The organism is Microcoleus sp. B6-A1 (assembly GCF_036705085.1).
GTDB lineage: Bacteria > Cyanobacteriota > Cyanobacteriia > Cyanobacteriales > Microcoleaceae > Microcoleus.
Genome location: NZ_JAUBTU010000001.1, coordinates 151,175 through 196,948, shown reverse-complemented (window position 1 = coordinate 196,948; position 45,774 = coordinate 151,175). Strand labels below are relative to the sequence as shown.

Annotated in this window: 43 protein-coding genes and 1 pseudogene (1 of these 44 running past the window's edge); 20 read left to right on the top strand and 24 right to left on the bottom strand. The window is 46.1% G+C overall.

The features are described from left to right. Nucleotides 1-141: pseudogene (locus tag QUB11_RS00775) on the top strand (photosystem II q(b) protein); the annotation flags it as partial. 135 nt (nt 142-276) lie between these two features. On the opposite strand, the gene QUB11_RS00770 reads toward QUB11_RS00775, so the two are convergent. The 4 genes from QUB11_RS00770 to acpP all read right to left on the bottom strand — a co-directional run bounded on the left by QUB11_RS00770 (nt 277) and on the right by acpP (nt 4,061). Further along, nucleotides 277-996 carry a DUF4276 family protein gene (locus tag QUB11_RS00770; protein WP_333389418.1) on the bottom strand — a complete coding sequence of 240 codons (720 nt, stop codon included), beginning with the start codon at nt 994-996 and terminating at the stop codon, nt 277-279. After that, nucleotides 984-2,291 carry an AAA family ATPase gene (locus QUB11_RS00765; RefSeq protein WP_333389417.1) on the bottom strand — a complete coding sequence of 436 codons (1,308 nt, stop codon included), beginning with the start codon at nt 2,289-2,291 and terminating at the stop codon, nt 984-986. The genes QUB11_RS00770 and QUB11_RS00765 overlap by 13 nt, the downstream gene beginning before the upstream one ends. A 164-nt stretch (nt 2,292-2,455) precedes the next feature. Beyond that, nucleotides 2,456-3,709 (bottom strand): beta-ketoacyl-ACP synthase II, encoded by a 1,254-nt coding sequence (fabF, locus tag QUB11_RS00760; protein ID WP_333389415.1) that lies wholly within the window; start codon nt 3,707-3,709, stop codon nt 2,456-2,458. A 97-nt stretch (nt 3,710-3,806) separates the two neighbouring features. Then, nucleotides 3,807-4,061: an acyl carrier protein gene (gene acpP, locus QUB11_RS00755; protein ID WP_333141880.1), complete on the bottom strand. Its 255-nt coding sequence runs from the start codon at nt 4,059-4,061 to the stop codon at nt 3,807-3,809. 543 nt (nt 4,062-4,604) lie between these two features. Here acpP and QUB11_RS00750 point away from each other — a divergent pair. The 4 genes from QUB11_RS00750 (at nt 4,605) to glmS (ending at nt 10,339) form a co-directional block, all read left to right on the top strand. Then, a complete protein-coding gene (locus tag QUB11_RS00750) occupies nt 4,605-5,510 on the top strand; it encodes a CoB--CoM heterodisulfide reductase iron-sulfur subunit B family protein (RefSeq protein ID WP_333198851.1) in 906 nt (301 codons plus the stop codon). A 690-nt stretch (nt 5,511-6,200) separates the two neighbouring features. After that, nucleotides 6,201-7,412 (top strand): chloride channel protein, encoded by a 1,212-nt coding sequence (locus tag QUB11_RS00745; protein WP_333389414.1) that lies wholly within the window; start codon nt 6,201-6,203, stop codon nt 7,410-7,412. Nucleotides 7,413-8,010: 598 nt separating this feature from the next. Then, nucleotides 8,011-8,256: a photosystem I iron-sulfur center protein PsaC gene (gene psaC, locus QUB11_RS00740; RefSeq protein WP_015175986.1), complete on the top strand. Its 246-nt coding sequence runs from the start codon at nt 8,011-8,013 to the stop codon at nt 8,254-8,256. A gap of 160 nt (nt 8,257-8,416) precedes the next feature. After that, nucleotides 8,417-10,339 (top strand): glutamine--fructose-6-phosphate transaminase (isomerizing), encoded by a 1,923-nt coding sequence (glmS, locus tag QUB11_RS00735; RefSeq protein ID WP_333198847.1) that lies wholly within the window; start codon nt 8,417-8,419, stop codon nt 10,337-10,339. Between the two features lie 146 nt (nt 10,340-10,485). Here glmS and QUB11_RS00730 read toward each other — a convergent pair whose 3' ends face one another. Together QUB11_RS00730 and QUB11_RS00725 are read right to left on the bottom strand one after the other, a co-directional pair. After that, on the bottom strand, nt 10,486-11,964 hold the full coding sequence (locus tag QUB11_RS00730; protein WP_333198845.1) for an O-antigen ligase family protein: 1,479 nt from the start codon (nt 11,962-11,964) through the stop codon (nt 10,486-10,488). Nucleotides 11,965-12,007: 43 nt separating this feature from the next. Continuing rightward, the gene (locus QUB11_RS00725) at nt 12,008-12,853 is read right to left on the bottom strand and encodes a YaaW family protein (RefSeq protein WP_333198843.1); all 846 of its coding nucleotides are present in this window, start codon (nt 12,851-12,853) and stop codon (nt 12,008-12,010) included. A 462-nt stretch (nt 12,854-13,315) separates the two neighbouring features. Between QUB11_RS00725 and QUB11_RS00720 the strand changes: the two genes are divergently transcribed. Both QUB11_RS00720 and QUB11_RS00715 read left to right on the top strand, forming a co-directional pair. Further along, nucleotides 13,316-14,068 (top strand): methyltransferase domain-containing protein, encoded by a 753-nt coding sequence (locus QUB11_RS00720; protein WP_333198841.1) that lies wholly within the window; start codon nt 13,316-13,318, stop codon nt 14,066-14,068. 64 nt (nt 14,069-14,132) lie between these two features. Then, nucleotides 14,133-15,200, top strand: coding sequence for an FAD-dependent oxidoreductase (locus QUB11_RS00715; RefSeq protein WP_333198839.1), 1,068 nt, complete (start codon nt 14,133-14,135; stop codon nt 15,198-15,200). Nucleotides 15,201-15,268: 68 nt separating this feature from the next. Here QUB11_RS00715 and QUB11_RS00710 read toward each other — a convergent pair whose 3' ends face one another. The 4 genes from QUB11_RS00710 to QUB11_RS00695 all read right to left on the bottom strand — a co-directional run bounded on the left by QUB11_RS00710 (nt 15,269) and on the right by QUB11_RS00695 (nt 21,021). After that, entirely contained in the window at nt 15,269-16,153 is an 885-nt protein-coding gene (locus QUB11_RS00710) for a Uma2 family endonuclease (protein WP_333198837.1), read from the bottom strand. A 287-nt stretch (nt 16,154-16,440) separates the two neighbouring features. Further along, complete coding sequence (locus tag QUB11_RS00705; protein WP_333198835.1) at nt 16,441-17,379, bottom strand: polysaccharide deacetylase family protein; 939 nt, start codon at nt 17,377-17,379, stop codon at nt 16,441-16,443. Between the two features lie 621 nt (nt 17,380-18,000). After that, nucleotides 18,001-19,617: a bifunctional pantoate--beta-alanine ligase/(d)CMP kinase gene (locus QUB11_RS00700; RefSeq protein WP_333198833.1), complete on the bottom strand. Its 1,617-nt coding sequence runs from the start codon at nt 19,615-19,617 to the stop codon at nt 18,001-18,003. A 327-nt stretch (nt 19,618-19,944) separates the two neighbouring features. Further along, on the bottom strand, nt 19,945-21,021 hold the full coding sequence (locus QUB11_RS00695) for a septal ring lytic transglycosylase RlpA family protein (RefSeq protein ID WP_333256382.1): 1,077 nt from the start codon (nt 21,019-21,021) through the stop codon (nt 19,945-19,947). A 495-nt stretch (nt 21,022-21,516) separates the two neighbouring features. On the opposite strand from QUB11_RS00695, the gene purM reads away from it, so the two are divergent. Next, nucleotides 21,517-22,542: a phosphoribosylformylglycinamidine cyclo-ligase gene (gene purM, locus QUB11_RS00690; protein WP_333198829.1), complete on the top strand. Its 1,026-nt coding sequence runs from the start codon at nt 21,517-21,519 to the stop codon at nt 22,540-22,542. A 411-nt stretch (nt 22,543-22,953) separates the two neighbouring features. On the opposite strand, the gene QUB11_RS00685 is transcribed toward purM, so the two are convergent. Continuing rightward, the gene (locus tag QUB11_RS00685) at nt 22,954-23,742 is read right to left on the bottom strand and encodes a pentapeptide repeat-containing protein (protein ID WP_333198827.1); all 789 of its coding nucleotides are present in this window, start codon (nt 23,740-23,742) and stop codon (nt 22,954-22,956) included. Between the two features lie 159 nt (nt 23,743-23,901). On the opposite strand from QUB11_RS00685, the gene QUB11_RS00680 reads away from it, so the two are divergent. Both QUB11_RS00680 and QUB11_RS00675 read left to right on the top strand, forming a co-directional pair. Then, nucleotides 23,902-24,342 carry a hypothetical protein gene (locus QUB11_RS00680; protein ID WP_333198825.1) on the top strand — a complete coding sequence of 147 codons (441 nt, stop codon included), beginning with the start codon at nt 23,902-23,904 and terminating at the stop codon, nt 24,340-24,342. 48 nt (nt 24,343-24,390) lie between these two features. Next, on the top strand, nt 24,391-25,302 hold the full coding sequence (locus QUB11_RS00675) for a hypothetical protein (RefSeq protein ID WP_333198823.1): 912 nt from the start codon (nt 24,391-24,393) through the stop codon (nt 25,300-25,302). A 103-nt stretch (nt 25,303-25,405) separates the two neighbouring features. Here the strand turns inward: QUB11_RS00675 and QUB11_RS00670 are convergent, their stop codons facing one another. From QUB11_RS00670 to QUB11_RS00655, 4 genes are all read right to left on the bottom strand, one after another. Beyond that, nucleotides 25,406-25,843 (bottom strand): hypothetical protein, encoded by a 438-nt coding sequence (locus tag QUB11_RS00670; RefSeq protein WP_333198821.1) that lies wholly within the window; start codon nt 25,841-25,843, stop codon nt 25,406-25,408. A gap of 85 nt (nt 25,844-25,928) precedes the next feature. Further along, nucleotides 25,929-26,546: a Uma2 family endonuclease gene (locus QUB11_RS00665; RefSeq protein ID WP_333198818.1), complete on the bottom strand. Its 618-nt coding sequence runs from the start codon at nt 26,544-26,546 to the stop codon at nt 25,929-25,931. A gap of 156 nt (nt 26,547-26,702) precedes the next feature. Next, nucleotides 26,703-27,437: a hypothetical protein gene (locus QUB11_RS00660; RefSeq protein WP_333198816.1), complete on the bottom strand. Its 735-nt coding sequence runs from the start codon at nt 27,435-27,437 to the stop codon at nt 26,703-26,705. A 192-nt stretch (nt 27,438-27,629) separates the two neighbouring features. Next, nucleotides 27,630-28,253, bottom strand: coding sequence for a DedA family protein (locus QUB11_RS00655; RefSeq protein WP_333041712.1), 624 nt, complete (start codon nt 28,251-28,253; stop codon nt 27,630-27,632). A gap of 348 nt (nt 28,254-28,601) precedes the next feature. Here QUB11_RS00655 and QUB11_RS00650 point away from each other — a divergent pair, with 348 nt between their 5' ends. Next, on the top strand, nt 28,602-28,946 hold the full coding sequence (locus QUB11_RS00650) for an STAS domain-containing protein (protein WP_333198812.1): 345 nt from the start codon (nt 28,602-28,604) through the stop codon (nt 28,944-28,946). 44 nt (nt 28,947-28,990) lie between these two features. On the opposite strand, the gene QUB11_RS00645 is transcribed toward QUB11_RS00650, so the two are convergent. From QUB11_RS00645 to QUB11_RS00635, 3 genes are all read right to left on the bottom strand, one after another. Further along, a complete protein-coding gene (locus QUB11_RS00645; protein ID WP_333198810.1) occupies nt 28,991-29,641 on the bottom strand; it encodes a hypothetical protein in 651 nt (216 codons plus the stop codon). Next, a complete protein-coding gene (locus QUB11_RS00640; protein WP_333156313.1) occupies nt 29,634-30,188 on the bottom strand; it encodes an Npun_F5560 family protein in 555 nt (184 codons plus the stop codon). Before QUB11_RS00640 ends, QUB11_RS00645 begins: the two co-directional genes overlap by 8 nt. 262 nt (nt 30,189-30,450) lie before the next feature. After that, nucleotides 30,451-31,050, bottom strand: coding sequence for a class II aldolase/adducin family protein (locus QUB11_RS00635; protein WP_333198808.1), 600 nt, complete (start codon nt 31,048-31,050; stop codon nt 30,451-30,453). A 556-nt stretch (nt 31,051-31,606) separates the two neighbouring features. Here QUB11_RS00635 and QUB11_RS00630 point away from each other — a divergent pair. Further along, complete coding sequence (locus QUB11_RS00630; RefSeq protein WP_333389412.1) at nt 31,607-31,813, top strand: hypothetical protein; 207 nt, start codon at nt 31,607-31,609, stop codon at nt 31,811-31,813. 459 nt (nt 31,814-32,272) lie between these two features. Here the strand turns inward: QUB11_RS00630 and QUB11_RS00625 are convergent, their stop codons facing one another. The 4 genes from QUB11_RS00625 to psbN all read right to left on the bottom strand — a co-directional run bounded on the left by QUB11_RS00625 (nt 32,273) and on the right by psbN (nt 36,220). After that, nucleotides 32,273-33,196 (bottom strand): hypothetical protein, encoded by a 924-nt coding sequence (locus tag QUB11_RS00625; protein ID WP_333104438.1) that lies wholly within the window; start codon nt 33,194-33,196, stop codon nt 32,273-32,275. 634 nt (nt 33,197-33,830) lie between these two features. Next, a complete protein-coding gene (locus tag QUB11_RS00620) occupies nt 33,831-34,742 on the bottom strand; it encodes an MBL fold metallo-hydrolase (RefSeq protein WP_015176005.1) in 912 nt (303 codons plus the stop codon). A 1-nt stretch (nt 34,743) separates the two neighbouring features. Beyond that, complete coding sequence (gene aroC / locus QUB11_RS00615; protein ID WP_333389409.1) at nt 34,744-35,844, bottom strand: chorismate synthase; 1,101 nt, start codon at nt 35,842-35,844, stop codon at nt 34,744-34,746. Between the two features lie 244 nt (nt 35,845-36,088). Next, nucleotides 36,089-36,220 (bottom strand): photosystem II reaction center protein PsbN, encoded by a 132-nt coding sequence (psbN, locus tag QUB11_RS00610; protein ID WP_190742515.1) that lies wholly within the window; start codon nt 36,218-36,220, stop codon nt 36,089-36,091. 212 nt (nt 36,221-36,432) lie between these two features. On the opposite strand from psbN, the gene psbH reads away from it, so the two are divergent. The 4 genes from psbH to QUB11_RS00590 all read left to right on the top strand — a co-directional run bounded on the left by psbH (nt 36,433) and on the right by QUB11_RS00590 (nt 37,974). Beyond that, on the top strand, nt 36,433-36,636 hold the full coding sequence (psbH, locus tag QUB11_RS00605) for a photosystem II reaction center phosphoprotein PsbH (RefSeq protein ID WP_015176007.1): 204 nt from the start codon (nt 36,433-36,435) through the stop codon (nt 36,634-36,636). A gap of 151 nt (nt 36,637-36,787) precedes the next feature. Next, entirely contained in the window at nt 36,788-37,048 is a 261-nt protein-coding gene (locus QUB11_RS00600; RefSeq protein WP_006633691.1) for a TatA/E family twin arginine-targeting protein translocase, read from the top strand. Continuing rightward, nucleotides 37,049-37,711 (top strand): aminoacyl-tRNA hydrolase, encoded by a 663-nt coding sequence (gene pth / locus QUB11_RS00595; RefSeq protein WP_333389406.1) that lies wholly within the window; start codon nt 37,049-37,051, stop codon nt 37,709-37,711. Continuing rightward, nucleotides 37,708-37,974, top strand: coding sequence for a DUF3146 family protein (locus QUB11_RS00590; RefSeq protein ID WP_332958583.1), 267 nt, complete (start codon nt 37,708-37,710; stop codon nt 37,972-37,974). Before pth ends, QUB11_RS00590 begins: the two co-directional genes overlap by 4 nt. An 81-nt stretch (nt 37,975-38,055) precedes the next feature. On the opposite strand, the gene QUB11_RS00585 is transcribed toward QUB11_RS00590, so the two are convergent. Beyond that, nucleotides 38,056-38,430, bottom strand: coding sequence for an S-layer protein (locus QUB11_RS00585; protein WP_333389404.1), 375 nt, complete (start codon nt 38,428-38,430; stop codon nt 38,056-38,058). A gap of 95 nt (nt 38,431-38,525) precedes the next feature. After that, complete coding sequence (locus QUB11_RS00580) at nt 38,526-39,344, bottom strand: type II CAAX endopeptidase family protein (RefSeq protein ID WP_333389402.1); 819 nt, start codon at nt 39,342-39,344, stop codon at nt 38,526-38,528. A 166-nt stretch (nt 39,345-39,510) separates the two neighbouring features. Between QUB11_RS00580 and QUB11_RS00575 the strand changes: the two genes are divergently transcribed. The 4 genes from QUB11_RS00575 to QUB11_RS00560 form a co-directional block, all read left to right on the top strand. After that, nucleotides 39,511-40,962, top strand: coding sequence for a GTP-binding protein (locus QUB11_RS00575; RefSeq protein WP_333198795.1), 1,452 nt, complete (start codon nt 39,511-39,513; stop codon nt 40,960-40,962). Nucleotides 40,963-41,077: 115 nt separating this feature from the next. Beyond that, nucleotides 41,078-42,589: a 3' terminal RNA ribose 2'-O-methyltransferase Hen1 gene (locus QUB11_RS00570; protein ID WP_333389400.1), complete on the top strand. Its 1,512-nt coding sequence runs from the start codon at nt 41,078-41,080 to the stop codon at nt 42,587-42,589. Nucleotides 42,590-42,655: 66 nt separating this feature from the next. Continuing rightward, complete coding sequence (locus QUB11_RS00565) at nt 42,656-42,916, top strand: AbrB/MazE/SpoVT family DNA-binding domain-containing protein (protein ID WP_333389399.1); 261 nt, start codon at nt 42,656-42,658, stop codon at nt 42,914-42,916. Nucleotides 42,917-43,204: 288 nt separating this feature from the next. Further along, nucleotides 43,205-45,774: the 5' portion of a polynucleotide kinase-phosphatase gene (locus QUB11_RS00560; RefSeq protein WP_333389397.1), read on the top strand. 73 nt of this gene lie beyond the right edge of the window; the window shows 2,570 of its 2,643 coding nt (coding positions 1-2,570); the start codon lies at nt 43,205-43,207; the stop codon falls past the right edge of the window.

Here is a 45,774-nt window from a genome sequence, read left to right as displayed (position 1 = left end):
AATACTTGGGCTGATGTCATCAACCGCGCTAACTTGGGTATGGAAGTAATGCACGAGCGCAATGCTCACAACTTCCCTCTCGACTTGGCTGCTAGTGAAACAACTCCTGTAGCTTTGGTTGCTCCTTCTATCAATGGCTAAGTTTTAGCTTTTGATTGACAAATAGCGCTCCTAGAAATAGGGGCGCTTTTTGTTTGGGGAAAATCTAATTTAACACTACTAATGCTTTGCAAAAGTTGGCTTACAGTTTACCTAAATAAATTTTTATCTGACCCTTTATGGACAACGACAAAAATTATTGAGATAGTTATAGAGTTCGCGAAATAAGGGACATTTTTTCTGGACTTCATTTGGATCGATTTCCCTCAATAGCAAAGGTGTATGATCTCCTTTAGAAAAGCGTGCTTTATCGCGATCGACCTCATCTTGAACACTTGACTCAATTAAAGCTTTTGATCGTTTTTCTCGACAGCAATCTCTTTGAGGAGCATATTCACTAAATGATTCGGGATTCTCAAAAGAAACTTTTTTTTCTGTACTCAGCCACCAACACATACGTTTATGTCTGGCTCTAAAATCTGAATGTTTAGCTATTGAATTATTCCAATCAGCAATAATCCAAGCTTCGATTTCCGGCGCGGCAAACCCAACAAATTTTTCGATTTCAGCACATTCGGGTATTTTTGATAACTCTGTCAATATTTTTGATTTTTGTATCTGAGAATCACGACAATCCAAATCATCGAAAACTAAAATTAAGTCGCATTTATTTGGTTCTGCTTTTAAGGCAATAGGCAATTCTTGCTTGATTTGTTCGATTAAACTTTTACCTGTTCTGCCGTAACTACTTGCCTTATTAGCTTTAGGGCCAGGTTTTTGACGAACTGGTGTTTTTCGTTCAAATCTACAGCCCGGAAAAGTTTTTTCTAAAAAAGGAAAGAATCCTCTAACCTCAGCCTCACCGCCACCAGAGAAAACCCACACTACCACGGCCATCCTCCAATGCTTGGATCGCCAACACGGTATAAGTCGCCCAATTGCCATCCCTCTTCAAGTTTTGGCTCCAGCAGTTCTTTTGAAAGAGATTTGACTGAGAAATACGTTCTGTTTTCGGGATAAAAACAAAGAACATTCTCTAAACGATCGGTAAAGTGATCTAAAAGGTCGGGACTATGTGTGGTAATAATTATCTGAGTTCTGGTGGCAGCTTTTTTAATCCACTCAGCTAAAATTGGCATCCACGAGACGTGCAATCCTAATTCAGGTTCATCAATGACTATCAAAGAAGGAAGGAGTGGAGAATGTAATATAGTTGCCCAACAAAGCATCCTGACAGTTCCATCCGACATTTCATTTAGGTAGAATGCTTCATCATCAATACCTTCAAAATACCATTCTACAGTGAGAGATAGGCGACCAGAAGGTAAAGCTCTAAGGCGACGAGTTTTTGGCAGGATGGACTTCATTGCCTCGTTAATGCTATCTTCAAAATTGATAGATTTTTGGTTTAAATTGTACAAGACTAAAGGCAGATTATCTCCCGATGCAGATAAGTAAATATCACTTCCACCTATTTTAGGTTCGGCGGTTCTAATTGAATTCAAATTCATGTTATTGGCATTATAAAAATGCCATTTTGAAATAAATTCAATTAATTCTCTTCTAATTTTGTAAATAGGTGTAGTTTCTGGTGGTAATAGACTATTTTCAAGCAGTGTCGGAATTGTCAACAAACCAAAAGAATTGGTAGGAATGTTATCTAAAGGTTCAAACTGAGTTGGCTCTTGACCGAGAGACTTGTAAACAGATAAAACTCCTTGCCCTAATTCTCTGTTATGCAATTTATAGTAATAGAAAGGTTGCCTGCTGGAAGTTTCCTGCAAATCTTCTCCGCCATATAGATATTCTTCAGAGATGCTCGCCCTTACTTTTTCTCGATCGGTATAAAGTTTGAAATCAAGAATTGCGCTGTCTTTTTGAAGATTACCACTTTGGTTAATTTGCGAAAAACAGTAGGCCATACTGACCTTTGCCGGACTTTCAACATTGACATCTAAGATTTTATCACCGCCAAATTTAGAAATAGCATCCTCAAAACTACTCACGCCGCGATTTTCATCGGGAATAGCTATTAGGCAATCTTTTAAAAATTTTAAACAACTGATAAAATTGCTTTTGCCTGAACCGTTTGAGCCGATAAATATATTAAGGTTGTTTAAATTTACAGATGGATCTAAGTGTAGATTTTTATAATTCTTGGTTGTCAAAAATCGAAGAATTGGTTGATTCATACGATCGCTCCGGTTATACTTCAGAAAGGTTAGGGCAGGCAAGATGCCTACCCTACAATAATTTAAAATTTGCACCTACAGCTAATAGCCGATCGCCCAATCTAAAAATTAAAAGGTGAAAAATTAATTTTTCACCTTTTAACTCTCGATTTTCAAATTACCCGTTACTGAACAAACTTCTTGAATGCCAGAGTCACGTTGTGGCCGCCAAATCCAAAAGAATTCGACAGCGCCACATCAACTTTTAGATCGCGGCTTGTATGAGGAACATAGTCCAAATCGCACTCAGGATCGGGATTTTCCAGATTAATTGTCGGCGCGATTTTGTCATTGGCGATCGACATTACCGTCGCCACCGCCTCAATGCCCCCAGAACCGCCCAAAAGATGGCCGGTCATCGACTTGGTAGAACTAATTGCTACTTTGTAAGCGTGGTCTCCCAAAGTCTGCTTAATCGCTTTTGTTTCAGTAGAATCGTTGGGAAGCGTGCTCGTACCGTGAGCGTTGATATAGCTCACTTGATCCGGCGTCAAACCCCCATCCTTGAGCGCTAAAGCCATCGCGCGCGACGCACCGTTCCCCCCCGGTACTGGAGAAGTCATGTGATACGCATCGCAAGTTAAACCGTAGCCGACGATTTCTGCGTAAATCTTCGCGCCACGCGCCAGAGCGTGTTCCATTTCTTCTAGAATCAGAATGCCAGCACCTTCGCCGACGACAAAACCATCCCGATCGCGATCGAACGGACGAGAAGCATGAGTCGGGTCATCATTGCGAGTCGAAAGCGCCCTCGCCGCAGCAAAACCCGCCACGCACAAAGGTGTCACCGCAGCTTCTGTACCGCCACAAATCATTGCTTGGGCGTAACCCCCCTGAACTAAGCGAAACGCATCGCCCACGGCATTTGACCCGGCAGCGCAGGCCGTCACCGTACAAGAGTTTGGCCCTTTAGCGCCCGTGTGAATCGCCGTCAGGCCCGCGGCCATATTCGCAATCATCATGGGAATCATAAACGGGCTGCATCGATCGGGGCCGCGATTCAGATATATCTCTTGCTGGTCTTCTAAAACCTTCAGGCCACCAATGCCAGTGCCAAGAATGACACCCACCTGTTCTGCGTTCAGGTCGTTAATCTCAAACTTCGCATCAGCAAGAGCTTGTTTGCTCGCTGATACCCCAAATTGAGCAAAGCGATCCATCCGCTTTGCTTCCTTGCGCTCTAAATAGTCGTGTGGGTCGTAACCCTTCACCTCTGCGGCAAAGCGGCAGTCGTGCCGCGACGGGTCGAATAAGGTGATCGGGCCTATACCATTCTTCCCGGCAAGCAACCCGTCCCAATATTCAGACAAGGTATTGCCGATCGGTGTAATCGCGCCGAGACCCGTGATAACAACGCGCTTACGCTCTAAATTTGTCATGATTTCAGTTTCAAAAAATTAAACACCCAGAACGCAGAACAAAAGAGGAGTTTCCAGTTTTCTAACTTCTCTCCTCTTAGGGGAAAAGACAGGTATTTTATGCTTTTGGAGCTGCAAGTTGGCTGCTGATGTAATCTACACAAGCTTGAACCGTAGTAATTCCTTCGGCTGCTTCGTCGGGAATTTCAATATCAAACTCTTCTTCCAAGGCCATGACCAGCTCTACTGTATCTAAGGAATCTGCTCCTAAATCGTTAGCAAAGTTGGCTTCGGGCTTGACTTCGCTCAGCTCGACTTCCAGTTGCTCTTTCACAATTTTCTGGACTCTAGTCAAAATGTCGTCTTGGCTCATAACATCGTGTCCTCATTGGTTGCTGCGTATCTAATCTTATCCGAAAGGGGGATCTGCAGGACAAAGGCTGGCCGCTTTTCTAAGTGACACGGGCCAGGGACAATTGGGACACGGACGATCGCAGCAACCCTACGACTAAGGAAAAAACCCATAGCCCACAATCAATCATCTCGTTTAGCAACCTGATAACGTTGAGGAACCGGAATTTTGGGTCGATGGTGCGTCAATCGATTTTAGATTTTAGATTTTAGATTTTAGATTGAAGCTAGGACTTGCGCGAGATAAATTCGGAGGGCAAGTTTCTCGGATACAGGTTTTTTATTTCACCGGTCCTGAGTCTGCTTTCGGAATGAATCACGTGGCGGGTATCCTGGATGCTTGATTGTCAGTCTTCAACTCAAAATGCTTGAGAAAAGCTGACAATTGGCTCCTAGCTAGGCGGTGATACGTTAATTATAAAGAGGGAAAACTAAGCAGGAAGCCTCCCGACTTCGATCGCTCAAGTTTCTTGTCCCGAACCTTGTGTCCCCTGCAGAAACAATTATGCCATCCCCAAATCTCAAATATGCTTACTTTCCCGGTTGCGTTCCCCAAGGGGCGGCCCGTGAACTTTACCTGTCTACCCAAGCGCTGACTCAAGCGTTGGGGATTGAACTGGTGGAACTAAAGAAAGCTTCCTGCTGCGGTTCTGGCACTTTCAAGGAAGATTCGCAGTTACTCGAAGATACTGTCAACGCTCGCAATATTGCTTTGGCTGAGGAACTGAATCTGCCTTTGCTGACGCATTGCAGCACTTGTCAAGGGGTAATCGGTCATGTGGACGATCGCCTCAAGGAATCTCAGAAAACCGATCCCAACTACATAGAAAAAGTCAACGGTTTACTGGAAAAACAAGGCTGTTCGCCTTACAAAGGCAGTACCGAGGTGAAACATCTGTTGTGGGCGATCGTTGCAGATTACGGGCTCGACGAGGTGCAGAAGCGAGTCACCCGCAAGCTTTCGGGTTTGAAGTGCGCGTCTTTTTACGGGTGCTACCTGCTGCGAGCTCAGGATAAGCTGCTTTACGATGACCCGCACCAACCGGAATCGATGGAAAATGTGTTTCGGGCGATCGGGGCAACTCCGGTTTATTATCGAGGGCGGACGCAGTGCTGCGGCTGGCCGTTGGCGAGTTATGCCACTAACCAATCTTTTCAGATGGCAGGCAAACATATTCAAGATGCTCTTGACAATGGGGCTGATTGTATGGTAACACCTTGTCCGCTTTGTCATTTAAATTTGGATTCCCGGCAGCCGGAGGTGGAAAAAGTAATCGGGCGCAAATTGGGTTTGCCGGTGCTGCATTTACCGCAATTGGTGGCTTTGGCTTTGGGTGTGGAACCGAAAAAACTAGGACTCGATCGACATATTGTTTCAACTAAGCCCGTGTTAGAAAAATTAGGCTTTTAGTCGATCGATTTGCGCGGGTTTGTAGTAAGGGCTTTAGTCCTTTCTCATTTCAAATCCCGTTAGATCGGAATTATACCCGAGTGCTAGCGGAAGGCTCGATCGCGCTTATACACTCTTGAGTTGATAGAAGATACCGTCCACAATATCAGTCCTGGACGCACACATACCAAAGAAACCGGGTTTTTTACCGAATCTGCGGGTCACAACCTTTGTTTTTTCGTAAAAAAACCCGGTTTCTGATCCCCGGTGGGTAAGTCCTAAATTTGTCCTTTTGTCCCCAGAGGTGGTCTAGTCTTCTTCTTGTGGGGCAGCAATAGCGCTGGGGAGTTCTCACTCTTTGTCGGTTAAGTTGCTCGACAATGCCATTTATTGGTGATCTTAGCTCGTCATCAGAGATCCCAAATAGGTTCTTTAAGCTATTGACACCACCAAGAGATGAAGCGGTCTAACGGCCAGGGCTTCAGCGAACGGCGTTGCACGGCGGTTAGACCACTGATAACCTATGCCTCAGTTCCGTTGCCAGCCCTTGTGAGACTGCGATTGCTAGACCGCATACCGTAGCCCGGATCTACACTCAAAAGCAAGTGTGGGGCTGGTAGGTTAATATGCAAATCACAGAAATTGTATACAATTACACAAAATAGTTTTTTAAGACTTCCTCACTGCCTAGCTATTGACAAGGAGTAAACAATGAAACGAAACCCAGTAAATCTCACACGTTCGGTATTCCTATGGGCAATGCTAGGAATCATGTGTGGTTTGTTTGGTGCAAGTTATTGGATATTTTTGTCTTACATGATGGTGGGATTTGAATATTTTAGTGGACATTCTCTACTAATCATCATGCCGCTTGCGGGTTTACTCATCGGTTTGCTCATTCATTGGCTGGGAAATCCTGGCGAAATAGGGTTGATTATTGACAATATTCATCTCAATGGTGGGCGGTTACCAATGAACGAGAATCCTTCGATGATTCTGTCGTCGCTAATCAGTATTGCAAGTGGAGGCAGTGCGGGTCCAGAAGCACCAATGGTGCAAGTAACAGGTTCAATTGGTACGTGGTTAGCCGATCGCTTTCAATTGCGCGGAGAGGCACTACGAACTTTGAGTATTGCTGGCATGGCATCTGGTTTTACAGTTTTGTTCGGTGCTCCTTTGGGTGGTACTTTTTTTGCTTTAGAAATCCTGCATCATCAGAATGTTGTGGAGTATTTTGAAGCAATCTTGCCTGCGGTCGTGGCAAGTTGTGCAAGTTACACCATTTTTGTAGCAATTACCCAGCTAGGAATTGGTCCTACCTGGCATTTTCCTCAATACAATGTGGACAGCCTTTATGACTTTGGCGCAGCGATTGCTTATGGAATCGTAGGTGCGCTCATGGGGTGGCTTTTTATCGCTATATTTCGCGGTGTAGGTCGCTTGTTTGATGCCATACCCAGTCCAATCTATGTGCGGACTACTTTAGCAGGGCTAGGACTTGGTGTTTTATCAGCTTTATTTCCGCTCACTCGTTTCTTTGGTGAACATCAAATTGAAAAAATTGTTGAGGGAAACTTTCCTTTGGAATTTCTCTTGATTTTAGTTATTGCTAAAGTGTTTGCCATTAGTACGACCGTAAATGGAGGCTGGCGGGGAGGGATTATCATCCCACTGTTTTTTATAGGAGCCTGTTTAGGAAAGGCAATCGCTATCATTAATCCCGCATCCAACGAGACTTTGGCAATGATTTGTGTAATGGCTGCTCTGAATTCAACAGTTACTCGAACTCCAATTAGTACAACTCTGCTACTGGCAAAATTGACAGGATTTAGCACTTTTACACCGATTCTCTTCGCTAGTCTCGTGGGCTTCTTCTTGGCTCCCCGATCTCCCTTCATTAGCTCACAGCGTAAAGTGGATTAACCAAACGGCTAGAATTCCTCTAATAGCTCGGTGTAGCGGTGAAAAATAGGTGCATTTTGCGAGTGTCGAGTCTAAAGGCTTCTGCCATTACAAATGCACCAATGGCATCAAACAACATCTAGCCGTTGATACCAGTCAGCCTGCCGTTTTTTACCCATTGCACAAAAGCCAGTGGGTCCGATGACTGTGGCTTGATTGAAATGTTGAGTCACAACCTCGATTATTTTCACACTGTGACCCGTCAATATTCCGAAGATTACCATTCTGCAAGGGTAAGGGGTATCACCCGGATAAGATCATCGCAGTTTGGTCAAGAACTTTGAGCCCACTCTCACCAATCCTACTGCCAAACTCAATTTGTATTTCATCAGGGTGATGCTGAAACGGTTGGCAAATGAATAAATCCCAAATGGGTTCTATAAGAGTCCCAGCGTGAATAACTGTGAAGTTTTGTCGCTTTTTCGCGAAGTGCTTCCAGGCACTGCGGTAGACTAACCTTTAATTCTCTGTGCAGGCTATAGCGGTGGCACCTCACCGTCAAATCTGTTAATTCGCAGAGGCAGCAAATTTTTAGTGACTCGTTGGGAGCCTTTATTCAATGTCTCATTCAGTCAAAATTTACGATACTTGCATCGGCTGCACTCAATGCGTCCGCGCTTGTCCGACTGACGTTTTGGAGATGGTGCCCTGGGATGGCTGCAAAGCAGCTCAGATTGCCTCATCTCCCCGCACCGAAGACTGTGTAGGCTGCAAGCGGTGCGAAACTGCTTGCCCCACCGATTTTCTGAGCATCCGGGTTTACCTGGGAGCCGAAACCACTCGCAGTATGGGTCTAGCCTACTAAATATCGATCGACACGCCGATCGAATTACGGGTACCAAAGAGGGGGCGATTAAATTGCCCCCTCTTTTTTTGTCGCGGAATCTGCATTCTGGGGCCGGAAGAAGGTAAAAATGATAAAACTTGAGTTTTATTGCGATCGCTAAGCAGGAGTAGTACGTTAAATGTGCGGAATCGTTGGCTATATCGGCACGCAAGCAGCAAGCGAGATTTTGCTAGCAGGATTGGAGAAACTAGAATACCGGGGCTACGATTCAGCGGGCCTCGCTACCATCTCGGAAGGAGAAATTACCTGCATCCGAGCCAAGGGCAAATTGCACAACCTCCGGGAAAAGCTAGCAGAGATAGACTCTCCGGCTCCCATCGGCATCGGACATACCCGCTGGGCCACTCACGGCAAACCAGAAGAATATAACGCTCACCCTCACCTAGATAATAGCGGGCGAATTGCGGTAGTTCAAAATGGAATTGTCGAAAATTATCGCGAGTTGCGGAAAGAATTGAAAGCAAAGGGACATAAATTTGTCTCGGATACGGATACAGAAGTTATTCCTCATTTAATAGCTGAATTTTTTAAAGAAGCAAGAAGGGAGAAGGAAGAAGGAAAAGATAAAAAAACCGAAAAAGTAGCTGATTTATCGTTTTTGGAAACAGTTTTAAAGGCGGTAAATAAATTAGAAGGAGCTTTTGCCATCGCCGTTATTTGTGCAGATTTTCCAGAGGAAATAATTGTCGCCAGACAGCAAGCTCCTTTGGTGATTGGCTTTGGTGCTGGCGAATTTTTCTGCGCTTCCGATACGCCGGCCTTAGTATCTCACACCCGCACTGTTTTGTCTTTGGAAAATGGCGAATTGGCAAGACTGACTTCGATGGGAGTCGAAGTTTACAGCTTTGCAGGGGAAAGGCTGAAAAAAAGCCCGCGCATCCTGGGTTGGAGTCCGGTTTTAGTCGAAAAACAAGGCTTCAAACACTTCATGCACAAGGAGATTTATGAACAGCCAGCCGTAGTCCGAGCTTGTTTGGAGGCTTATTTAGACAGCGATTGGCAGCCAGGAAATCCGCGCTCTCCCATCAATCTCAACTTGCCCAAAGAACTTTGCGCTGATGTCGAACAAATTTCCATTCTCGCCTGCGGAACGAGCTGGCACGCCTCGCTAATCGGCAAATATTTGTTGGAACAATTAGCTAATATTCCCACTGCGGTGCAGTACGCTTCTGAATACCGCTACGCGCCCGCACCGCTGACAGCAAATACTTTAACTATTGGGGTAACTCAGTCGGGAGAAACGGCGGATACGCTGGCTGCTTTGGGGATGGAACAGCAGCGCCGCGCGGGTTTTACCGATAAATTTCGGGCGAGAATGCTAGGCATTACTAACAGGACTGAAAGTTCGATCGCCCACATGATGCCCCACGTGATCAATACCCACGCTGGTATAGAAATCGGTGTTGCTGCCACTAAAACTTTTGTTACTCAGTTAATGGCATTCTATTTCTTAGCTTTGGATTTGGCGCACCAGCGGCAAACAATCAGCACTGAAAGATTGGCAGAAATTATTACTGGTTTGCGCCAGTTGCCAGCGGAAATTGAGAAGTATTTGGAGATTCAAGAACAGTATGTGGAGGAATTGTCCCACCAGTTTACAGACACCCAAGATTTTATCTTTTTGGGGCGGGGCATAAACTTTCCGATTGCGTTAGAAGGGGCGCTGAAACTGAAGGAAATTAGCTACATTCACGCCGAAGGATATCCGGCGGGAGAGATGAAACACGGCCCGATCGCCCTTTTGGATGCGAAAGTGCCTGTAGTGGCGATCGCCATGCCAGGAAGCGTCTACGAAAAAGTGCTTTCCAACGCTCAGGAAGCGAAGGCCCGCGACGCCCGTTTAATTGGCGTCACGCCCAAGCAAGGTGTGGCGGAAGCCGAGATTTTTGACCACGTTTTGCCGGTGCCTTTGGTGGATGAATTATTGTCGCCAATTGTGACAGTGATTCCGCTGCAATTGTTGGCTTATCACATTGCAGCCCGTCGGGGTTTGGATGTGGATCAGCCACGAAATTTGGCGAAGTCGGTGACGGTAGAATAAAGGAAGTCATTAGTCATTAGTCATTAGTCAGTAGTCATTAGTCAGCAGTCATTAGTCATTAGTCATTAGTGGGTTGTTGGTTGTTGGTTGTTCGTTCTAATAACCAATAACCGATGCCCGATGCCCGATGCCCGATGCCCGATGCCCTATTCCCTCTGGCTGACTCCGCAAATTGCGGCTAACAGCAACCAGCTTGTAGTATTGACTCGGAAATCAAACAGCGTCACATCTACAGTGTTAAAAAGCGTACAGGCGGCGAAGGCTAATAAATAACTGAAAAAAATTAGGCGATCGGTCGCTCTTACCTCTTGACAAACCACCTGATTTTTGCTATTAATTATAGATTTTTGATTGAGCACTAAAGCATTTTCCGCTACTTTCTGTGTGGCTATTTCCTCGTGTTTGATATCCGCAGTAAAAAGCGGCCAATTCGCCAGCAGTAAAACACCTCTAGCCAAAACCCAGCCAACTAAACCAAACAACAAAACCGTTGCCGGTATCCCTGTTTCCGCAGTCAACATCAGCATCAAACTGTGAGGATGACCGAGCCATTCTTGCATCTGAGCTTGATAGAGAGGCGTAAAATTTCGCAATCCCCAACCAGTCCAAGGACGCTGCTGAGTCATCGACCAAGCAAATTCCCACTGAGTTTTTCTTAAAGTAGCTGTCGGTCGATTTGGGAACATCTCGTCGGTGAGTCTCGCCCAAAAGAAAGCAGGGACAATTATTCGCAAATACTGCCGTAAAGGTTCGGGGCCAAAGGCAGACAAAAAAACTGTGCTAGCGACACTCAAAACGGCAGCTAATAATTTTTTATAACCCACATAAAATGCAAAAGCCAAAACTGCCAAAACTGCCATTCCCCAAGCATTGCGAGAATTAGTAAAAATCAAAGCAACAGCATTTCCGATCACTGCCAAACTTAAAAATAGGAATTGGGCATTGGGCATTGGGCATTGGGCATTGGGCATTGGTAAGTGGTGACGACTGACAACTGACAACTGACAACTGACTTCTCCCATCCACAGTCCCAGTGCTAAAATAAAAGCAATTGTCAGATAGCAAGCTAAAATATTTGCGTACATAAATACAGAAGCCATACGGCCGGGGGGATTGCCTTGGGGTTCGAGTACCCAGCCAAAAACAGGCTGCAATTGATCGATGCCGCTCCAGCCTAAAAATTGCTGTCCCAAACCTAAAATTATCACTGGAATTGAACTAATTACAATCACCCAAGACAATTGCCGCAATTGAGGCAGAGTTTGAATTAAACTGCTAAAAGCGACAAACAATATAAAGAACGGCAAGAAATTGTACAACCCTATAAAAGCCTCGATGCGGTTGTGGGCAAAAACCGCTGTGATGACTAGCAACGCGCTCACAATTGCAAATCCTCGATTCAACGGGCGGCGACTAATTTGACGGAACTTTTGCTTCCAAGTGCCGGCCAATCCCAGGAATAAACCTAAAGCTCCCAAAATCGGAATTAAGGGAAAAATCAGCATCCCCACTTGGGCTAAATTCCAAGGGATTTGCAGGCGGGGATCTGGATGTTTTTGGAGGCGAGACTTGAGATTTTCGGCTGTCAGTTTGGCAGCTAATTTCAACCGATTTTTGATATTCACCCACACTCCCAATCTCAAATCTAAAATCTACAATCTACAATCGTTAAGCTAGTTCCCAAACGCATTCCGATCGCGTCAAGCGTATTTGAGCTAGGGCAAAAATGGTCGGGATAATGCGGCCGTAGTTCGTGGAAATCGATCGCCAACCCAAATCCGCTAAAAACCAAGTCCACATCACCGGGCCTATCAACGAAAATACGCTCCGCGTCGCACCGTAACGAGCCGCACTCACCGCCATACCGCGCCGCGCCGCCTGAATTGCGACATAATTTTGAAACTGGGTTGCTGCAGTTGCAGTGCCTGCAAGCACTCCTTGTTTTGCCATTTGATAGGTGGCAAAATGCAGCGCAAATTGATTGGCCATTAGTTTGAGCAGCATTGGTTTTAAGATGGAACTAACAGCTAAAGCGCTGCCGCCTTTGAACAGTAAACCCAGCGGGTCTTTTTCTGCAGAAATTGGCAGGGGTTCTGAGAGTTTAGAATCAACGATCGCTCGCTGTACGCGCAGTGTCAGCGCTTGCTGTTCGTCTGCAGGTAAACGCTTCCACGCGCGACCCATTAAGTGCAGAAATACTTCTGCCTCTAAGTCGGTGGTTGACAACTGTCTGGGATAAGGGATTTTGAGATAGCGACAAACTTGAATTAGTGCTTGTCTGTAAGTTACTTGTTGGGTTCGCCCTCTGAGTACCGTCAACCCGTCGGCTGCAAGATAGCGAAACCGCTGTTCTACGGCGTCGAGCCATGCTTCGCGATCGCGACTTTGTACATCTATCGGTGCGGGGGTTTGCACGTAATCTAAAGGGTTAAACTTGCGGCTGAACAGAAGTTCTGTTAGTTGCTGCAATTCTTCTTCTGTTGTCAATTCGAGTGCTGCTCTGAGTTCGTCCAAAATTTTGCCCTCCCGTATACGATTTTAGATTTTAGATTGCTGCTGGTTGACAACCAGTGGGATTTAGGATTTACCTACAGTGGCATTTTTTATCGGGTCTTAATCATGGATTCGTGCTGTCCCTTATTCTACTACCTGGCGCAGGACGAGCGGCAGGATTTGCACAGAAGATCCGACTGCTAGAAGCTATAACCTCAGCAGCTACATTGATCTGCGGACGCGCATCTAAATTTTACAGTCAAGTTTGGTGTCCCGCCGCTCCTAAAAATACAATTTAGATGCCCAACAGCCAACCCGGAACCCCTGGGTACGTCTGCAACCCCGCAGCTTGAGGAGTCAAACCGGCGCCCTGAACCCCCACTATTTTATTCGCTATAAACAAAGGAAAAATAATTTAGTGTACTTCTGTTCAAAAATGTCAGTTAATCCTATAATGAGTTTGGTTTTTTTAGAACAAAGTAAATGATGTCTTCTTCTGTCGCACCGTCTTTTTTGCAGGGATATTGGCAAGATACTTTCAATCTCAAGCAGCATCTACAGGATTTTTTAAACTTAGACTTAGAAACAATTGAACAAGAGCTGGCTATCGGTCAACAATCTCTAAAAGAAATAGGTCATCGGGATTTTGATTGGGAAAAAGCTAGCGAGTTTTATCGCGATCGAGTCGGACAAGCTTACCTATTTGACCTCGGAGCTTGGCATATGTCGAATCAGGATTACATAGGAGGCACTTTAACATTAATATCAGATATGGCTGCCGGTCGAGTTTTAGATTTTGGCGGCGGTATTGGCACTCATGCTATTGCAGCAGCTCTTTGTCCTCAAGTAGAACAAGTAGTCTATTGCGATCTTAACCCGATAAATTGCAATTTTGTTCAAAGCCGAGCTGCTAAGTTAGGATTGAGTGAGAAAATTTCGTGTAGTCTGGAAGTATCTCCTACAGAGATTTTCGATACGATTGTTTGTTTAGATGTGATGGAACATTTAGTCAATCCCAGTCAGCAATTGATGGATTTTCACCAAATGCTGGCTCCGTCAGGGAAGATTATCCTTAACTGGTATTTTTTTAAAGGTTTTAATCAAGAATTCCCTTTTCATTTAGAAGATCCGCAAAAAATAAACACATTTTTTACTAAACTTCAGTCGAATTTTATCGAGGTTTTTCACCATCATTTAATCACCGCTCGTTGCTATCGCAAATTAACTGCAAGTTAAGAAATCAGCTGAAAACTTATTTCTTAGAAAAAGTCCGGTAAGTAATGTATCTGAAAGTCCAATTATGTTCGATGTTGCGGTGATTGGTGCGGGTATGGCGGGGCTCAGTTGCGCTCAACGGTTGCGTCAAGCTGGTTATTCTGTGGCGGTTGTTGAGAAATCTCGCGGTGCGGGGGGACGTGTTGCTACCCGCCGCGTACATGGTACTAGGGCAGATCACGGGGCGCGGTATCTGGAACCGCAGGGGGATGCGGTGCAGGGGTTAATTGAGGTTTTGGTCGATCGGCACATCCTCAAACTCTGGACTGATACTGTCTGGGAATTTCGACAGGGAAAACTTTCTGCTATTCCTAGTTCTTGTTATGTCGCACCTGCGGGTATGAATGCTATCGGTAAGTATTTGGCCCAGGATTTAGAGATTTGGTTTGGCCGCCGCGTACAAGCTATTTCTACTACAGATAACCAAAGGTGGCGTCTTTCCCTAGAAGTCACTGACAGCAATTTAGAGATACCTCAAGAATTGATTGCTAAGGCTGTGGTTGTGGCAATTCCTGCACCTCAAGCTTTAATGTTTTTGAGTTCGGAAATCGGTTTTCAATCTGATTTTCTTGACAAATTGCGTTCTGTGGAGTACGAGCCTTGCATTACGGTTATGGCTGGCTATCCTGCGGCAAAACAGCAAGATTTAAGTAATCTAAATCCGCAGTGGAAATCTGTTTCTTTTCCCGATAATTCTGATTTAGCTTGGGTTGGTTTAGATAGCAGCAAACGGCTCGATCCGCTGCTGCCGGTGTTTGTGGTTCATAGCAGCGCAAATTTAGCAGAACGCTATTTGGAAGCTGCTGATTTGGAAACTGTTGGTCAAGAATTGCTCGATCGCACTTCTGAATATTTAATCCCTTGGCTGAAACAGCCGGAATGGTTGCAGGTTCACCGCTGGCGCTATGCTTTTTGTCGAAATCCTTTGCCTGTTTCTTGTTTGGCTGTGGAAGGGAATTTGCCGCTGGTTTGTGCGGGGGATTTGTGCGGGGAAGGTCAAATAGAGGGTGCTTTGCGATCGGGTTGGGCGGCAGCTAATTGGGTGAATTCTCAGTTGCAGGATTTGCCGTTAGATTCAAGCCTAAATTGGTAATATGGCTACAGTTAAGGTATCGAAAAAGACCAAAGTCCTTGCTAGGAAATGGTCAGCTTGATCGCCCTTTATCCCAAACGCTGTACCTCTTCCACCGACAGAGAAAGCGCCTGGGCAACTTGTTCGACGGTTAAACCCATTGCCAGTAGTTGGGGGATAGCATCTCGTTGTGTTTGCTCCACGCGATCGGCCCGCTGGCGCTCAGCTTCAGCTCGTTGACGCTCAGCTTCAGCCCGCTGGCGTTCCTGTTCGGTGTGGAGGCGTTCGAGTCGAGCTTGCTCGCTCCCCGTCAGCAACAAATTCCCCTGATTATCCCACCAGCGCAACCAACGCTGTGTCTGATTTTGATAGCTGCCTTCCCATACGCCTAACTCTACTCCCATGCGCTCGATCGGGTAATGTCCGCGATCGTTGGGTTCCAATCGACAATAACGGGCGTTTACACAGTTGTAGACTTCCAGTTGGCTGGTTTTGATTGTATAGATGGCGTAGTAGGGAATGCGGATAATCTGTTCGTATACCCAAAACTTCCCTGGTTTCTGATTAGTACCTTCTGGCAAACGAGATAAAGGCGTGTTGTCTCGTTCTTCGGAACCATCCCCACTGGCCAATTCGATCGCAATTATTGGCACCATATACTCGCGCCAAATCACGTAAGAGCGGCGAATTTCGCCGTCTAACAAAGGCGGAACGTTGGGGACGTAGAACCAGTCAGGGGCTTCGGCTCCGCGTTCTGGTGGGTCGGTTTCGCGCCAGTAAATGCCACAATCTTGCCCGATCGCATATTGTCCGTCGGGGTGAAGCGTTTGCAGTGTGCTTTCTAGGGAGTCGGTGAGCAGGATGCTCTGGGGATGTTCTTGAAAGTTTTTCACGAACGTGCCGTCTGATTCGGGGAGTTGAGTGTGATCGGGGAAGGCGGGGGGCAACCCTGTCGCACTAAGACTTTGGGTCATGGCTGGTACGCGATCGATTGGCGATCGAACTGATGCTCTGTTATAGCCTAGCGATTTTCGATTAATTTGTGTACTTGAAGAGGGAAGAAGGAAGAGGGAAGAAGAAAGAGGGAAGAAGGAAGAAGGGAAATGCAATTAAAGCAATGATTTCAGCAGTCAATAACGTCCCCCGGAATCTGGCGCAGTTGCTACTTCTTCCTTCTTCGTTCGGCTAGAGTTCTGAAAAATCAATCTAACGACCGACAAAAAAATGGGAAAAATGTGTAAATTCCCACTTTGCTAAATTGTTATTTTTGTGCTGTTTCCTGTTGTTGTAAGTCTTGTTCTTGCATCTGCAATAACTCGGGAACTGTTACGAAACTGTACCCTTCATTTCTCAATCGGGCAATAATATCAGGCAAAGCTTTGACAGTTCTGGCTCGATTACCGCCGCCGTCGTGCATCAGCACAATGCCGCCGGAATTTGCCTGCCTCATCACGTTGTCTATCAAAGATTCCGTAAGAGTTCGCCAATCAAAAGAATCAGCAGACCACATCACAACTGCATAATTTTTCTTTTGAGCATAAGCTGTCAATCCATTGTTTAAAATGCCTCCTGGCGGACGGAACATAGATGTTTGGATGCCGGTCAAGTCGTCAATTAAGGATGAAGTGCGATCGATCTCGCGAGCGGCACCGTCTTCGTTATACTGAAGGTATTCATGGTTCCATGTGTGATTGCCGATCGCGTGACCGGCTTGTGCGACTTGTTTGCCAATTTCGGGAGAATTTTGCAGGTATTTTCCTACCCAGAAGAATGTAGCCTTAATATTATTTTCCTTGAGAATATCTAGGATTTGTGTAGTTGTTTTCGGCCAGGGGCCGTCGTCAAATGTCAGGGCGATCGCCTTGTGCTGGGAGTCGAGTTTCGCGTGATTAATGGTTGTACCTTGAAACTGATCCGGTACGGCTGATTGAAATCGGATAGCCTGCACTTGGGCTAGAGCCTGTTGGGAAAATTCTACTCGATTGGCGATCGCCTTGGAGAACTTATTAATATTGGACATCGGCTGTTGTTCTTGCGACTGGGATACGGTCAAGACTTGCGCCTGAATCGGTTGCAAGGGCTGATTTGCCCGCAACAAGTTAATCGGCCATGTCACACCCAGCAAAAAACTTCCTGTTGCTGCCATCAAAGCAACGATTAAAGTTTTTCGCCGCCTCCACAGCAGTTTCAATTTTGTCACGTCATTGTCTCCTTCACACCTTGTACAGTTAATTTGAGATTTTATGTTGATATCAAGTTAATCCACTTAAGAGGATAATCTTAAATTGGACAGTCCGTAAAAATGCTACTGGAAATAACCGATCGTGGGGAAGTCCGTCAGGATAAAAAAATTTAAGATTTGTGCGCTAGAAATCCCCTAACCCATGAAAACGCGGGATGGTGAACTTTTTCCCCAGCCAGGGGGACGGCGCTCTCGGATTAATGGCACGATATTATTAGGGACTCAGCCCGCATCTGCCCGCGTCCCTACCTGACACTGCAAGTTGGTTTAACCTGAGATGTTGCACTATTGTCAATAAGCTTTTTAGGAACAGGCTGGACGGCCTGTTCCACAATAAAATTCACTCTTTGTGGAACAGGCCGGAGAGCCTGTTCTTGATAATAGTGCAAGATGTGAGTTTAACCTGAGATGTTGCACTATTGTCAATAAGCTGTTTAGGAACAGGCTGGACGGCCTGTTCCACAAGAAAATTCACTCTTTGTGGAACAGGCCGGAGAGCCTGTTAAGCGAGAATAGTGCAAGATGTGAGGTTAACCGGATTTGAGATGAGGGCGATCGCGCGCCCCCAGGGTCGTAAAATTAACTTTTAGGGTCGATTCTCTCTTTGTACAAGCCGACAATCCGATCGATAACTTCAGCAACAGTCAGATTGTCTGTTTGAATTTCCACAGCATCTGCCGCTTTACGCAAAGGTGCAACCGCGCGGGTGCTGTCCTTTTCGTCCCGCAGGGCGATGTCTTGTTCCAATTGGGCCAAGCTAATATTAGCTTGATCGGTATCTTTAAGTTCTAACAGCCGCCTGCGCGATCGCTCTTGTACCGAAGCCGTCAAAAAAATCTTCAATTCCGCATCGGGAAACACGTTAGTGCCGATATCGCGGCCTTCTGCTATGATTCCGCCTTTTGTGCCGCAGCGCCGCTGTTCCTCCACCAGAAACTGCCGCACGGCCGGAAGTGCCGCCATTTCCGAGACGCGGGATGTCACTTCCAAACTGCGAATTGCCTCGGTTACGTCTTCGCCGTTAATCTTCAACATCTTTGATGCGGGATCGAGGTTGTATTCTAAATAACTGGAACTGATTAATTCGGCGATCGCGCATTCGTCGGAAATAGGCGTGTCTGTTTTCAATGCTAGCCAAGTCAGCGCCCGATACATCGCGCCGGTATCCAGATAAAACAAGTTCAAAGCTGTTGCTGCAAGGCGAGTTACGGTAGATTTGCCTGCTCCCGCCGGGCCGTCGATCGCCACAATGGGCCGGCGATTCCTGAGAATTATATTGTCAATCAAACGAGTAGAGCCAACTCTGGCGGCCACGGCTAAAAGTCCCGCTGTTTCCACAACCTGCAACTGCGTCAGAGTGTCGGGATCGACAATTTCGGCATATTCGAGCTTGACTGCGGGCTCTCCTGCGACGGCTGCGTGGGCGGCAGCGAGTGCGGCGGCTGCGGTGCGGTCGCCTGAAGAAAAAGTTTCCGAGGCTTGTTGCAGCGCGCGGTAGAGTACGGAGGCTTGCTGTTTTTGCTCTACTGTTAAATACTGATTGCGAGAACTCATTGCCAGTCCAGACTCTTCGCGGACGATCGGACAAGCGACAATCTCTACAGGCAAGTTAAAATCCAAGACCAGCTTCCGAATAATTGCTAGCTGCTGGGCGTCTTTTTGACCGAAATAAGCTTTTGTCGGCTGCACCAAACTCAAAAGTTTAGTAACAATTGCTGCGACGCCCTGAAAATGACCTGGCCTTGCTTTGCCGCACAAAACCGATGTCATCGCCGATGGCGGCACTACTTGAGTTAAGGATGAAAGGTGAATCTCTATCTGTTTGTGGGCGGTTTGCTCTGTTTCTGTGGGTGAAGCGAAGCTATCCCGTAGGGAATCGACTGCTTGATGGCCGAACATTTCCGTTGCTGAGGGAGCAAATATGGCATCAATCCCTGCTTGTTCGCACAACAGCCGGTCTTGCTCGAAATTCCGAGGATAATCTTGAAAATCTTCTGTCGGCCCAAATTGCAGCGGGTTGACAAAAATGCTGACCAGGGCGATCGCATTTTCTTGCCTTGCCCGCTGGATCAAGCTCAGATGCCCTGCGTGCAAAGCTCCCATCGTCGGCACCAAACCGACTGTCAAATGAGGTGCAGCAGACTTTTGTAAATTTAAGTAGCAGCGAAGTGCTGCAATGGTAGTAAACAGGCGCACCGGTAGAATCTCCTGAAGGCATTCGGCAGAATGCAGAGTTTATTTGTTGTCAGAATTTGTTCGACTTGACATCTTGCACCATCTTCAAGAACAGGCTTTCGGGCCTGTTCCACAAAGAATAGTGCAAGATGTCAGTTTTATCTCACATCTTGCACCATTCTCAAGAACAGGCAAGATGCCTGTTCCACAAAGAATGAGTTTTCTTGTGGAACAGGCATCCTGCCTGTTCCTAAACAAGTAATTGACAATGGTACAAGATGTCAGTTTTATTCTACTTTCTGCTTTCTACACTTGGGATAAGTTTTGTATTCTGCCTTAGAGTACCGTTCAGCGTCCACGAGTTGTTTGCTGCGGCGGTTCGATCACTTCGATTTCCACTCTGGCAACGCCACTGCTGATCATTCCTAGCACGCTGGCGGCGCCGGCGGACAAGTCAATGAGCCGATCGCCCACATAGGGGCCGCGGTCGTTAATGCGGACGACTACGGTGCGGCCGTTGTCGAGATTTCTCACCATGACTCTCGTTCCAAAAGGCAAATTTGGGTGGGCTGCGGTCAAATCATTTTGGTTGAAACGCTCGCCGCTGGCGCTGAGGTTGCCGTTAAAGCCTGGGCCGTACCAGGAAGCCCAGCCGCTGAGGCGCACTTGAATTGGGCCCATAGACAGCACAGCGGGTTCTGGTTGGGGTTTGCCTGCGACTTCTTCCAGGGGTGGGGCGTTGCCCAGAAGCCGGCGGAGGCGATTGGTTGCTTGCAGGGCGTCTCGGCTAAAGTTGCTGGTGGTGTCGGGGAGGATTGTTTCGGCGTTGATGTTTACCAAGTCCTCGCCGTTTGCCTGGATAATGTAGCGATCGCCTTTTTCCCACTTAACGGTAATGCTGTTGGGATCGATGTTGTTGCGGGCTAGCTGATTGAGTCTTGCTGCTAAGGTTGATGCCCGCCAAACTGGATCAGGTTCTTGGTTGCGGTCGTTGCTGGCAATGTTTCCGACTTTGGGATTTTCTCTTGCGCCCGCTACTTTTGACGGACTGCTAGGACGGGCTTGGCTGTTGCCAGTTTCTCCCAAAGGCGTGTTTGTTTCCGGATTCGCGTTCAGAAAGGTGATGACTGGAATGTTTCGCACGTAGACTGTCGCTGCTTGTCGCCCGCCTAAGTCGTGGGGCTGAATTTTGGCGATCGAGTCTCGGGCAATTTCAGCTCTGGCTTGATACTGATACTGTCCGACTTTTTGCGCTTCGACCCGAGTAGCGTTTAACTGCCGGGACGGTTGGGTGGCAATTACTTGCTCGGAAACCTGAGAGTTTTGGTTGTCGGCACCTGTTGCTTGTGCGTGACAAGAGGATGCCGTTCCTACCACAGGAACTAACAGGACAGCCAGTAGACCACCAACAAATTTTTCCTTCATACGTCCATTTTTGTGAATAGCCATTGCCAACCGAGATTGGAGGATTGGCCATTTGGCGGCGGGCGTCAAGGATTTCTCTCTTGCCCTTCGCCATTCCCCCGTGAGTCAAAGCAAAGTATCCGGGTGCGTTTTTGCTTTAATGCTTCTACCCCAAAAAAATTTGGCGGAAACTTCCCTGACACTTGACAACTCATCTTCGATTCGCAATTTGTGTTTTGTTCACGAACTGCAACAGACTACCACAAACTTTTGTGCTTGGGGATCGCTGCGATCGCGATTTTCACCAAATCTTCATCAAATTTTCTCAAAACCCTCTATCATAAAACCCTTTAGTTCCAGTGCTTACAGCCGTTTCAGTCTTTACGGAAAAATTTACAAAAATTTACAAAACTTTAGTGTATTTTGTGGGCTAGGGAATGGCTAGTCTTAAAAAAGCTGTTTGTCAACTGTTATGGGAATAAACTAAAAATTAGAAGAAATCGATTTGGCGGACTTATGGATTATCGAGAAGCAGGTGTGGATGTTGAGGCGGGCAGAGCTTTTGTCTCGCGCATCGGGAGTATGGTTAAGAGCACGCACCGATCTGGAGTTTTGGGCGGATTCGGCGGGTTTAGCGGTTTTTTTAGCGTCCCGGAGGGTTTAAAAGAGCCGATTATGGTTTCGGGTACTGACGGTGTTGGGACTAAGTTGAAATTGGCCCACAATCTCGATCGGCACGACACGGTAGGTATCGACTTGGTGGCGATGTGCGTCAACGACGTGCTGACATCCGGGGCCGAACCCCTCTTTTTTCTCGATTATTTAGCCACGGGAAAGTTAAATCCCGAACAATTAGCGGCGGTGGTGGCCGGGATTGCTGACGGTTGCAAGCAAGCGGGCTGTGCTTTGTTGGGCGGGGAAACGGCAGAAATGCCCGGTTTTTACCAACCGGGAGAGTACGATTTAGCTGGTTTTTGTGTGGGAATTGTCGAAAAGAGCAAATTGTTGGACGGTTCGCGGGTTAAAGTCGGAGATGTCGCGATCGGGCTGGCGAGTTCGGGCGTGCACAGCAACGGTTTTAGTTTGGTGAGAAAAATTGCGGGCGATCGGGGTTTTGATTGGCATTCCCAACCCGAAAAGTTAGGTGGCAAAACTTTAGGAGAAGTGCTGCTAACTCCGACTACAATTTATGTTAAACCAGTCCTCGAAGCAATTAAGAGCGGTCTAGAAATTCATGGCATGGCTCACATTACGGGCGGCGGCTTGCCGGAAAATTTGCCCCGCTGTTTGGGAGTTAATCAATCTGTGAAAATTGACAGCAATAGCTGGCCAAATTTGCCCATTTTCCAGTGGATTGCTGAAGCGGGCCAAGTGGCCACAGCAGATATGTTCAATACTTTTAATATGGGGATTGGCTTTGTGCTGTTGCTCGATTCGAGGGAAGTAGAACAGGCTGTTAAATGGTTTGAATCTCAGGGAATAGGTGCTTGGGCGATCGGGGAAGTGATTGAGGGGAAAGGAGAATTGATCATGGGTAATTAATAAGAAGCAATCGCATGGGGTGAAGATTGCTTCGCTTTGCTTTGTGCAATAACAGATAATCTCAATCTGCCTTCATCTGTGTATATCTGCGGTTAAATTTATACTTTGGAAAGTAACCGCAGAGGACGCAGAGGAGACAGAGGAAGAAAGAGAAAAAGGAATTCACAACAGATGACTCGTTGCTACAATTTCAAAGGAAATTGAAATAAGCTATTATGCTTTTAAATACGGTATAATTCAAAATTATTTCCGTGAATTAGTGTAAAATTATCCGCCGAACGTTTAAATTAATTGAAGAGCTATACTATTTATTACATCGACTCTGAAATGAAGGATTGTTAATTGTTGAAGTGAGAAAATATCAAAAACCAAGGTAATGTTTGTATCACAGTTTAAATAAAAAACACCTTATTAGGCTTGTACGTGACTCAAAATTCCCAAAAACTCCTGCACAACTAGATCCGGTTGTTCGCTGCATCGGGTAGTGTCGTAATGTTTGACAAGACAGATGCCAGAATCTCTCAAAAGCCGATCGCACATTTCATCTTCTGTTGCGTTTGGATGGGATGATTCACGGTCAATTTTCAGCATCCCTAGCTTGTTTTGGTGGAAAATCAGAAAGTCAGCTTCTAGATTCTGTCTACCTTCCGGTGTTGCGAGTCGGAGTTGGGAGTTGGGGATGAAGAGAGTGGAAGTGCGATCGAGTATTTCGGCAATTTTCACTTGTGCGTCGGAGTGAAAGCAAAAACCGTTCCAGTTAATTTCGTTTTCTGAGTCAGATAATTCAGTTTCGCTGTCAGAGGTTATTATTTTATCTAAATCAGCTTGACCATAATCAGCTTCATTTAAGTTTGCGAATAATCTAGCTCCACTTAAGTTTGCTCCGCTGAGATTTGCTCCGCTGAGGTTAACTTCTATTGTCAGATTTCGCTGTAAGTTCACTTGAGTTTTTCGTAAGTATCGTTTTAATACTGATTTTAGATTATCTCTTTTGACCTTTTCCCCGAATACCTGTGATAGTAATTTCCATAATTCATAACCCGTAGCTTTGATATAATCGTATTGATATCCCGTAGTTTTAGCTATTTCTCCGTAAGACCTGCCTTCCCATGATTGACGAAACACTAGCTCTTGAACTTTGTTGAGGCGATCGTAGTTGAGGGCTGTTTCTGCGATCTCTATGGCTTCGTCAACGGTCATGTGTGAAAGTCCCTTACTAGCGGAGCGTTAAGGTAGGATTAGTATAGATTCTACCGCAACAGACGCTTAATATTACTATTTTATTACTATTTTATTACTTTTTATTACTGTTGAACCTGATATTAAGTCGTTATAGTTTAAAAAACTAAGGAATTTTATATGGAACCTGTAACAATGACAGCCGGGGCGATCGCAACTTTAGTATTAGTCAAAGCCACGGAGACAGCCACAGAGAAGGCTACTGAAAAGCTAGGTGAGCTAGTCGTTGAGAAAGCTGATAAGTTGCTATCACTGCTTAAAATCAAGTCGGCAAGTACAGCAAAGGCTATAGAATTAGCTCAAAACCAGCCCTTAAATTATAGCAAAGCAGTTGGTGAGTTAGAAGCAGTCATGAAAGATCCGGAAGTCGCTAAAGCTGTCGAGGAAGTAGATACAGCAGTAAGTACAGATGCAAAACTGGCTTCAGCCGTTAAAGCTTTGACGAATGCACTTCAGTCTCAGCCACCAAGTGTCCAGAATTTTGGGAAGATAGCAGAGGAAATTAAAGAAATTAAAGCCTTTTTTCAGGGAGGGACTTTTAGTGGTGACTTTCACTTCTGACTAAAACCACCCGAAAGCCACAAAAGCCAAAAAGATAGTGATGAAGATATGGGATCCGTAGTAATTGGTTTATTTAGTGTGGTTATATTAGGAATTATCGCACTGGTAATAGTAGGTCCGCCAATTCGTTTTCCACCTCCAACAGAAACAACACGGCTTCCTCCTCCTACGCAAAATGAGGGGACTAAAAACACAACTTTAATCCCACCTCAGCCTATAAAACCACAGCCTGAGTCGCCACCACCAACTCCAGTATCGTCACATCCTGACGAAAACCCTTGCACAAAAGAGCAAAATGGCAGTACCGTAAACCTTGAGTTTCTAAATCGTTCTTGCACCTTCGCTGGCAATGTTAGCTCTAATAATGTAGAGAACCGTTACCGTTTTAAGATAGATAATCCCAGTAATATCAGCCTGTTTTTAGATGGTGTCAATAGCGAAGTAGAAATGTTTTTATATTCAGACCAAGATGGCACGGGAGTAATTCAATATCAACTTGAAAACACATCTGCTATTAAGTCAAGAACCGGAATAATTAAACAAGAATTGAATGTGGGTAGCTACATTATTGTTGTGAAGTTGAAAGCTAGAGATACCCCATATTCACTTCAAATAATTAATAATACAAGTCAAATTCAAAATCTTGGTTATTTGGAAGAAAAACCCATTTCTAAAAATGGCAGTATTACTTTAAATAATCGAGAGCAACTTTACAGTTTTCAACTAGCCAATCCTAGCAGCATTAGTCTGTCTTTGGGTGGCGTGAATAGCGAAGTAGAAATGGTTTTATATTCAGATAAAAATGGAACAGGAGTAATTGAATATCAACTGGAAAATATCTCTGCTTTTAACTCAAAGCCAGGAATAATTAAAAGCAATTTAAGAGTAGGTAATTACATTGTTCTTGTACGCTCAAAACTTAGAGAAACCGAGTACACTCTTACTATGTCTGCTCCGTGAAATTATAGTACATAACAGACTAATAATTACGCGCTCTTCCTTCACCCTCCCTTCTTCTCAGCATTCTCTGACGAAGGGCGATCGAGCTTTTTGAAGTGCGATCTTACGTCCTTAACCACATAAACACTTCTTTGTCAAGATAAACATATTTCCCCAAAACCGTCAGCGGCATCATCTCCCCGCTGCCAAGTAAATCAATTGAAACCCCATCTCGAATCAATATTTTAAACAATTCCTCGTCATCTTTTATCAAACTAACATCTAACTCAATAACTTGACCTTCTTCCCTCATTACCTCCAACAAATCAGAAGTAGATACCTGAAATATTTCCAGATTATTACAGCGCGCAGTCCAGCAATTGCCGTAACGGCCCGTAGCTTCAATATCAGATATTGCCCATTGCTTTAATAGATAAGTTTTGTCTAAATACTCAACGATTTTTGCAACTCTCAATTCCAGTTTTTCTTCTGCTTCGCAGCAAAGAGTCACAGCCCATTTTTGATCGATATTATAGGTAATAGCCGATTTTTCAGATTTCATACATTCTACCAGTCCGCGAAGGCGGACTTTGTTTGTGTAGGCGCGATTTCCAATCGCCCTGAAATCGGTGGTTTCAATACCACATTCACTCCTCAGACTCAGACTCAAAATCCACACGATCGTAAATATCACCTAACCGCATCTCAAACTCCACACAACTCAATCTCAACACCCCATCAGCACCATCATACTCAGACAAAACCCACTTATTATCATCCGTCTTCACAAACTGTTCAACGTGCATCTCGTATTGATCGATCAAAACATACTCCCGAAAACTAGGAAGAGAACGAAAAAGTTTAAACTTGCCGCCTCTGTCATAATCCGCCGTCGATTCCGATAAAACCTCAGCCACCATCACCGCATTAGTAATCGTATCTTTCCTACCCTCAACAAACTCCAATTTCCCCCCCACCAACATCACATCAGGATAAGTACAAACTTGCTTCTGCGGTATCCACAAACGCAAACCTAAAGCAAATAAATGATAATCTCTCTGTTTTTTCAAAGCGAAGTTCAAAGGAGCAATCAAATTACCTACTATCAGGTTGTGATTGGCGGAATCAAGGGCCATTGGTAATATTTGACCGCTATGATATTCACTTTTATACTCTGCTGCCTCTTCTAATTCAAAATACTCGAATGGAGAGTAATAAGGCTGTGCTTTCTCGATTGCTTCGCGTATTTCTGTTAAGGCCGTCATAGTAAATCCTCGGACGATCGTACTTACAATTATATAGTCCTGGACGCGCTACGACCAAAGAAACCGGGTTTTTTACGAAATACTTCGTTGTAGGACGCAGATTGGGAAAAAACCCGGTTTCTGGGCATCATGCGTAAGTTTAATCGAAACTACAGCTCACAAATCCTCATCTTGTGTTTCAATTACCTCTCCTTCAAACTCAAAACCACGCTCCATACCATCAAAATATTTGTCAAAATTAGGCTTAATCCACAGTGCAGCTTCCCCGTGTCCCAACTCCACAGCTTTATCAATTACCTCCTTCCAATCCCTCAAAGAAAATCCCGTCGCTTCCATCGTCTTGAAACAATCCCAAACAAACTTTGGCACCGATACCGGCGACACGGAATATCTCAACAATTCCTGTGCACCTTCGGGCGAAATAATCACATTATTCTCAACCCAAATCATACCCACATCTTCTTCTCTTTCCCCTTGCCAATTCACCTCGCCATTTAAAACATAACCCCAAGGTTTAAGAAAATTGTCGATCAGATACTGCAACCATTCGACATAATCATAAAACTTTTCTACACCGCTCCATTTAATCCCGCCGCCGTCAGCAGTAGGAATCCAGTTACACCACAATCCGGGCTGAGTCTTCGGCGGGCGGTTGTAATCGACAACGGAAACTTCCGAATCTTCATCCCATTTTTCATTCACAAAATAGCAGCCTTCTTCGCCCAAAGGCAAACCAACGGCTTCTCTCGCTGGATCGGCAATACTTTGCAAAATCGCCGGATTTCGCTTCATTCGTCTAGTTCGAGAAAACTCCAATAAGTAAATAGCTTCGCTGTCTAATAACCGTTTGTTTAAATGAAATATTCCGTCAAATGTTGTAGTGTATCCCATGATTTCGACCTATTTATAAATGTATGGTGTCGAACTCCAACTCAGAAGAAAGTTTATTGTTTGTGGAACGGGCTTCTAGCCCGTTGCTGACCTTGGTGCAAAATGTGATTTTCATATATTTCACTATTCTGAAGAACGGGCAAGATGCCCGTTCCACAAGAATATTGAGTTTTTGGGGAACGCCTTCCAACCCTACTTAGTCTTGTCCAAAGTCCGCGACTCCAACCAAATAGGAATTGCAATCCAAGCAACTGCTAACAGCAAAGCAAATACCGCAAATTGAGCAGCCCAAGCTACCAATTTCTCCAAAGACACAACTTGTCCCAAGAAGTAGGATAAACTGACCATTACCGATGCCCAACTGGCAGCACCCAGAACATTGAACAGCGAAAATTTCCAAAAAGGCATTTCTGCAATACCTGCTAGGGGGCTAGCAAAAATTCGCAGCAATGCGATGAAACGACCCAAAAATACGGCTTTAGCTGCATTTTTGCTAAACTGTTCTTTTAAGTCAAACAGTTGTTCTTCTCGAAAGCGGAAAAATTGTCCCAGCTTCAGCAGCAGCGGCCAGCCGCCGTACCTGCCGATCGCATAACCAAAATTTCCGCCCAATGTAGCACCAGCGATCGCACTGCCGAGCACAAACCAGTAATTCAGTTCCCCGCTGCCAGCTAAAAACCCGCCAGCAATCGTAATAGTCTCGCCTGGAAGAGGAACTCCCAGATTTTCCAGCAAAATTCCCAGAAATACTGCCCAGTAGCCGTAATCGCGCGCAAACTGCTGAATAGTCTCTAACGATAAAAACTCAAAAGACATTCGATACTGCCTTCGTAAACTTTTGCAAAGCTCAATACATTTATATATTGGCTCGATTCAGCCAATAGTGCAATCTTTCGCTGTGATGAAAAACACACTGTTGTCGCGATCGCTGGCCCAACTAAAAATTAGCCTTTCAGGCATACTAGAGGAATAGAGAATTGTTGCGGTTGCGTTCCGCGCGATCGCTAGCCAGTTTCCTACTAAATTTATCACAACGGCTCTCCCCACCGATTCCCACAAGGGCGATCGCCCATCCTAAAACATACGCGGAAATCCCCTGAGTCTCTCAAGAGAGTCAGCAACTAAACTAACTTATTCATACTTTACGATCGTAGGATAACTGCTATGGAATTTCCCAACTTCAACCAACCCATCGTCCTTCAACCTCACAACTGCCTCGACTCCCAAGCCGGCAGCCTCCTCCAGCAACAGCTAGCCGAGATTGTGCCCGATCGCCACAAACTCTGGGTAATAGACATGGCCGCCGTAGATTTCATCGACAGTTCCGGGCTGTGTGCCTTAGTCGGCGGACTCAACGCCGCCCGCCACCGGGGATGCCGCCTCGTCATCTGCAACCTCTCAGTTACAGTCAAGCTAATTTTTGAAATTACTCAACTCGACCAACTCTTTGAAATCTTCGACAGTTTCGAGCAAGTTATCTCCACTGAAACTCCGGCTTTAGTTGCCTGATTAAAATTAGCTGCCCAGTTCAAATCTCAAGTTTCCAATAGACTTCAAGAAACCGCACAGCTAATTTCAATATCATAAATAGGTTGATTTGTCAAGCAATACCAATGACAAACAAATAAATCCGGCACTTGAACGCCGACAGAAGCGATCGCAGGTGCAGCCGGAAAAGGCCAAAGTCGATCGAAACAAATCCTTTCCCCTACGAACCCGAACTGCATCAAATAAGTCGCTGGCGGCGCATTTAAAAGATTCAGCAAGCGGTAAGCCAACTCATACAACTGCTGTCGCCAAACATCCGACAAATGCACCGGTTGAGAGTAACTAAACTCGCCAGACTGCTTAGAAGGTTCCCCACCAATCACCTCAGCATACAGTGGGCCCTTTGCCGTCAACACCACAGGCAGCCAAAAATTGCCACCGCCGACGGGAAAAAGCAACTCCTGGGACACTCGATCGCGCGCTGCCGAAACATTGCTACAAAATCGAAACACCTCTTGAGCCGGAAAAACCAGATTTTCTGGCACATCCAGCGTCAAAGGACAAAAGATCGCCCCACCCGGAGCGATCGCGCCAGAATGGAGTTCAGAAACCCCACAGATATTGACTTCAGTTAAAGGATCAGATTGAGCGATCGCTGCCTTGAGACTTGGGGCCGGATCTTTCTCACCACCCGCGACCATCAAAACCTTAGACATTGCCAAAGCTCGGCATTTGAATGCCCCGATCGTCCGTTTCATCGACGCTCGGCAGATCCAGGCCCTTAGCCTTGCGGCTCCGCACAGCGAGACGGTAAGTTACGCTTTGCAATTCAGTGTGCAACTGGCGGTTTTCCTTTTGCAATTGCTCCAACTTTTCCTTAATCGGATCGAGCCGCTCGGCAAACTTCTGGCGGTAAACCCCCGGCAATTCCTGAACCACCTGTTCTAGCATCCGAGAGCGATCAGTCAATTCTTGCACCGACTGCCGCAGTTGGTAAACCTCAGCATCCCGTTCGGCGATTTGTTCCTGATAAAAACTCACCTGTTCTTCAACAGCTTGGAGTTGTTCCCGCATGGCCTGCATTTGAGCTTGGTGGCGATCGGAAACTTCCGGCGCGGGCACAAAATTAGAATTGCCCTTCACCAGCCGGAAAAGTTCTTGAGACAACTGCTGCACCAATTGGTCGCGCATTTGCAGCTCTTCGGTGAGACGAGATACCTCTGATTGCAATTCTTTTGAGCTTACAAGTTTAGTTTGATTCACGATGACTCTCAGCTTTTGTTATATAATGTGTTTCTCTTTAAAAATATCTTTCCCTTACCGCAGAGGCAAGAGGCACTTCAAAAGTTTTGAACCGATTAGGCCAAATCGAGCCAGCGGCCCGATGTCAAGGGTAAAGCTCAGTTTAACTCAAATCTTGCATCCACGTCATCACCTTAGTTTCTTGCCCTAGACAGAGTTAACATCCTAGGTTTTTGGTCAATAAACCAGGTTTCTGAGCTTTTTGTGAGAATAGTGCAATATCTCATGTGTAACCGATCGCAGCAGAAAGCACTTTGCCAGCTTCGTCCACGGTGCTGCCAAAACAGATAATGCCGTCCTCGTGACCGGCCATCGCCAGAATTTTGCGATCGGCCAAATTCTCCTCCTCAAAAAGTCTAAACATTTCTAAGGCCATCTGGGGAGTGCCGTAAGGTATTTCTTTTCTAGTAGTAGGAATCTTAAACAGCAGTTGCTGCCATAGCGTAGGGTTATGGACGTGAATTATCGCGCCCACATCCTGTCTCTGAAGGTACAGGGCCCCGTGAGTCAGGGACTCCGACGAAGCTTGTACGGGGCCCCGGCAACCGAGGAAATTTTGTTCTAAGTTAAAGTCGGTAACAGTACAGTAGAATTCTGGTCCCAGAGTCTTCAAGTGTGCAGTCTGGGTTCCCGAAATCACGAATTGGCCAGACTTGCCGAGTCTGACGCTGACGTTGCCAAACCCTATGCCATTTTCGTAGACGCCAATTAATCCCCAAGCGTGGAGCCGATCGCGCCATTCCATCAAATCTGCTATGTTGGTGGCAGCTACAGGGCCTGCCTCTTCCCAATCACAGCGGTACTTAACGACTCCTTCATCCATCTATTTTCCTGCCAGAGCGACACCACAGACACGGCCCAAGCTGAGACTTAATCGAAGTTGTCAAACTGCTTTTTTTTGCCTGCTGCCTTATGTCTCGGTGCATGAGTGCCTTAACTAATTTACATTCCATTGTCGCCGTAATTAGCGATCGACATTAGCAAAAAGTAAGCTACGAAAGAAGAACAAATTATTCCAAACATCAGGGTCTAGCCTCTAGGTAATTGCAAAAGTTCAAGATGAAAAGGTAGGCTGCTGAATCAAATTATGATTTTGCCTGTAGGGGTAATTCTAAGTCAGCCGTAGGGCAACCACGGGGGGATTGCCCCTACAAACTTCATACCCAATTCAGCAACGTCGGTTTACGATATCTTTACAATCTAGACATCGTGGGTTGACTTTCCCTATCTCTAATCATGGCTTCCAACCCCTGTCTCTGTCAGTCGGAAAAGTCGGATTGTAAAGTCGGAAAAGTCGGATCTTTGCCATGAGTACATAATTGAGAGCGTTGCTGAATACAGGTATGAATTCAAGATTTCGGAATGGCTAGAAGCCAAGTATGGTGAGTTTTGTAACATCAAGCGAAAAGTTGTTCATACCTGTATTCAGCAACGCCTCAAAACTTACGCTTTCTGTAGGGGAGTTTGATTCCAGGCTCTTGCCCGATCGAGTTTCTGATGTGAAACTACATAACATCCCTGCATCGGTTATTGCTATATACTACAGCATTTCTACTGACTTGACTTCTACTTTAAGAAATATTTAAGGAGCAATTACCCCTTAACCAGGTAACTCAGGTAAAAAGCAACCGTACATTTACTGATTTTTTTCATTATACATATATTTAAGCAAAAAGCAAGCGGAACAGAAAAAATATTTTTTAGCCTGTCTGGGAGCAACTGGCACAATCTTCGGGTGCTCTACGTTAGTCCACACCTCTGTCGATCGAGCAATTTTTAGCTCCGGGGCATCTGACAAGCTAAGAAACCGGGTTGAGCCTAATATTATGTCACGTAAAATCACCGCAACGCCAGCTCGCGTCGGCGGGTTCACCAAAATCGGTAGTAGTAGTATAAGTTATAGATCCCGTAAACCCGCGGCTACCGAGAGGGGGATAGTCGATCGACCGAACCTGATATAAGTCCTCCACAGAAAAAAACCAGCCGATCGAGTCAGTGCTCGATCGGCTTGCATTTTTCTGTGAAGCGCGATCGCTCGCAGCCCTTTAAATATGGAAGTGATACAAGATGCTGCCGTCGTCTTTAATTTCGCAATTGGCATTAAAAACTTCAGCTTGTTGGTTCAAAAAACGCTGAGCCACATCCGGCGACAGCCGCGTTTCCATAGCAAACCGCACCAGAGTGATTTCGCCGCGGCCTTCTTTGATCAGTCGGTACAAAGCACTTTGGAGCCTTTCGCTCTCTTCTCGCTGAAAAGCTGCTTTGTACCTCCAATCCGCCACCGAAGGAATCAAACCGCGGCTGACCAAAATCGCCAACAGCAAGCCAATTCCCAAAATCAGAGGCACTGTCGGATCGCTCGTGGGCGTCGCCACAATTTGTGGCACTGTAGCCGCGGCCAAACTGCTGACCATTTCTTTTTCCGAAGCTTGCGTATCCGCCATTGCAAGCTGAGTTTTGTTGTAAAAGTCTTGCTGAAGCTTCATTTGCTGCAACAGCCGAGCGCGCTCTCTTTCGTATTGGTCGAGTTTTTGCTGAGCTTGTTTCAGGTCTTGAGTGACTTGTGCCAAGCGTTGGTTGAGCGACTGATTGACTGATTGCCACCGATATCTGTTAATCAGGCGGCTTTTTTCAACCATGCCCTTCATCAACATATCCGCCGTTTGGATTGCTTGCTGCTGATCGAGCGAGCGATACCCAACCACAATTTCTAGGGGTTGTTCCGGCTTAGAAATCTTGACACTAGCATTTTGTCGAACTTGCTGGGGCGACAGCTTAACTGCATCTGCCACTGCTTTGACAACATTATCTGCCAGCAGAACCTCCGGGGTGAGTTGCTCTCCCTGCTTGAGAATTGTCGTGCCCGTGGTCGAAAATTTGACTGGCGGATTATTAGAAGTGAGAGTGCCTTGAGCCATGAATCCGGGGGGCGGGGCGAGGCGGTAGGCCAGGGCGCCTGAAATACCCATAATTACAGCAAAACTGCCTAGGGCAATCCATCTGTATTGATTTGCTGAAGATCTAAAACGTAAATTTCCCATTTTGATAGTCAAGTCATAACATTCGCTTGCCGCAGCTACTGCCAAACGCCAGAGCGATCGTTTCTTTCTGGTTAGTCAAATTGACTGCTGAAAATTTTCTCAGTTTGTACCTAAAAGCTATTAGCTTTTGAGAGTTGTCAATATTCATGATCCGAAAAAACCGATCGCGCTTTTATTTGATCCGAGCTATAACTTCAGTTTTTGTCCTTAATAATTAATCTGTAACAAGGCTTCTGGAAGTCTACTGGCTTCAGACTAGCACTCAGGCGTGCGAGATCCTCGCCTCCCCGTGTTTGTTGACATTCAAAACAGTCTCCTTTTCACCCTTGGCAATCCTCCAATTATCTTACGTCTTGGCGTCTTGCGGACGCGGTTGAAGAATAAAAAAAACCTTAAATACTCTGCCTAAAAACTTAACAAGCAAGAATTATACCATGCAGTTAAGAGTTTGCTGCATATTAAAAAAAATTGTGGATCGGGGGGTGAGACCCGATCCACATATTCACATAACAATTATGGTTCGATCGGTTGATGGTTCGATCGAACTCACAAGGGCGAATGTTCAGAAGCCGATCGGCAAAATAAGACCCTCGCGGGCCATGACAGCCTTCGGAAAAGCGATTTGCACATCTTCGGCGATGCGATCGAGAAAATCGTCAGTATGAGCCGGATCATGGTGAAAAATCACCACTCGTTTCACCCGCGCCTCCTTAGCCATTCTCACCGCTTCCTGCCAAGTCGAGTGTCCCCAACCCACCTTCGGAGACTTGGGGTTGTGATATTCCTCGTCTGTGTACATCGCATCGTAAATCAGTACATCAGCGTCGAGGGCTAAATTGTAGACATTCTCATCTAGCCGATCGGGAAAATGCTCAGTATCCGAACAATAAACAACTGATCGTCCCTGCCAACTCACCCGATATCCCATAGCAGTATTCGGGTGATTCAGAGAACCCGTCCTAATCTCAATATCGTCCAGCATCATCGTCTGGTTGTGATTGAGTTCGTAGAAATTCAAATCTGCCTGCAAACCCATCAGCGGCACCGGCGAATTCGAGTGCAACACCCGTTCGACAAAGTGCCTTTTCATGCAATCTCCATCCGGCGGAGTCGCCCCGTAAATATCAAAGCTATTGCCGCGGATGAAAGCTGGGGCGAACAGCGGGAAACCTTGAATGTGATCCCAGTGATAGTGAGTAAAAAACATATAAGCTTGCACGGGCATTTCTTGCACCAACTGGTCTCCCAGCATCCGCAAGCCTGTTCCGCCATCAAAAATCAAGCGTTTGCCAGCGACTCGCATTTCCAAACAAGAAGTATTGCCGCCGTAGCGAACAGTTTCCTGTCCGGGTGTCGGAACACTGCCCCGCACGCCCCAAAACTGTACTACAAAATCATCTATACCTTTTATTGATTCGGAGGGTTGAGGGCAATCAAGGGGAGTTGCCGCTACAGAGGACAAGCTGATTTCCATTTTAAAATTCAGGCTTTAAGGTTCCACATTGTCCGTGATGGCGCAGCAGATGGTCGCACAACACTAAAGCTACCATCGCTTCCACCATTGGCACAGCTCTTGGCAAAACGCAAGGATCGTGCCGTCCTTTGGCAGCCAGCAGGGTTTCTTCGCCCTCTCGGGTAACTGTACGCTGCTGCTGGCGAATTGTCGCAGTTGGCTTGAATGCCGCCCGCAAAATGATATTTTCGCCGTTAGCAATCCCACCCTGAATTCCGCCAGAGCGATTCGTCACTGTACGAATTACACCCTTATCATCAGTATAGTATTCATCATTATGTTCGCTGCCCTTGAGCAGAGTCCCGGCAAACCCGGAACCAATTTCAAAGCCTTTGCTGGCGGGCAATGACATGATGGCTTTAGCCAAGTCGGCTTCGAGTTTGTCGAATACGGGCATTCCCAGACCTTTGGGTACATTGCGGGCGACGCATTCGACTACACCGCCGATCGAATCTCCACTGTCGCGAACTTTTTCGATCAGTTCAATCATTCTTTCGGCACATTCAGCATCTGGACAGCGGACGATGTTGCTTTCTATTTGTTCTAAGGTAACAGTGTCCGGGTCAGCGACACATTCTAAGTCTTTGATGCGTTTGACGTAGCCGACTATTTCGACTCCTGCTGCTTGTTTGAGAATTTTTTTAGCGATCGCGCCTGCTGCTACTCTACCAATTGTCTCCCTCGCCGAACTGCGACCTCCGCCTTGCCAGTTACGAATTCCGTACTTAGCATCGTAGGTAGCGTCAGCGTGAGAAGGGCGGTAGGTAGTCGCCATTTCGCCGTAATCTTGGGGGCGAGTGTCTTGATTGCGGACTAAAATTGCGATCGGCGTTCCCAAAGTTTTGCCTTCAAACACCCCGGACAGAATTTCGCAGGTATCTGCTTCTTTGCGGGGCGTAGTAATTTTGCTTTGGCCAGGGCGGCGGCGATCGAGTTCGGCTTGAATTTCCGATGCGTCGATCGACACCAGGGGCGGGCAACCATCAATTACTACTCCCACACCGCCGCCGTGAGATTCCCCAAATGTCGAGATCCGAAATAAATGCCCAAAGGTATTGCCCATTATGCTTTTCCCTGAAACTTGATAATTTTTAGCTTAAATGGAATAGAGATTTACTGTATTTCTGAAAAATATACCATTGACCAGTAGGCGACAGGCGATCGTCTCACAGCATCACTCCCTTCCCACCCCTAGAAGAATATCTACCAGGGAGAGAGGGAGAGACCGAGAATAGGAGATATCTGGAAACACACTTAAATTCATCCGTGTATCCGTGTCCGAATCCGTGTTGTGCCTTCCTTCTTCTTTAGTCTTCGTGTTCTTCAAAAGGATCTCTCAATTCCTTAGCGGGAGGGCCGAAAGCCGTGTAGATCGAGAAACCGGTGATGGCCACCAGACACACACCGAGAGAAATGCCGAGAACTGCTGCGGGTTCCATATTTTTGATCGATTATGAGTGCTCCACTCTATAATATTACAAAAAATAACAATCCGTCTGAAAGTCTCGTGATTTTAGGCGCTGTACGGTATGGCAGCCAGCCCCCACTCCCCGTTTTCCGAGTCCCCCGGTGGCATTTCTGAGAAATTGCGATCGCAATTAGCGGTAGAAATATGTCAAACTTTTCTGTAGAGATTCATTGCAGGTGACTTATGGCACAACGGACTTGGTTAGGAGATATACTCAAACCCCTTAACTCGGAATACGGCAAGGTAGCCCCCGGCTGGGGAACCACGCTATTGATGAGCGTGTTCATTGGACTGTTTTTCGTGTTCTTGTTGATTATTTTGCAAATCTACAACTCTTCGCTGATTCTGGAGAGTGTGGATATGGATTGGTCGAGCCTAGGCCGCTAAAAATTGATCGCAAAACAGTAAGGCTAAAAGTAAAAGCTGAGGGTTGAGGAGAAAGGGCAAAAGCTAAGTTTTCCCGTTTTTCCTTACCCTTTCCGATTACTTTTGCCATAAATAAACAAAAAGTAACTAAACAAATTGCAGGAGAAAAACCATGAATATTTTTGGCATTGGTTTGCCGGAAATGGCCGTTATTTTTACGATCGCCCTATTGGTATTCGGCCCGAAAAAACTACCTGAAATCGGTCGAAGTATGGGGAAGGCAATTCGCGGCTTTCAAGATGCTTCGCGGGATTTTGAGTCGGAGTTCACGCGGGAAGCCAAGCAGTTAGAAGAAGCAGTAGCAACTAGCAGCAAACCGGAAACTGAAAAACTCACGGCGGCTACTCCCAAGGAAGATAGCACAGACAGTTAAATGAACAACACTCAGAAGTCGGAAACACCAGCGGAGTTAGTGATTCCCCAGCTAATTGTTGGGTTGGGAAATCCCGAACCTAAATACGATCGCACCCGACACAACATAGGCTTTAATGCTGTCGATGCCTTGGCTAAATCTTGGCAGATTTCCCTGTCGGAAAATCGCAAATTTCAAGGCATATTTGGCGAGGGAAACCGGCCGCGGGGACAGAAAATCCGCCTGCTGAAACCTCTAACTTACATGAATCTGTCGGGTCAAGCGATTCGGGCGGCGACGGATTGGTACAAAATACCTGCGGAGTCGGTATTAATAGTATACGATGATATGGATTTGCCGATCGGGAAATTGAGAATGCGGCTTGCCGGTTCTGCCGGCGGACACAACGGGATGAAATCGACAATTTCTCATTTAGGTACAGACAAATTTCCCCGGTTGCGGATTGGCATCGGCAAACCTCAAAACGATATTGCTAAAAATGAGAAAGATACGATTTCCTTCGTGTTAGGAAAATTTTCCTCAGAGGAAAGTCAGTTAGTAGAGAAAGTGCTTAAACTGGTTGTAGAAGCTGTGGAACTGAGTCTGCACCAAGGAGTAGAAAAAGCCATGAGCCTTTACAATAGTCGCACAATTGCAGAAACAAACGCGGAAACAAAAAGGTGAGTTCGAGACGTTTGCCTGAAACAACTGCATATGTCCGGGTTACAGGCCAATCTTGGCAAAAAGGCACGATTGAGGGTGAAGTGACTGCCGGCAATTTTGAGTGGCAGTTTCAGTGGCGTTTCACGTCAGAAAAAACACTGATACTTGAACCTTCTCAGGGTAGGGCATTGATTCAGGAACCGCTGCACCGTTTTTTGGAAAAATGGGATTATCAGCTTGAACCGGGCGGAGATTATTCGTTTACGGTTCGGGCTGAGTTTTAAAATCTTGGTAATGGGAAATGCGGAAAAGGTAATCGGGAATAAAAGCTTCCTGTAGTAGGATATCCCGCTTCCAGTAATTCTTTAATTAATTACGGGAAAAGGCTGTAATGGGAAATTGGGAAAGGGCGATCGGGAAGGCAAACTTTCTCTAGTAGTATCTCCAGATTCCAGTGATTCTTTAATTAAAGCAGGGTTCATCCCTTCTCGGTAAGCCCCGCAATAATACATCGTCAAAACAGCTTTGTAAGCCCAGTGATTGGAAGGTACATCGCTAAAAGGATTTGGCAGGGTTTCAGCCTGATTCTGCACGCAAGCATTGAGAATTTGTTCTCGCGTTTGCTGCACTTGAACTAAAGAAGTATTTGGCTTGAGTGGTTCGGTATTTTGTGCATTGGCGGGAGCCGAAAAGCTGGCACTAATTAGCAGTATAGCTGCGGCAAAAATCGTGACTTTCATAGGTAATTGGGAATTGGGAATTGGGCATTGGGAATGGGTCATTGGTCATTGATAAAATGACAACAGTCAACGGACAACAGTCAACGGACAACTGACTACTGACTACTGGCTGATTTTCGCATTCCCACAGCCAATACACTCAAAAACAACAGCCCGATCGCCCCAGCTAGCGGATTGCCGTTAACTCCTGTCACCCAGTCGGGAACAGATGCCGAATATCGCACTAACTGCCCGATGTTAATCATGTAATATCCCCAGACTAAACCTGCATGAAGCCCGATCGACAAACCCAGCCGATTTTGGCGCGATCTTTTTCCCCAGACCAGAATCAAACCCAGCAACAACAACCCCGGAAACTGCGGCCAACTCCGCAGCATGGCCGCGACAGGTTTGATAAAATGAGATAGGGCAAACAACAGGCTATTCGCCCACAAAGATATTTTATAATTGTAATCCCGTTGCAACTCATCCAGCAACCAACCACGGAATACCAACTCCTCCGCAAAACCGACTCCAAGGGCGCTTAACAGCCCTTCTGCGATGATTCTAGGCAAATTATCAGAATTTTGCCACGCGACTAAGCCGAACAGCCCTTGCACCGCAAATAAGCTGAAAGTGAGCAAAAGCCCGATCGCCAATCCAATTAAAAGCTCAAAACCGTTTTTTCGCGTATTGATTAAACCGTAACTTTTGAGTAATTGGGTTTGTCCGTAAACCTTTTTTCCCCAGATCCGCACCAAAAAGAGAAACTCTGTAAACAACAGCGCCATAGTGAGAATAGTTGCAAGGTTGCTATCTTTAACTAACAAGTAAATTGGTGCTGCTAGGGGCAACCAGATTGATAATAAAGCTAACAGGAAAATTGGGATTCGGAAAAAAAATGGATAACTGGCTATTTGGATTAATTTAGTCATCGATCCTTAAAAAAAAATAAGATTGGTTCGGAATTCTTTAACCACAGAGTACACAGAGTTCACAGAGAGAGATTTGAGATATCTGTACAAAGCAGACAGAGAAAGCTAGAATAGCATTGTATTCGCTGAAACTTTAAACAAAACAGAACTATAAAATAAGGGAACAATGACTGAAGCCTCGGATTTTTCAAATGTCGATCGAGAATTAGATGACACAATTTTAAGCTTCGCAGACATTCAGGCAGAACTCAACCTGCGCCACGCTAAAGATGCTCTGCGAGATATAGTAGAAAATCTCGACTTGACAGTTCAAGAGCGAACTGGACTAGAACCGGAAATTGGCGGGTTGGAGAAAATGCTCGACAAGCTAGAGCGCGCTTGCGTGCAAATAGCTGTGTTTGGGATGGTGGGAAGGGGAAAATCTTCGGTTTTGAACGCGCTGCTAGGTCAAAATGTGTTTGAAACTGGCCCGACTCACGGGGTGACTCGCACCACGACTATTGGCCAATGGGATGTCGGAGAGGGAATTGATGAGAATTTGCCCGATAGACTTTCGCCAGTTATTTACCGTTTGTCGCAAGTAGAATTAATCGACACTCCGGGAATAGATGAAGTTGACGGCGAAACTCGCGAACTTTTAGCCCGCCGCGTTGCTCAACAAGCTGATTTGATTTTGTTTGTAGTTGCTGGCGACATTACGAAGGTGGAATACGCAGCACTTTCGCAGTTGCGGGAAGCCGGGAAACCGATGTTATTAGTGTTTAATAAAATTGACCAGTATCCTGATGCAGACAGGCTGGCAATTTATCATAAAATTCGAGACGATCGCGTGAGAGAATTGTTGTCTCCCGATGAAATTGTGATGGCGGCGGCTTCGCCTTTGACGGCGAGGGCGGTGCGCCGTCCCGACGGAAGTATGGGCGTGCAAATGACTCGCAGTTTGCCACAAGTGCAAGATTTAAAATTAAAGATTTTGGAGATTTTAGACCGAGAAGGTAAATCTTTGGTCGCGCTGAATACGATGCTCTGTGCGGGGGATATTAACGAGCAGTTGGTGCAGCGAAAAATGGAGATTCGCGATGACGCGGCTAATCGAATTATCTGGAATGGGGTAATGACTAAAGCGGTGGCGATCGCACTTAATCCAATTACTGTAGTTGATATTCTTAGCGGTGCGGTAATTGATGTGGTGATGATATTAACTTTATCTAAAGTTTACGGCATTGCGATGACGGAAGCGGGCGCGGTGGAATTGCTGCAAAAGATTGCGATTAGTATGGGGGGAATTACTGCGGGCGAATTGTTGGCTAATTTTGGTTTGAGTTCTTTGAAAGGATTGTTGGGTTTGGCGACGCCGGCGACCGGGGGTTTGGCTTTAGGGCCTTATTTGTCTGTGGCGGTGACGCAAGCTGCGATCGCGGGGGTTTCTTCCTACGGAATCGGTCAAGTTACTAAGGCTTATTTGGCTAATGGTGCTTCTTGGGGAGATGATGGGCCAAAGGCTGTTGTGAGCAAGATTTTGTCTTCTTTGGATGAGGATTCTATTTTAAATCGGATTAAGGAAGAGTTGCGGGCTAAGTTGGATTTGGGCAGTGTGGAAAAACAGAAATTGCAGTGAGAAGAAGCAAAAAGGAAGAAGGCACGACACGGATTTTGACACGGATACACGGATTAATTATCGACAGTGAGTAGTTATTTGTTATTTGTTATTTGTGAGGAACTACCAATAACCAATGCCCGATGCCCGATGCCCGATGCCCGATGTCCAATGCCCGATGCCCGATGCCCGATGCCCAATGCCCGATGCCCGATGCCCGATGCCCGATGCCCGATGCCCAATTCCTAATATTATGTTATTAACGATTTCTACAACTCGCGTTCCTGCTACAGATTTAGGTTATTTGCTGCACAAACATCCCGATCGCCATCAATCCTTTCCGATGACTTTCGGGCAAGCCAGCGTGTTTTATCCAGAGGCAAATGCAGAAAGGTGCACGGCGGCTTTACTCTTAGATGTCGATCCGGTGGGTTTGGTGCGGGGCAAGTCGAAATCGGGCGATCGCCCTCTCGAACAATACGTGAACGATCGCCCCTACGTTGCCTCTTCGTTTCTGTCTGTCGCCCTCGCCAAAGTCTTTAGTACAGCTCTATCCGGTCGCTGCAAAGACCGCCCAGAACTCGCAGAAACAGCTATTCCTTTGACAGTTAATCTGTCGGTTTTGCCCTGTCGCGGTGGCGAGAAGTTCCTGCGGCAAATGTTTGAGCCGCTGGGCTATCAAGTCGCAGCAAAACCCCTGATTCTTGACGAGCAATTTCCCGACTGGGGCGCGAGTCCTTACTTTTCTGTGGAACTGCAAAATACAGTTCGTTTGGCGGATTTGTTAAGCCATCTTTACGTGCTAATTCCCGTGTTGGATGACGACAAACATTATTGGGTGGGCGATGATGAAATTGAGAAGTTATTGCATCACGGCGAAGGTTGGTTGAACGCGCATCCCGCCCGCGAACAAATTGCCAACCGCTATCTGAAACGCCAGCGCCGTCTGACGCGAATTGCTGTGGCACAATTAGCAGAAGAAGATAATATTGACCCTGAGTATCTCGAAGTTTCTCATCAGCAAGAAGAGGAAGTTTTAGAACAGCGAATTAGCTTGAATCAAGAGCGTTTGGAAGCTGTGACGGAGGTTTTAAAGCAAAGTGGTGCTAAGCGAGTGGTAGATTTGGGCTGCGGTGAGGGAAAACTGCTGAAATTGCTTTTGAAAGAAAGCTCGATCGAACAAATTACAGGCGTCGATGTGTCCTTTCGTGCATTGGAAATTGCCAGGGAACGTTTGCAAATCGATCGATTGTCTCCCGCACAGCAATCTCGGATTCAACTAATTCAAAGTTCGCTAATTTATCGGGACAGCCGCTTGACTGGTTTTGATGCGGCGACGGTAATTGAAGTGATCGAACATCTGGATTTAGAACGGTTAGCTGCTTTTGAGCGCGTTTTGTTTGAATTTATCCGACCCAAAAGTGCGATCGTCACAACTCCAAATATTGAATATAATGTTCGGTTTGAAAACTTGCCTGCAGGCAAATTTCGCCACCGGGATCACCGTTTTGAGTGGACAAGGGCCGAATTTCAAACTTGGGCGAATGGGGTTGCCGAACGGTTTGGCTGTGGGGTAGAGTTTCGTTGTGTGGGAAGCGAAGATTTAGAAGTAGGTTCGCCTACGCAAATGGCAATATTCGCCCAGTGAAAATAATACCGACAGTCTGTTTGTGCTTACAATATAGTTAAACTTGGAAAAAAGCAGGCTTCAGCTATGAGTAAATCTATTCAAACCCAGATCGTTAAAATTGACAATTCTCAGGGCATTCGCATCCCCAAATCTTTGTTACATCAAATTGGTATTAGCGAAGCAGTAGAAATCGAAGTTCACGGCGATCGGATCGTCATTCGTGCAGCCCTAAAACCGCGTGCCGGCTGGGAGGAAGCGTTCGCAAAAATGGCACAGCAACATGATGATGTCCTTCTTGATGATGTCACCACTACGGAGTGGGAGGAGGTTGAGTGGCAATGGTAGTCAAACGTTTTGATGTTTTTAACTGGTTCCCAGGCACAGCCCATTGCTGACAACTTAAGACTAAAACCCATAATAAATTTCGCTTTTAGTCGAAGTCTCGATCCCCCTAAATCCCCCTTAGTAAGGGGAGTAGGGGTTGACTTTGAGAAATACTCTTGTCCCCCCCTTATTAAGGGGGGTTAGGGGGGATCTAGACTTCGATACAAACAAGAGAGACGCTCGGTTTTACGCTAACTTTTCACGCCTTGGGCAGAGCCTAGTAACGAGTAAAATCTATACTATTAAACAATGAAAATTACGCTTCCAGAACTATCCCTAGTCGTTCTCATCGGTGCATCCGGTTCCGGCAAATCCACCTTTGCGCGCCAGCATTTCCTACCTACAGAAATCATTTCATCGGATTACTGCCGCGGGTTGGTTTCCGACGACGAAAACAATCAAGCGGCCACCGCTGATGCTTTTGAAGTATTGCATTTAATCGCTGCTAAACGTCTGGCCGCAGGTAAGCTAACTGTGATTGATGCCACCAACGTTCAGCCGGAAAGCCGTAAACCTTTGGTGGAATTAGCCCGAAAATACCATTGCTTTTTGGTTGCTATTGTGCTAGATTTACCAGAAAAATTGTGTGGCGATCGCAATCAACAACGTGCAAACCGCAATTTTGGAAATCATGTAATTCGCCGCCACGTTCAGAATTTAAAGCGATCGCTCAAATCTCTAGATAGGGAAGGATTTCGCTACGTTTACGTCCTCCGTTCCCCAGAGGAAATCGACGCGGTGGAAATCGAGAGACAACCTTTGTGGAACAATCGCAAACACGACTGCGGCCCTTTTGACATCATCGGCGACGTTCACGGATGCTGCGACGAATTGGAACAATTGCTGCAACAGTTGGGCTATCAAATTATCGAAAAATCCAGCGAATCCGATTTGGGGAATTTTCCCACCTACGCGCACCCAGAAGGCCGTAAAGCCGTGTTTTTGGGCGATTTGGTCGATCGGGGCCCGCGCATTCTCGACACCCTCAAACTCGTGCGAAACATGGTACTCGCAGAAACAGCCTTATGCGTGCCTGGAAATCACGACATCAAACTGCTGCGAAAACTCAACGGCAAAAATGTCAAAATCAACCACGGACTCGAACAAACCTTAGCAGAAATTGCCGCTTTACCGGATGAATCCCGCGAATCAGCAGTACGAGAAATCCGCCAGTTTCTAGATAGTTTGATTGGGCATTACGTCCTCGATGGCGGAAAATTAGTCGTCGCCCACGCCGGGATGAAAGCTGAATTTCAGGGACGCGCATCGGGCCGGGTTCGAGATTTCGCGTTGTACGGAGAAACAACTGGCGAAATCGATGAATTCGGCTTGCCCGTCCGCTACAATTGGGCCGCCGAATATCGAGGTCAGGCAGCGGTTGTTTACGGACACACCCCCGTTCCAGAAACAGAATGGTTGAACAATACTGTTGATATTGACACCGGCTGCGTTTTCGGAGGCAAACTAACAGCTTTGCGGTATCCCGAAAGAGAATTTGTCAGCGTTCCTGCTGCTAGAATTTACTGCGAACCTGCCAAACCGATCCTCTTTCAAGACAGCCGAACTCCACTTAACAATACAGACATTAATTCACCCGTTATCAATAGCGGTTTGGCCGCAGTGAATATCACCGTCCAACAGCAGTTTGATGACGTACTGGACATTAGCGACGTACTCGGAAAACGCATTATTTCCACTCGCCTGCAAAGTAACATTACGATTAAAGAAGAAAATGCGATCGCAGCCCTAGAAGTAATGAGTCGGTTTGCCGCCAATCCCAAATGGCTGATTTATTTGCCGCCCACAATGTCTCCCGCTGCTACCTCCAACGAACCTGGATTTTTAGAACATCCAGCCGAAGCATTTAGCTACTACCAACAGCAGGGCATACCGACAGTTGTGTGCGAAGAAAAGCACATGGGTTCCCGTGCAGTTGCGATTGTTTGCCGCGACGCACAGGCAGCTTTACGCCGCTTTGGCATTCTCAGTGAGAGTATGGGCATTTGCTACACCCGCACGGGACGGCATTTTTTCGATAATTCTACCTTAGAAACAGAATTTTTAGCGCGGGTAAATGTCGCTCTCACTGCGAGCAATTTTTGGGAGAATTTTCAAACCGATTGGGTGTGTTTGGACTGCGAATTAATGCCTTGGTCAGCCAAAGCTCAAGGTTTATTGAAAGAGCAATACGCCGCCGTGGGAACAGCATCTCGTCACGGGTTTGCGGAGGCGATTAAGAACTTAGAACAGGCAAACCAGCGGGGAGTTGAAATTAATTCTTTGCTAACCAGCTACCAAGAACGAGCCGAACTAGCCGATCGCTATGTTCATGCCTACCAGCGCTACTGCTGGCCAGTGAAATCCATCTCAGACCTCAAATTAGCGCCTTTCCACATCTTGGCAACCGAGGGAACTGTTCACACTGACAAAAATCACTGTTGGCACATGGAACAGATTTCACAAATTTGTAAAGCTGACCCGGAATTCCTGTTAGCTACTGAATACAAAATAGTTGAAATTGCAGATTTTGACAGCCAATTGGCAGGGATTCAATGGTGGGAAAAACTGACGGCGGCGGGAGGCGAAGGAATGGTTGTTAAACCAATGGATTTTATTGTTAAAAATAGGAAAGGACTCGTACAGCCTGCGGTAAAATGTCGCGGTAAAGAGTATTTGCGAATTATTTATGGTCTGGAATATTCTTTGCCGGAACATTTAGAAAAACTGCGATCGCGCGGGCTTTCCGGCAAGCGTTCTTTGGCGTTGCGAGAGTTTGCTCTCGGTGTAGAAGCATTGGAGAGATTTGTTGCGGGTGCTCC

Excerpts from the sequence above, each read along its gene's own strand:
- acpP (WP_333141880.1), bottom strand. The coding sequence starts at position 4,061 with ATGAGCCAAGACGACATTTTGACTAGAGTCCAGAAAATTGTGAAAGAG.
- QUB11_RS00585 (WP_333389404.1), bottom strand. The coding sequence starts at position 38,430 with ATGAAAGTCACGATTTTTGCCGCAGCTATACTGCTAATTAGTGCCAGC.
- QUB11_RS00680 (WP_333198825.1), top strand. The coding sequence starts at position 23,902 with ATGGAACCTGTAACAATGACAGCCGGGGCGATCGCAACTTTAGTATTA.
- glmS (WP_333198847.1), top strand. The coding sequence starts at position 8,417 with ATGTGCGGAATCGTTGGCTATATCGGCACGCAAGCAGCAAGCGAGATT.
- QUB11_RS00650 (WP_333198812.1), top strand. The coding sequence starts at position 28,602 with ATGGAATTTCCCAACTTCAACCAACCCATCGTCCTTCAACCTCACAAC.
- QUB11_RS00625 (WP_333104438.1), bottom strand. The coding sequence starts at position 33,196 with ATGGGTATTTCAGGCGCCCTGGCCTACCGCCTCGCCCCGCCCCCCGGA.
- QUB11_RS00580 (WP_333389402.1), bottom strand. The coding sequence starts at position 39,344 with ATGACTAAATTAATCCAAATAGCCAGTTATCCATTTTTTTTCCGAATC.
- QUB11_RS00660 (WP_333198816.1), bottom strand. The coding sequence starts at position 27,437 with ATGGGATACACTACAACATTTGACGGAATATTTCATTTAAACAAACGG.
- QUB11_RS00655 (WP_333041712.1), bottom strand. The coding sequence starts at position 28,253 with ATGTCTTTTGAGTTTTTATCGTTAGAGACTATTCAGCAGTTTGCGCGC.
- psbH (WP_015176007.1), top strand. The coding sequence starts at position 36,433 with ATGGCACAACGGACTTGGTTAGGAGATATACTCAAACCCCTTAACTCG.
- fabF (WP_333389415.1), bottom strand. The coding sequence starts at position 3,709 with ATGACAAATTTAGAGCGTAAGCGCGTTGTTATCACGGGTCTCGGCGCG.
- psaC (WP_015175986.1), top strand. The coding sequence starts at position 8,011 with ATGTCTCATTCAGTCAAAATTTACGATACTTGCATCGGCTGCACTCAA.
- QUB11_RS00750 (WP_333198851.1), top strand. The coding sequence starts at position 4,605 with ATGCCATCCCCAAATCTCAAATATGCTTACTTTCCCGGTTGCGTTCCC.
- QUB11_RS00715 (WP_333198839.1), top strand. The coding sequence starts at position 14,133 with ATGTTCGATGTTGCGGTGATTGGTGCGGGTATGGCGGGGCTCAGTTGC.
- QUB11_RS00600 (WP_006633691.1), top strand. The coding sequence starts at position 36,788 with ATGAATATTTTTGGCATTGGTTTGCCGGAAATGGCCGTTATTTTTACG.
- QUB11_RS00675 (WP_333198823.1), top strand. The coding sequence starts at position 24,391 with ATGGGATCCGTAGTAATTGGTTTATTTAGTGTGGTTATATTAGGAATT.
- QUB11_RS00645 (WP_333198810.1), bottom strand. The coding sequence starts at position 29,641 with ATGTCTAAGGTTTTGATGGTCGCGGGTGGTGAGAAAGATCCGGCCCCA.
- QUB11_RS00665 (WP_333198818.1), bottom strand. The coding sequence starts at position 26,546 with ATGACGGCCTTAACAGAAATACGCGAAGCAATCGAGAAAGCACAGCCT.
- QUB11_RS00635 (WP_333198808.1), bottom strand. The coding sequence starts at position 31,050 with ATGGATGAAGGAGTCGTTAAGTACCGCTGTGATTGGGAAGAGGCAGGC.
- purM (WP_333198829.1), top strand. The coding sequence starts at position 21,517 with ATGGATTATCGAGAAGCAGGTGTGGATGTTGAGGCGGGCAGAGCTTTT.
- QUB11_RS00620 (WP_015176005.1), bottom strand. The coding sequence starts at position 34,742 with ATGGAAATCAGCTTGTCCTCTGTAGCGGCAACTCCCCTTGATTGCCCT.
- QUB11_RS00570 (WP_333389400.1), top strand. The coding sequence starts at position 41,078 with ATGCCCGATGCCCGATGCCCGATGCCCGATGTCCAATGCCCGATGCCC.
- QUB11_RS00695 (WP_333256382.1), bottom strand. The coding sequence starts at position 21,021 with ATGAAGGAAAAATTTGTTGGTGGTCTACTGGCTGTCCTGTTAGTTCCT.
- aroC (WP_333389409.1), bottom strand. The coding sequence starts at position 35,844 with ATGGGCAATACCTTTGGGCATTTATTTCGGATCTCGACATTTGGGGAA.
- QUB11_RS00770 (WP_333389418.1), bottom strand. The coding sequence starts at position 996 with ATGGCCGTGGTAGTGTGGGTTTTCTCTGGTGGCGGTGAGGCTGAGGTT.
- QUB11_RS00710 (WP_333198837.1), bottom strand. The coding sequence starts at position 16,153 with ATGACCCAAAGTCTTAGTGCGACAGGGTTGCCCCCCGCCTTCCCCGAT.
- QUB11_RS00765 (WP_333389417.1), bottom strand. The coding sequence starts at position 2,291 with ATGAATCAACCAATTCTTCGATTTTTGACAACCAAGAATTATAAAAAT.
- QUB11_RS00575 (WP_333198795.1), top strand. The coding sequence starts at position 39,511 with ATGACTGAAGCCTCGGATTTTTCAAATGTCGATCGAGAATTAGATGAC.
- QUB11_RS00720 (WP_333198841.1), top strand. The coding sequence starts at position 13,316 with ATGATGTCTTCTTCTGTCGCACCGTCTTTTTTGCAGGGATATTGGCAA.
- QUB11_RS00685 (WP_333198827.1), bottom strand. The coding sequence starts at position 23,742 with ATGACCGTTGACGAAGCCATAGAGATCGCAGAAACAGCCCTCAACTAC.
- pth (WP_333389406.1), top strand. The coding sequence starts at position 37,049 with ATGAACAACACTCAGAAGTCGGAAACACCAGCGGAGTTAGTGATTCCC.
- QUB11_RS00670 (WP_333198821.1), bottom strand. The coding sequence starts at position 25,843 with ATGAAATCTGAAAAATCGGCTATTACCTATAATATCGATCAAAAATGG.
- QUB11_RS00630 (WP_333389412.1), top strand. The coding sequence starts at position 31,607 with ATGGTGAGTTTTGTAACATCAAGCGAAAAGTTGTTCATACCTGTATTC.
- QUB11_RS00565 (WP_333389399.1), top strand. The coding sequence starts at position 42,656 with ATGAGTAAATCTATTCAAACCCAGATCGTTAAAATTGACAATTCTCAG.
- psbN (WP_190742515.1), bottom strand. The coding sequence starts at position 36,220 with ATGGAACCCGCAGCAGTTCTCGGCATTTCTCTCGGTGTGTGTCTGGTG.
- QUB11_RS00745 (WP_333389414.1), top strand. The coding sequence starts at position 6,201 with ATGAAACGAAACCCAGTAAATCTCACACGTTCGGTATTCCTATGGGCA.